Annotated in this window: 53 protein-coding genes, 5 tRNA genes and 1 other RNA gene; 29 read left to right on the top strand and 30 right to left on the bottom strand. The window is 65.8% G+C overall.

Annotated features, from left to right (window positions below):
• Positions 1–439: 439 nt before the first annotated feature.
• Positions 440–823, bottom strand: coding sequence for a DUF488 domain-containing protein (locus LJ754_RS07605; RefSeq protein WP_227926129.1), 384 nt, complete (start codon positions 821–823; stop codon positions 440–442).
• 75 nt (positions 824–898) lie between these two features.
• On the opposite strand from LJ754_RS07605, the gene valS reads away from it, so the two are divergent.
• Positions 899–3526, top strand: coding sequence for a valine--tRNA ligase (valS, locus tag LJ754_RS07600; protein ID WP_227926128.1), 2628 nt, complete (start codon positions 899–901; stop codon positions 3524–3526).
• Between the two features lie 68 nt (positions 3527–3594).
• On the opposite strand, the gene LJ754_RS07595 is transcribed toward valS, so the two are convergent.
• The 6 genes from LJ754_RS07595 to LJ754_RS07570 form a co-directional block, all read right to left on the bottom strand.
• Positions 3595–4212, bottom strand: coding sequence for a mycothiol-dependent nitroreductase Rv2466c family protein (locus LJ754_RS07595; RefSeq protein ID WP_227911633.1), 618 nt, complete (start codon positions 4210–4212; stop codon positions 3595–3597).
• A 66-nt stretch (positions 4213–4278) separates the two neighbouring features.
• Positions 4279–5571: an ATP-dependent Clp protease ATP-binding subunit ClpX gene (gene clpX / locus LJ754_RS07590; RefSeq protein ID WP_227911634.1), complete on the bottom strand. Its 1293-nt coding sequence runs from the start codon at positions 5569–5571 to the stop codon at positions 4279–4281.
• 148 nt (positions 5572–5719) lie between these two features.
• On the bottom strand, positions 5720–6394 hold the full coding sequence (locus tag LJ754_RS07585) for an ATP-dependent Clp protease proteolytic subunit (RefSeq protein ID WP_227901554.1): 675 nt from the start codon (positions 6392–6394) through the stop codon (positions 5720–5722).
• Between the two features lie 47 nt (positions 6395–6441).
• Positions 6442–7062, bottom strand: coding sequence for an ATP-dependent Clp protease proteolytic subunit (locus tag LJ754_RS07580; protein WP_227901586.1), 621 nt, complete (start codon positions 7060–7062; stop codon positions 6442–6444).
• A gap of 303 nt (positions 7063–7365) precedes the next feature.
• A complete protein-coding gene (gene tig, locus LJ754_RS07575; protein WP_227926127.1) occupies positions 7366–8715 on the bottom strand; it encodes a trigger factor in 1350 nt (449 codons plus the stop codon).
• Positions 8716–8769: 54 nt separating this feature from the next.
• Positions 8770–8843: transfer RNA gene (locus LJ754_RS07570), tRNA-Pro, on the bottom strand.
• 209 nt (positions 8844–9052) lie between these two features.
• Between LJ754_RS07570 and LJ754_RS07565 the strand changes: the two genes are divergently transcribed.
• A tRNA-Gly gene (locus LJ754_RS07565) sits at positions 9053–9126 on the top strand.
• A 60-nt stretch (positions 9127–9186) separates the two neighbouring features.
• Here LJ754_RS07565 and LJ754_RS07560 read toward each other — a convergent pair.
• Positions 9187–10086 (bottom strand): Fpg/Nei family DNA glycosylase, encoded by a 900-nt coding sequence (locus tag LJ754_RS07560; RefSeq protein ID WP_227926126.1) that lies wholly within the window; start codon positions 10084–10086, stop codon positions 9187–9189.
• On the bottom strand, positions 10086–10556 hold the full coding sequence (locus LJ754_RS07555) for a ribose-5-phosphate isomerase (RefSeq protein WP_227926125.1): 471 nt from the start codon (positions 10554–10556) through the stop codon (positions 10086–10088). Before LJ754_RS07555 ends, LJ754_RS07560 begins: the two co-directional genes overlap by 1 nt.
• Before the next feature lie 241 nt (positions 10557–10797).
• On the opposite strand from LJ754_RS07555, the gene LJ754_RS07550 reads away from it, so the two are divergent.
• The 5 genes from LJ754_RS07550 (at position 10798) to LJ754_RS07530 (ending at position 18534) form a co-directional block, all read left to right on the top strand.
• Complete coding sequence (locus LJ754_RS07550; RefSeq protein ID WP_227926124.1) at positions 10798–14031, top strand: hypothetical protein; 3234 nt, start codon at positions 10798–10800, stop codon at positions 14029–14031.
• Between the two features lie 196 nt (positions 14032–14227).
• On the top strand, positions 14228–16780 hold the full coding sequence (pepN, locus tag LJ754_RS07545; RefSeq protein WP_227926123.1) for an aminopeptidase N: 2553 nt from the start codon (positions 14228–14230) through the stop codon (positions 16778–16780).
• A 56-nt stretch (positions 16781–16836) separates the two neighbouring features.
• Positions 16837–17325: an OsmC family protein gene (locus LJ754_RS07540; protein ID WP_227926122.1), complete on the top strand. Its 489-nt coding sequence runs from the start codon at positions 16837–16839 to the stop codon at positions 17323–17325.
• Positions 17326–17408: 83 nt separating this feature from the next.
• Entirely contained in the window at positions 17409–18089 is a 681-nt protein-coding gene (locus LJ754_RS07535) for a mechanosensitive ion channel family protein (RefSeq protein WP_227926121.1), read from the top strand.
• Positions 18090–18120: 31 nt separating this feature from the next.
• Positions 18121–18534, top strand: a complete 414-nt coding sequence (locus LJ754_RS07530; RefSeq protein ID WP_269439703.1) for a globin — start codon at positions 18121–18123, stop codon at positions 18532–18534.
• Positions 18535–18553: 19 nt separating this feature from the next.
• Here LJ754_RS07530 and LJ754_RS07525 read toward each other — a convergent pair whose 3' ends face one another.
• A complete protein-coding gene (locus tag LJ754_RS07525) occupies positions 18554–19222 on the bottom strand; it encodes a hypothetical protein (protein ID WP_227926120.1) in 669 nt (222 codons plus the stop codon).
• 1 nt (position 19223) lies between these two features.
• Positions 19224–19703 (bottom strand): acyl-CoA thioesterase, encoded by a 480-nt coding sequence (locus LJ754_RS07520; RefSeq protein WP_227911648.1) that lies wholly within the window; start codon positions 19701–19703, stop codon positions 19224–19226.
• A 157-nt stretch (positions 19704–19860) separates the two neighbouring features.
• On the opposite strand from LJ754_RS07520, the gene LJ754_RS07515 reads away from it, so the two are divergent.
• The gene (locus LJ754_RS07515; protein WP_227911649.1) at positions 19861–20748 is read left to right on the top strand and encodes an acyl-CoA thioesterase; all 888 of its coding nucleotides are present in this window, start codon (positions 19861–19863) and stop codon (positions 20746–20748) included.
• Between the two features lie 69 nt (positions 20749–20817).
• Here the strand turns inward: LJ754_RS07515 and ettA are convergent, their stop codons facing one another.
• The 5 genes from ettA to LJ754_RS07490 form a co-directional block, all read right to left on the bottom strand.
• The gene (gene ettA / locus LJ754_RS07510; RefSeq protein WP_227926119.1) at positions 20818–22500 is read right to left on the bottom strand and encodes an energy-dependent translational throttle protein EttA; all 1683 of its coding nucleotides are present in this window, start codon (positions 22498–22500) and stop codon (positions 20818–20820) included.
• 88 nt (positions 22501–22588) lie between these two features.
• Positions 22589–23089: a DUF6993 domain-containing protein gene (locus LJ754_RS07505; RefSeq protein ID WP_227926118.1), complete on the bottom strand. Its 501-nt coding sequence runs from the start codon at positions 23087–23089 to the stop codon at positions 22589–22591.
• A gap of 59 nt (positions 23090–23148) precedes the next feature.
• Positions 23149–23775, bottom strand: a complete 627-nt coding sequence (locus LJ754_RS07500; protein ID WP_227911652.1) for a single-stranded DNA-binding protein — start codon at positions 23773–23775, stop codon at positions 23149–23151.
• Between the two features lie 139 nt (positions 23776–23914).
• A complete protein-coding gene (locus LJ754_RS07495; RefSeq protein ID WP_227926117.1) occupies positions 23915–24964 on the bottom strand; it encodes an alpha/beta hydrolase in 1050 nt (349 codons plus the stop codon).
• Positions 24965–25185: 221 nt separating this feature from the next.
• Positions 25186–25258 (bottom strand) — tRNA-Arg (locus LJ754_RS07490).
• A gap of 194 nt (positions 25259–25452) precedes the next feature.
• Here LJ754_RS07490 and LJ754_RS07485 point away from each other — a divergent pair.
• The 5 genes from LJ754_RS07485 (at position 25453) to LJ754_RS07465 (ending at position 29220) form a co-directional block, all read left to right on the top strand.
• Complete coding sequence (locus tag LJ754_RS07485; RefSeq protein ID WP_227926116.1) at positions 25453–26274, top strand: DUF4397 domain-containing protein; 822 nt, start codon at positions 25453–25455, stop codon at positions 26272–26274.
• Positions 26275–26365: 91 nt separating this feature from the next.
• Complete coding sequence (locus tag LJ754_RS07480) at positions 26366–27019, top strand: class F sortase (protein ID WP_227926115.1); 654 nt, start codon at positions 26366–26368, stop codon at positions 27017–27019.
• 68 nt (positions 27020–27087) lie between these two features.
• A complete protein-coding gene (locus LJ754_RS07475; protein ID WP_227911656.1) occupies positions 27088–27663 on the top strand; it encodes an RNA polymerase sigma factor in 576 nt (191 codons plus the stop codon).
• A complete protein-coding gene (locus tag LJ754_RS07470; RefSeq protein WP_227926114.1) occupies positions 27644–28426 on the top strand; it encodes an anti-sigma factor in 783 nt (260 codons plus the stop codon). The genes LJ754_RS07475 and LJ754_RS07470 overlap by 20 nt, the downstream gene beginning before the upstream one ends.
• A gap of 26 nt (positions 28427–28452) precedes the next feature.
• Complete coding sequence (locus LJ754_RS07465) at positions 28453–29220, top strand: M50 family metallopeptidase (protein WP_227926113.1); 768 nt, start codon at positions 28453–28455, stop codon at positions 29218–29220.
• 14 nt (positions 29221–29234) lie between these two features.
• On the opposite strand, the gene LJ754_RS07460 is transcribed toward LJ754_RS07465, so the two are convergent.
• A complete protein-coding gene (locus LJ754_RS07460) occupies positions 29235–29654 on the bottom strand; it encodes a DUF3224 domain-containing protein (RefSeq protein WP_227911659.1) in 420 nt (139 codons plus the stop codon).
• 118 nt (positions 29655–29772) lie between these two features.
• On the opposite strand from LJ754_RS07460, the gene LJ754_RS07455 reads away from it, so the two are divergent.
• The gene (locus LJ754_RS07455) at positions 29773–31035 is read left to right on the top strand and encodes a glycosyltransferase 87 family protein (protein WP_227926112.1); all 1263 of its coding nucleotides are present in this window, start codon (positions 29773–29775) and stop codon (positions 31033–31035) included.
• On the opposite strand, the gene mptB is transcribed toward LJ754_RS07455, so the two are convergent.
• Entirely contained in the window at positions 31001–32539 is a 1539-nt protein-coding gene (gene mptB / locus LJ754_RS07450) for a polyprenol phosphomannose-dependent alpha 1,6 mannosyltransferase MptB (RefSeq protein WP_227911661.1), read from the bottom strand. The genes LJ754_RS07455 and mptB overlap by 35 nt on opposite strands.
• A 479-nt stretch (positions 32540–33018) precedes the next feature.
• Here mptB and LJ754_RS07445 point away from each other — a divergent pair, with 479 nt between their 5' ends.
• The 5 genes from LJ754_RS07445 to def all read left to right on the top strand — a co-directional run bounded on the left by LJ754_RS07445 (position 33019) and on the right by def (position 36419).
• Positions 33019–33591 carry a hypothetical protein gene (locus LJ754_RS07445; RefSeq protein ID WP_227926111.1) on the top strand — a complete coding sequence of 191 codons (573 nt, stop codon included), beginning with the start codon at positions 33019–33021 and terminating at the stop codon, positions 33589–33591.
• Positions 33592–33651: 60 nt separating this feature from the next.
• Complete coding sequence (orn, locus tag LJ754_RS07440; protein WP_227911663.1) at positions 33652–34254, top strand: oligoribonuclease; 603 nt, start codon at positions 33652–33654, stop codon at positions 34252–34254.
• 140 nt (positions 34255–34394) lie between these two features.
• Positions 34395–34470, top strand: a tRNA-His gene (locus tag LJ754_RS07435).
• 166 nt (positions 34471–34636) lie between these two features.
• Positions 34637–35794, top strand: a complete 1158-nt coding sequence (locus LJ754_RS07430; protein ID WP_227911664.1) for an acyl-CoA dehydrogenase family protein — start codon at positions 34637–34639, stop codon at positions 35792–35794.
• A 52-nt stretch (positions 35795–35846) separates the two neighbouring features.
• Positions 35847–36419: a peptide deformylase gene (def, locus tag LJ754_RS07425; RefSeq protein WP_227926110.1), complete on the top strand. Its 573-nt coding sequence runs from the start codon at positions 35847–35849 to the stop codon at positions 36417–36419.
• Positions 36420–36484: 65 nt separating this feature from the next.
• On the opposite strand, the gene LJ754_RS07420 is transcribed toward def, so the two are convergent.
• The 3 genes from LJ754_RS07420 to rnpB form a co-directional block, all read right to left on the bottom strand.
• The gene (locus tag LJ754_RS07420) at positions 36485–37948 is read right to left on the bottom strand and encodes a glyceraldehyde-3-phosphate dehydrogenase (protein WP_227926109.1); all 1464 of its coding nucleotides are present in this window, start codon (positions 37946–37948) and stop codon (positions 36485–36487) included.
• A 116-nt stretch (positions 37949–38064) separates the two neighbouring features.
• Positions 38065–39372 carry an MFS transporter gene (locus LJ754_RS07415; RefSeq protein WP_227926108.1) on the bottom strand — a complete coding sequence of 436 codons (1308 nt, stop codon included), beginning with the start codon at positions 39370–39372 and terminating at the stop codon, positions 38065–38067.
• A gap of 143 nt (positions 39373–39515) precedes the next feature.
• An RNA gene (gene rnpB, locus LJ754_RS07410) (RNase P RNA component class A) lies at positions 39516–39917 on the bottom strand.
• Between the two features lie 70 nt (positions 39918–39987).
• On the opposite strand from rnpB, the gene LJ754_RS07405 reads away from it, so the two are divergent.
• Positions 39988–40755, top strand: a complete 768-nt coding sequence (locus tag LJ754_RS07405; RefSeq protein WP_227911668.1) for a YaaA family protein — start codon at positions 39988–39990, stop codon at positions 40753–40755.
• Here LJ754_RS07405 and LJ754_RS07400 read toward each other — a convergent pair whose 3' ends face one another.
• The 3 genes from LJ754_RS07400 to LJ754_RS07390 form a co-directional block, all read right to left on the bottom strand.
• Positions 40756–41754 (bottom strand): reverse transcriptase-like protein, encoded by a 999-nt coding sequence (locus LJ754_RS07400; protein WP_331461514.1) that lies wholly within the window; start codon positions 41752–41754, stop codon positions 40756–40758.
• A 3-nt stretch (positions 41755–41757) separates the two neighbouring features.
• The gene (locus LJ754_RS07395) at positions 41758–42498 is read right to left on the bottom strand and encodes a zinc ribbon domain-containing protein (RefSeq protein WP_227911669.1); all 741 of its coding nucleotides are present in this window, start codon (positions 42496–42498) and stop codon (positions 41758–41760) included.
• 67 nt (positions 42499–42565) lie between these two features.
• Complete coding sequence (locus LJ754_RS07390; RefSeq protein ID WP_227911670.1) at positions 42566–43480, bottom strand: Nif3-like dinuclear metal center hexameric protein; 915 nt, start codon at positions 43478–43480, stop codon at positions 42566–42568.
• A gap of 143 nt (positions 43481–43623) precedes the next feature.
• Here LJ754_RS07390 and msrA point away from each other — a divergent pair, with 143 nt between their 5' ends.
• From msrA to epsC, 3 genes are all read left to right on the top strand, one after another.
• Positions 43624–44148 carry a peptide-methionine (S)-S-oxide reductase MsrA gene (msrA, locus tag LJ754_RS07385; RefSeq protein ID WP_227926107.1) on the top strand — a complete coding sequence of 175 codons (525 nt, stop codon included), beginning with the start codon at positions 43624–43626 and terminating at the stop codon, positions 44146–44148.
• A gap of 83 nt (positions 44149–44231) precedes the next feature.
• Positions 44232–45167 carry a cysteine synthase A gene (gene cysK / locus LJ754_RS07380; protein WP_227911672.1) on the top strand — a complete coding sequence of 312 codons (936 nt, stop codon included), beginning with the start codon at positions 44232–44234 and terminating at the stop codon, positions 45165–45167.
• Between the two features lie 51 nt (positions 45168–45218).
• Positions 45219–45803 (top strand): serine O-acetyltransferase EpsC, encoded by a 585-nt coding sequence (epsC, locus tag LJ754_RS07375; RefSeq protein WP_227911673.1) that lies wholly within the window; start codon positions 45219–45221, stop codon positions 45801–45803.
• A 90-nt stretch (positions 45804–45893) separates the two neighbouring features.
• On the opposite strand, the gene gndA is transcribed toward epsC, so the two are convergent.
• From gndA to LJ754_RS07345, 6 genes are all read right to left on the bottom strand, one after another.
• A complete protein-coding gene (gndA, locus tag LJ754_RS07370; protein WP_227911674.1) occupies positions 45894–47330 on the bottom strand; it encodes an NADP-dependent phosphogluconate dehydrogenase in 1437 nt (478 codons plus the stop codon).
• Positions 47331–47455: 125 nt separating this feature from the next.
• Positions 47456–48319 carry a serine hydrolase gene (locus LJ754_RS07365; RefSeq protein WP_227911675.1) on the bottom strand — a complete coding sequence of 288 codons (864 nt, stop codon included), beginning with the start codon at positions 48317–48319 and terminating at the stop codon, positions 47456–47458.
• 211 nt (positions 48320–48530) lie between these two features.
• Positions 48531–48606, bottom strand: a tRNA-Val gene (locus tag LJ754_RS07360).
• An 84-nt stretch (positions 48607–48690) separates the two neighbouring features.
• Positions 48691–49662: an NAD-dependent protein deacetylase gene (locus LJ754_RS07355; RefSeq protein WP_227926106.1), complete on the bottom strand. Its 972-nt coding sequence runs from the start codon at positions 49660–49662 to the stop codon at positions 48691–48693.
• Positions 49659–50129 (bottom strand): redoxin domain-containing protein, encoded by a 471-nt coding sequence (locus LJ754_RS07350; protein ID WP_227926105.1) that lies wholly within the window; start codon positions 50127–50129, stop codon positions 49659–49661. The genes LJ754_RS07355 and LJ754_RS07350 overlap by 4 nt, the downstream gene beginning before the upstream one ends.
• The gene (locus LJ754_RS07345; protein ID WP_227911678.1) at positions 50126–50545 is read right to left on the bottom strand and encodes a DUF3052 domain-containing protein; all 420 of its coding nucleotides are present in this window, start codon (positions 50543–50545) and stop codon (positions 50126–50128) included. Before LJ754_RS07345 ends, LJ754_RS07350 begins: the two co-directional genes overlap by 4 nt.
• Positions 50546–50835: 290 nt before the next feature.
• Between LJ754_RS07345 and aceE the strand changes: the two genes are divergently transcribed.
• The 6 genes from aceE (at position 50836) to LJ754_RS07315 (ending at position 57586) form a co-directional block, all read left to right on the top strand.
• The gene (aceE, locus tag LJ754_RS07340) at positions 50836–53580 is read left to right on the top strand and encodes a pyruvate dehydrogenase (acetyl-transferring), homodimeric type (RefSeq protein ID WP_231700587.1); all 2745 of its coding nucleotides are present in this window, start codon (positions 50836–50838) and stop codon (positions 53578–53580) included.
• An 86-nt stretch (positions 53581–53666) separates the two neighbouring features.
• Positions 53667–53813 carry a hypothetical protein gene (locus LJ754_RS07335; protein WP_227926104.1) on the top strand — a complete coding sequence of 49 codons (147 nt, stop codon included), beginning with the start codon at positions 53667–53669 and terminating at the stop codon, positions 53811–53813.
• 60 nt (positions 53814–53873) lie between these two features.
• Positions 53874–55103 carry a PucR family transcriptional regulator gene (locus LJ754_RS07330; RefSeq protein WP_442860316.1) on the top strand — a complete coding sequence of 410 codons (1230 nt, stop codon included), beginning with the start codon at positions 53874–53876 and terminating at the stop codon, positions 55101–55103.
• Positions 55104–55212: 109 nt separating this feature from the next.
• Positions 55213–56166, top strand: coding sequence for an ACP S-malonyltransferase (locus LJ754_RS07325; protein ID WP_227926102.1), 954 nt, complete (start codon positions 55213–55215; stop codon positions 56164–56166).
• Positions 56163–57224: a beta-ketoacyl-ACP synthase III gene (locus tag LJ754_RS07320; protein ID WP_227911682.1), complete on the top strand. Its 1062-nt coding sequence runs from the start codon at positions 56163–56165 to the stop codon at positions 57222–57224. Before LJ754_RS07325 ends, LJ754_RS07320 begins: the two co-directional genes overlap by 4 nt.
• 116 nt (positions 57225–57340) lie before the next feature.
• Entirely contained in the window at positions 57341–57586 is a 246-nt protein-coding gene (locus tag LJ754_RS07315) for an acyl carrier protein (protein ID WP_055240832.1), read from the top strand.
• The last annotated feature ends 85 nt before the right edge of the window (positions 57587–57671 follow it).

Genomic DNA, 57671 nt, shown 5'->3' with positions numbered 1-57671 from the left:
CTCCGGGACTGCTGTTACTGATGGGGTCACAGCAGCCACATCCGTATCGAAGCGTGGGAAATTCCAGGCACGCGATCGGGCTGGAACCATCCTGGGTACAAGCCGGACTCTATCTCCACATCTCCCAACTTCCAGCCGGCTCTCTACCCGTCCTCCCCCACTCCCGGCCGTCTCCCTGCCGAAGTTCCCCTCTGCCGGCAGCCTCCCGCAGCCGCACCCTGGTCCTTGTCCCTTCTCCCGACAGCTTCCCTAACTGAACTTCCCACGCTCTGGGACTCCTGTGACTGATGGGGTCCCAACAGCCACATCCGTACCGAAGCGTGGGAAATTCCAGGGCCCTCGGCCGGGAACGCCTTGGCAACAAGCCTGCCCTGGGGCTCCGGCACCGCTAGGGCCCGGCATGGGCAACCCTGCCCTGCCCTGCCCTGCCCTGCGAGCCCTACGCCCCCGGACCGGGAACGGCCAGCAGATAGTCCCGCAGCACCACTGCTTCGTTCTCTTTCTCGTTCCGCGCCCCGTACAGCAGCACGGTATCCGGCCGGGACCGGCACTCGAGGTTGAAGTCTGCCACCCCGGGATTGTCCGCAAGTTCGGCCCGGTAGCGCTGCACGAACCCCTCCCAGCGCTCCGGACGGTGGCCGAACCATTTGCGCAGGCCGGTGCTGGGCGCCACGTCCTTCAGCCATTCATCCAGGCTCGCCTTTTCCTTGGACACCCCGCGCGGCCACAGCCTGTCCACCAGGACCCGGAACCCGCCGTCGGGCGGTTCATAGATCCGCCGGATCCGTACGTTCCAGGATGAGGATTCCCTGCTGGCAGCCATACCGGGATGCTACTGCCGGCGAACCCGGTCCCGACAGTGCCGCAGAGCATAGGCCTGCATGGAAGAATGGAAACCATGGCTGAACATATCCCGGGCACAGACACGCCCGACAACGCACCCAAGACCGTTTCCGTCCCCGACAAGCCCGCCCTTGAGGGGCTCGAGTCCAAGCTGAGCCGCCGCTGGCGCGAGGAGGGAACGTACGCGTTTAATCCGGACACCGTCCGGGAGCAGGTCTACTCCATCGACACTCCCCCGCCCACGGCCTCCGGTTCGCTCCACGTGGGACACATGTTCTCCTACACCCAGACCGATGTGATGGCCCGCTACCAGCGCATGACCGGCAAGAACGTGTTCTACCCCATGGGCTGGGATGACAACGGCCTGCCCACCGAGCGGCGCGTGCAGAACTACTACGGCGTGCGCTGCGACCCCACCAAGCCGTACGACGCCGGCTACCGCCCGCCGGCCAAGGCCGCGAAGAACCAGCGGGATTTCGACGTCGTTTCCCGCCGGAACTTCATCGAACTGTGCGAGGAACTGGCTGTGGAGGATGAGAAGGTCTTCGAGGACCTCTTCTCCACCCTGGGCCTGTCCGTGGACTGGAACCGGACCTACCGCACCATCGACGACCACTCACGTGCCGTCAGCCAGCGCGCCTTCCTGGACAACCTGCGGGCCGGCGACGCGTACATGGCCGAAGCCCCCACCCTCTGGGACGTCACGTTCCGCACCGCTGTGGCCCAGGCCGAACTGGAAGACCGCGAGCAGCCCGGCGCCTACCACCGCATCAGCTTCCATGCCCCCGACGGCGAGAAGATCTTCATCGAGACCACGCGTCCCGAACTGCTGCCGGCCTGCGTGGCACTGGTGGCGCACCCCGACGACGAGCGGTACCAGCGCCTGTTCGGCACCACGGTGAAGTCCCCGCTGTTCGACGTCGAGGTTGAGGTGAAGGCGCATCCGCTGGCCAAGCCGGACAAGGGCTCCGGCATCGCCATGATCTGCACCTTCGGCGACCTCACCGACGTGACCTGGTGGCGTGAACTGAACCTGCCCACCCGCGCCGTGATCGGCCGTGACGGCCGCATCCTCGCCGATACTCCGGAGTGGATTGCCACGGAGAAGGCGAAGGAAAACTACGCAGCCCTCGCCACGAAGACGGTCTTCAGCGCCAAAGAGACCGTCGTGGAGATGCTGCGCGAAAGCGGCGACCTCGACGGCGAGCCCAAGAAGATCACCCACCCGGTCAACTTCTTCGAAAAGGGCGACAAGCCCCTCGAAGTGGTCACCAGCCGCCAGTGGTACATCCGCAACGGCGGCCGCGACGAAGAGCGCCGTGAACGCCTGATTGCCCGGGGCAAGGAAATCGACTTCCACCCGGCGTTCATGCGCTCCCGCTACGAGAACTGGATCGAGGGCCTGAACGGCGACTGGCTGGTCTCCCGCCAGCGCTTCTTCGGCGTTCCGGTGCCGGTCTGGTACCCGCTGGACGCGTCCGGCAACCCGGACTATGACCACCCCGTGCTGCCGGCATCAGAGTCCCTGCCGGTGGATCCCGCCGCCGAAGCTGCTCCCGGGTACGAGGAGTCCCAGCGGAACCAGCCCGGCGGGTTCATCGGCGACGCCGACGTCCTGGATACCTGGGCCACTTCCTCGCTGACCCCGCAGATTGTGGGCGGCTGGAGCGTGGAGGAAGACCTGTTTGCCAAGGTCTTCCCGTTCGACCTCCGTCCGCAGGGCCACGACATCATCCGGACCTGGCTGTTCTCCTCCGTAGTGCGCGCGGACGCCCTGAACGCCGCCGCACCCTGGAAGCACGCCGCGATTTCCGGCTGGATCCTGGACCCGGACCGCAAGAAGATGTCCAAGTCCAAGGGCAACGTGGTGGTTCCCACCGATGTGCTCAACGAATACGGCTCCGATGCGGTGCGCTACTGGGCGGCCTCTGCCAAGCTGGGCGCGGACACCGCGTACGAGATTGCGCAGATGAAGATCGGCCGCCGGCTGGCCATCAAGCTGCTCAACGCCTCCAAGTTCGTCCTGAACCTGGGCGCCACGGAGAAGAACGTGGCGCTGGATGACGCCTCGGTGATCACCAACGCACTGGACCTGGCACTGCTTGCCCAGCTGACCGACGTCGTCAACGCGGCCACCAGCGCCTTTGAACGCTACGATTACGCCAAGGCACTGCAGCTGACGGAGTCCTTCTTCTGGTCCTTCACCGATGACTACGTGGAGCTGATCAAGGACCGCGCCTACGGAGCCGCAGGAGACGCGGAGCAGGCCTCGGTGCTGGCCACCCTGGCCACCACCCTGGATTCGCTGCTGCGCCTGTTCGCACCGTTCCTGCCCTTCGCCACCGAAGAGGTCTGGGGCTGGTGGCGCGCCGGCTCGGTGCACCGGGCACCGTGGCCGAACGTGGACGGCCTGTCCACGGCCGTGGCAGACGCCGACGCCGGGATCCTGGGAACGGTCGCCGCTGCCCTGGGCGGCATCCGCAAGGCCAAGTCCGAAGCCAAGGTCAAGCAGCGCACCGAGGTCCTCAAGGCCACGGTAACGGCTCCGGAAGGGGCCGTGGCGCGGCTGCGTGCCGGCTCCGCCGATCTGAAGGCCGCCGGCAATGTCCGCGAACTGAACCTGTCCGTCGGCGAGGGCGAGCTGACCGTCTCCGACGTCGAACTGGCACCGCCCGCGGAGTAGCAGGTACGCAAAAGGCCCGGCCGGAAATATCCGGCCGGGCCTTTTAACGTGTCAGCCGAATTGACGTGTCAGTCGAAGCGGGGGTTTTCGGTACGGCTGCGCTTGAGTTCAAAGAAGGCCGGGTTCGAGGCCAGCATCACGGCGCCGTCGAACATGGTGCCGGCTTCCTCGCCGCGCGGAATGCGCGTCAGGACCGGGCCGAAGAACGCGGTGCCGTTGAAGGCCACTACGGGGGTGCCGACGTCGTCGCCCACCTTCTCGATGCCTTCCTTGTGGGAGGCACGCAGCTGGGCGTCGTATTCGTCCGTATCGGCGAAGCGCGCCAGCTCGGCAGGCAAACCTACTTCGTCCAGGGACTCGCGGATCACGGCGGGGAAGTCATCGTTGCCGCCGTCGTGGATGCGGGTGCCCATGGCGTCATAGAGCTTCTTGACGTACTCGTCGCCGTGCAGTTCCTGTGCGGCAATGATCACGCGGACCGGGCCCCAGCCGCTGTCCATGCGCTGCCGGTATTCCTCGGGCAGGTCGCGGCCCTCGTTGAGGACGGACAGACTCATCACGTGCCACTTGGTGGTTACGTCCCGGACCTGCTCCACCTCGCCCATCCAGCGGGAGGTGACCCAGGCAAACGGGCACATGGGATCAAACCAGAAATCGGCAGTGGACGCAGAACGGTCAGCACTCATGCGGGTCTCCTTCAAAGGTCGTCGACGGCGTTGGATGCCGCGGTCAGTACCGTGTGCAACCGCACTCTAGGCAGATTTGTTCCTGCGCTTGGTAGCGACCGCGTGGGAGATCAGCGTGGGCTCCGCCTTGTTCTCGACGGTATCCGCCGTGATAACCACGGTGGCAACGTCGTCCCGGCTGGGCAGGTCGAACATCACCGGCAGCAGGACTTCCTCCAGGATGGCACGCAGGCCGCGTGCGCCGGTGCCGCGGGCCAGGGCCTGGTCCGCAATGGCATCCAGGGCGCCCTGCTCGAAGGTCAGTTCGACGCCGTCGAGCTGGAACATCTTCTGGAACTGCTTGACCAGGGCGTTCTTCGGCTCGGTGAGGATCCGGATCAGTGCCGTGCGGTCCAGGTTGGACACCGTGGTGATCACCGGCAGGCGGCCGATGAACTCCGGGATCAGCCCGAATTTCAGCAGGTCTTCGGGCATTACCTCGGCGTAGGAGTCGGTGCCCTTGGTGGTTTCGATCAGGGGCGCGCCAAAGCCGATGCCCTTGCGGCCGGACCGGGAACCGATGATTTCCTCGAGTCCGGCGAAGGCACCGGCCACGATGAAGAGGACGTTGGTGGTGTCGATCTGGATGAATTCCTGGTGCGGGTGCTTGCGTCCGCCCTGCGGCGGCACGGAGGCCACGGTGCCCTCCAGGATTTTCAGCAGCGCCTGCTGCACACCCTCGCCGGAAACGTCGCGGGTGATGGAAGGGTTCTCGCTCTTGCGTGAAATCTTGTCGATCTCGTCAATGTAGATGATGCCCTGCTCGGCCTTCTTGACGTCGTAGTCAGCGGCCTGGATGAGCTTGAGCAGGATGTTCTCGACGTCTTCGCCCACGTAGCCTGCCTCGGTCAGGGCGGTGGCATCGGCGACGGCGAACGGTACGTTCAGCCGGCGGGCCAGGGTCTGCGCGAGGTAGGTCTTGCCGCAGCCGGTGGGGCCGATCAGCAGGATGTTGGACTTGCCGATCTCCACCTCGTCCGCAGCGACGGCGTCCGAGAGGTTGCCGGTGCTGCGGGTGGCGTGGCCGGACTGGATGCGCTTGTAGTGGTTGTAGACGGCGACGGCGAGGGAACGCTTGGCCGGTTCCTGGCCGATGACGTATTCCTGCAGCGAGTCGAAGATCTCCCGCGGTTTGGGCAGCTCGAAGGTACCGAGATCGGCTACCTCGGAGAGCTCCTCTTCAATGATCTCGTTGCATAGATCAATGCATTCGTCGCAGATGTACACGCCGGGGCCTGCAATGAGCTTCCGCACCTGCTTCTGGCTCTTTCCGCAGAAAGAGCACTTGAGCAGATCCGTGCTCTCACCAATGCGAGCCATAGTTCAGTCCCCTTAGATGGTCCTTCAAAAAGCGGTTCCGCAGCACAAGCCAGCCAACCATGTTCCACTCTAGGACACTTGGCAGAGCTATTCAGCAACCGAGCGGCCCGTGGTGCGAAATAACGCACCACGGGCCGCCCGGATCCGGCTACATCTTGTTGATGGCCGGCGTCTTGATCTTGCGGGAATCCAGTACCTGGTCGATCAGGCCGTATTCCAGTGCGGCATCGGCGGTCAGGATCTTGTCCCGCTCGATGTCGGTGTTCACCTGCTCGGAGGTGCGGTTGGAGTGCAGCGCCAATGTGTCTTCCAGCCACGTGCGCATCCGCATGACCTCGGCGGCCTGGATTTCCAGGTCAGAGGCCTGCCCGCCCTGTCCGCCGGACAGCGAAGGCTGGTGGATCAGCACGCGGGCGTTCGGCAGTGCCAGGCGCTTGCCCGGCGTACCGGCGGCGAGCAGCACGGCTGCGGCGCTGGCTGCCTGGCCCAGGCAAACGGTCTGGATCTCCGGGCGGATGTACTGCATGGTGTCGTAGATGGCCGTCATGGCCGTGAACGAACCGCCCGGGGAGTTGATGTACAGGGTGATGTCGCGGTCCGGGTCCGTGGACTCAAGCACGAGCAGCTGGGCCATGATGTCATCCGCGGAAGCGTCGTCCACCTGTACACCCAGGAAGATAATGCGGTCTTCGAAAAGCTTGGTGTACGGGTCCTGGCGCTTGAAACCGTAGGGCGTACGCTCCTCGAACTGCGGCAGGACGTAGCGGCTGGTGGGCATCTGCGGTGCTGCGGCGGAGCCGGCGGTGCCGAAGTTATGGTTCATGAATTACTCCTGAAGTATGCAAATGGAGGAATGGCAGGATGCGGACCCTAGTCCTCGTCCTTGCCCTCTGCCTGGTCCTGGTTGGTTCCGCCGCCTCCGGTGACTCCGCCGGCGTGGGCGGAAATCTTGTCGAAGAAGCCGTATTCCAGGGCTTCCTGCGCGGTGAACCACTTGTCGCGGTCATTGTCCCGGAGGATGGTTTCAACGCTCTGGCCGGTCTGCTCTGCGGTCAGCTCGGCCATAACGCGCTTCATGTTCAGGATCAGCTCGGCCTGGATCTTGATATCCGAAGCCGTGCCGCCGATGCCGCCGGAGGGCTGGTGCATCAGGATGCGGGCGTGCGGGGTGGCGTAGCGCTTGCCCTTGGTGCCCGAGGACAGCAGGAACTGTCCCATGGATGCGGCCAGGCCGGTTGCCACGGTTACCACGTCATTCGGGATGAACTGCATGGTGTCGTAGATGGCCATGCCGGCCGTCACCGAACCGCCGGGCGAGTTAATGTAAAGGTAGATGTCCTTCTCGGGATCTTCGGCCGAGAGCAGCAGAAGCTGGGAGCAGATCGCGTTGGCATTCTCGTCCCGGACTTCCGAGCCCAACCAGATGATCCGCTCTTTGAGCAGGCGGTTGTAGATGTAGTCGTCCCGGCCGGCCGGGTCCACCGTTGCCATAGTGGGTGTGTTCGGTGCAGTTGCCATGAGTGACCTCTCGCTCTGGCAGGAACCAGGTGCCGGCTGTGCCGGCTGCTCCTGCCGTTTGTCTCTCCTAGGACACTAGCCTGTCAGCGCCGTGCCCGGCTTCCGTTTGGCAGGCTGTTCGCTGACGGCGCACGATGTGGATCACAGGGTCCGGTGGCGCCCGTGACGCCTCCGCGGCAGGCTGAAGCCCCGCCTTAACACACTGTCTTAAACGCACCGCGCCGCCGGCCCTTTCGGACCGGCGGCGCGGTGTGTATCGCTTCGAACCTTCGAAGGCTAGGCCTTGTCTTCGTTCTGCTCTTCGGTTTCTGCTGCTGCTTCAGCCTCTTCGCCGGCGGGGCGGACGAATTCGGTGAGGTCGATCTCGGCACCGGTGGTGTCGGTGACCTTGGCCAGCTCCAGGACCTTGGCCAGGGCCTTGCGGCGGCGGACTTCACCAACCATCATCGGCACCTGTCCGCTCTGGTCGATCAGCTGGGCGAACTGGTTCGGATCCATGCCGTACTGGCCGGCGCTGGAAACGATGTAGTCGATCAGCTCGTTCTGGTTGACGCCTACTTCTTCCTTCTCCGCCACGGCGTCGAGGATGATTTCGTTCTTGAAGGCCGCCTCGGTGTTGGCGCGGACTTCGGCGCGGTGCTCTTCGGTGTCGTGGTCGGCACCCGAGGCCTGGGCGCTCTCGGAGTTGAAGTGCTGCTCGATCTGCTCTTCGATGACGGATTCCGGAACCGGAACCTCAACGAGCTCCAGCAGCTTCTCCAGCACCTTGTCGCGGGCCTCGACGCCCTGCTCCATGAGCTTGGACTCGGCGGCGCGCTTGACCAGGTCCTCGCGCAGCTCGGCGATGGTGTCGAATTCACTGGCCAGCTGGGCGAAGTCGTCATTGGCTTCCGGAAGCTCGCGCTCCTTGACGGCCTTGACCGTCACGGTGACCTCGGCGTCGGCGCCTGCGTGCTCGCCGCCGGCCAGCTTCGTGTTGAAGGTGGCGGATTCGCCGGTGCTCAGGCCGGTGACGGCCTCGTCCATGCCCTCGAGCATGGTGCCGGCGCCCACCTGGTAGGACAGGTCTGCTGCGGAGTCGACCTCTTCACCGTCAACCTTGGCGACGAGGTCCATGGTCAGGAAGTCGTCGGCTACGGCCGGACGGTCCACGGACTTCAGCGTGCCGAAACGGCCGCGCAGTTCGTCCAGGGCCTTGTCGACGTCGGCGTCGGAAGCTTCGGCAGGCTCAACCGTGACCTCGAGGCCGGCGTAGTCCGGGAGCTCGATTTCCGGGCGGATGTCCAGCTCGACAGTGAAGACCAGCTGGCCCTCGTCGGAGGCGGGGTCCGGAACTTCGGTGATCTCAACCTCGGGGCGGCTCAGGGGGCTGATGCCGGTTTCCTGTACTGCTTCTGCGTAGAAGCCGTTCAGTCCGTCATTGATAGCCGTCTCGAGGACGTAGCCGCGGCCTACGCGCTGGTCGATGATGCGGTTGGGAACCTTGCCCTTGCGGAAGCCCGGGACCTGCACCTGGGTGGCGATGGTCTTGTAGGCCTCGTCGATGCTCGGCTTCAGTTCCTCGAACGGAACTTCAACGTTGAGCTTTACCCGCGTGGGTGTGAGGTTTTCTACGGCGCTCTTCACAGCGTAAGTTCTCCTGAGGGTTCTGGGATTGGTCTGCACCATGGTTATACAGAGTCGGGGTGACAGGATTTGAACCTGCGACTTCCTGCTCCCAAAGCAGGCGCTCTTCCAAGCTGAGCTACACCCCGTCAGTGCACCTGACAGCCTACCTGCCCGAAAGCGGGTATGACGAATTCCGCAGCTGTCGGTTCCGGTGCTGGTCCGGTGTTGGTCCGGTGCAAGGCCCGGTGCAAGGCCCGGTTCGGGACCGGCCCGGCCCTTGACCGGCAACACTGTTCCGCACCGATTACTCAGGGCAGGTTTTCCCGTGCTAAGGTAAAACCTGCCTTACGGCGCCGGGGATGTAGCTCAATGGTAGAGCCTCAGTCTTCCAAACTGATTACGCGGGTTCGATTCCCGTCATCCCCTCCACCTTAGAAGGGCCTTTTCCACAGGGAAAGGCCCTTCTTACGTTAATGCCGCACCCAGCCCCTAGTCCGCCTGGCAGACCGGGCACCAATACAGTTTCCGGGCGCCCATTTGGGTCCCCGCCACTGCGGTGCCGCACCGCCGGCACGGCAGTCCGGTCCGCTTGTACACGTAGTGCGCCTCGGCCACCGGGACGGGCTCGGCCGGGTCTGCCCGGTCCTGCGGTTCGGTAGTGATGATCCGGCCCTGCCGCACGCCGTCGTTCATCAGGGCCACGACGTCGGCCCACAGGGCTTCCGCCTCGGCAACAGTCACATCCCGGCCGAGGCGCCAGGGCGAAATCCTCTGCCGGAACAGCACTTCCGCCCGGTAAACGTTGCCCACCCCGGCCAGGATCTCCTGGTTCATCAGGAGCAGCCCCACGGGTGAGCCCTTGCCGCGCACACGCCGCACGAATTCCTGGACCGATGCGGACGCAGAGGCGTCCGGTCCCAGCGGATCCGGCCCCAGGCGCGCCAGGACAGCAGCACGTTCCGAGCCCGTGATGACCTCGCACGCCGTCGGTCCGCGCAGGTCCGCCCAGCCGTGCTCCGACACCAGCCGCACCCGCACCGCACCCTTGGGCTCGGGCGGGCCGGCGTACCCGGCGCCGTCGTCGTCACCGGCGACTTCCCGCTCCCCCACCCGGCGGGGCGCGCCGATGCTGGAAGCACCGGCAAAAGTTTCATCACCGCCGAAATCGAAGGCACCGTACAGGCCAAGGTGGATGCGCAGGTAAAGGTCATGGTCGAAGCGCAGGAACAACTGCTTGCCGTGTGCTTCAGCAGTTTCCAGGACATGGCCGTCAAGCCGGGCGGCTCCGGCGGCGAAACGCCCCTGCGGGCTGCTGACCGCCAGCCGCGCGCCGGCAAAGGCGGAGGAGAACTGCCGGGCCAGCCGGTGGATGGAGTGCCCTTCGGGCATCAGGCGGTGGTGCCGGTGGCTTCGTAGCGCGCGATCTGGCCGATCCGGCGCACGTGGCGTTCGTCTCCGCTGAACGGCTCGGCGAGGAAGGCGTCGATGATTTCCGCGGCTTCGTCCACGGTGTGCTGCCGCCCGCCCACCGCCACCACGTTGGCGTCGTTATGCTGGCGGGCCAGCCTGGCCGTATCCAGGTTCCAGGCCAGCGCGGCCCGGATGCCGCGGACTTTGTTGGCGGCAATCTGCTCACCGTTGCCGGAACCGCCAAGGACAATGCCCAAGGCATCGACGCCGGCCTTCCAGTCATCCGCCACCGCCTGTGCGGCGTTGATGCAGAAGGCTGGGTAGTCATCGTTGGCGTCGTATTCCTGCGGACCGTGGTCCACCACGTCGTAGCCGCTCTCCCGCAGGTGTCCAATCAGGTGGGAACTGAGTTCCATGCCCGCGTGGTCGGTTGCAATGTGCACGCGCATTCTAGGTAAGTCCATTCGGTGTTGGGGCCAGATGACACTTCCAGCGTAGCTTCAGCCTCTGCAGGGGCTGAAAAATCGTGAAAACATGCTAAGGCGCCTAACCCCGGCACATGGGCTGTCGATAGTGAGAGTAGGACTGTATCGCCAACGGCATGTCGGACACTCCATCCCAGGCACGTTGAGACTGCCGTCCGCAGCCATTGTTTGCGCCCATCAGGTCTCGCTCTACAAGGATTTCCCATTGAAAAGTGCAAAATTGGCCGTATTGGCCGTGCTCGCCGCGTCGCTGACCGCCGGCGGGCTCCCCGCCCAGGAACCCACCCCTGAGCCCAGTACGAGCGTGTCGCCCTTTGCGCAGACGTATGACGGGCACGGAGAACCGGAGGGCGGGCTTACTGTCCCGGCGGAAACGGCGCCGGCCGAAACTGCACCGCAGCCCACGGCCCCCGCCCCAAGTCTTTCACCGGCTCCGGCAGGCGAAACTCCGGCCGAAGCGCCCGATGAAACGTCCGAAGAAGTGCCTGACGCGGGCACAGGCACGGAGGAGGAAGACGACTACGACCCCGTAGTGGGCAATGGCTTCCCCGTGCCCGGCCCAAACACGCCGACGATTACCATGGACGACGGCTCTGTTCAATCCGTGGTGCATTCCGACCCCTCTTCGGCAACCCAGACGGCCACCTCGAAGGCCCGTTCCCTCAACGGTGCAGCTGCTACGGGCAGCGGCATTGAGGTGCACCTGCTGATCACCACGCTGGCGGACAACAGCAATGTTCCCGGGGAAAGGGGGGCAAGGGATTCAGTAGAGGCCGCCAGCAAGTATTGGAGTTCCATCTCCGGCAACGGCATCTCCATGAAGATCACTTATACGGGCTATCACCGCAGTTCGGCCCGCTCAACGGATGACTACGCCAAAATGATGAACACCGTGAGCAGCGAAGTCGGTTGGAGGGACCGCGCCAATACCGTCCTGCTCGTCTATGTGGGTACAGACGACCTGATGAGCGGCGGCTATGGCGGCATTCTCGGCGGCGGCTGGACCGCGGGCAGTAACGGCGGACGCATCCTCATGCCCACGCCGTCGGCCTTCTCCAACAACGTGGTCAGCCACGAGTTGGGCCACGTGCTGGGATTCATGCATGCCAACAGCCTCCAGTGCCCCAACGGGCAGTCTGATTCCGCACGCAGCGGCTCAGGCTGGGGCGGCGGCTGCAGTTCCCGCGAATACGGCGACACCACCGACCTGATGGGCAGCGCCCAGTTCAATATCCCGATGATCAGCGCCTACTACTGGGACATGGGTGGATTGGGCTATGGCAACGAAATCGCGAAAGCTGCCCCGCTTGGGAACGGGGCCCAATCCTTCACGCTGCGCCCCTGGGCGGGCGAGGCAGCAAATCGCGCCGTCCGGTTTACCGATCCCGGCAACAACGAAACCTATTACCTGGAGCTGAGGCAGCCGATAGGCTACGACACCCATCTTGGCGCCGGCCCGGCGGGAAACCGCGGGGTGAAGATCACTAAGGCCGATGTGGCGCCCTGGGGGGTTTCCTCGCTGGTGATACCACCATCAACCAGGCCGTTCGCAGGGGTATATAACGCGAACCACACCTGGCAGACGGGCCAGACTTTTACGACCACCTCCGGCACCAGCGTCCACATCGACTGGATGGACGGCAACGGGGCTGGAGTAACCATCAGCGGCGGTAGCGCCGCCCGTGCTTCGCGCGACATCGGCGCGGCAGCTAAGGCGCACCCCGAACTGGGGAGCGCCCTGACCGGGGTCGTGGGTGGCCTTGCCCAGGGCGGTTATGCACAGACCTTCCAAAACGGCATTGTCTACTGGTCGCCCTCCACCGCGGCCAGCGTGGTGCGTGGCGGGAACCGGTCGGTCTACGCAAGTCAGGGATTTGAAAACGGCCGGTTGGGCTATCCGCTCGGCGACGAATACGGCACCGCCGGCGGCGGCGCCCAAAGGTTCCAGGGCGGCTGGATCTTCTGGTCGGCAGCCACAGGTTCACGCATGATGTTCGGTTCCATCGCCACCAACTATGTCGGGTGGGGCGGTCCCGGGGGCCAGCTCGGTTTCCCCACGAGCGAGGAAACGGCGCTGCCCACCGGCGGCGGCGCCGTCCAATATTTCCAGCGCGGCGCCATCTACTGGAGCCCGGCGAGCGGAACGGCAATTTCAGCCGGCGCAATCCGCAATGCCTACGTGGACCAAGGCCTGGAAAAGGGGCGCCTCGGCTACCCAACTTCAAACGAGTACGCAGCCGGCGACGGCGTGGTCCAGGATTACCAGGGCGGGCGCATTGCTTGGTCCCCGTCTACGGGCAACCAGTACCTTTTCGGTGCCATCGGCAACAGATTCGCGGCCCTTGGCGGTCCGGCGGGCAGCGGGCTGGGCTTCCCCGTGTCGGGTGAATCAGCGACGGACGGCGGCCGCGGAGTGATACAGGTGTTCCAGCGCGGAACCATCTACTGGTCCGCAGGCAGCGGCGCCTCGTCGGTCCGCGACGGCGCAGCTATGGACGCCTTCAAGGCAGCCAACACGATCTCCGGCCGCCTGGGATACCCAGTGTCCGAGCAGTACGAAGCGGCCGGGGGCTGGATGCAGGACTTCCAGGGCGGGCGAATTATCCGCAGCGAAGCGACCGGCAGCCACTACCTCTACGGATCCATCGGCATTACGTATCTGGGTTGGAGCGGGCCCAAGGGCCAGCTCGGTTTCCCTGTCGGTGAAGAGACCGCCCTTAAAACCGGTTCCGGGGCTGTGCAGCAGTTCCAGAACGGAGCCATTTACTGGAGCCCGACTTCCGGGACTTATGTTTCCGGCGGTGCAATCCGGCAGGCATACGGCCGGCAGGGCTACGAAACAGGCCGTCTCGGCTACCCCACCAGCAATGAATACAATGTGGCGGGCGGCGGAGTAATGCAGGACTATCAGGGTGGGCGGGTCATTTGGTCCGCGAAGCAGGGCTCGCATTTCCTGTTCGGTTCCATCGGAGTCCTTTATCAGACTTGGGGCGGCGCAGGAGGGCAACTCGGTTTCCCCACCGGCGAGGAAACGGCACTGAAAATCGGTTCGGGTGCTGTACAGACTTTCGAGAAGGGCGCCATTTACTGGAGCCCGGCTTCCGGGACCTTTGTTTCAGCCGGTGCGATCCGCCAGGCCTATGGAGCCCAGGGTTACGAAACCGGCCGGCTCGGCTACCCCACCAGCAATGAGTACGCGGCAGGTTCGGGCTATCTCCAGGACTATCAGGGCGGCTGGATCTCATGGTCACCTGCGACGGGAAACCAGTATCTGTTCGGTGCCATTGCTGACATGTACCGCGCCCTCGGCGGCCCCGTCAGCTATCTGGGGTTCCCGGTGGGCCCGGAACGGGCACTCGGCGGATCCACCTACGCACAGGAATTCCAGGGAGGCAACATCACCTGGACCCCTGGCGGCGCCAAGGTGACCCGATACTGAAACATGCTATTCCCGGCGTTTGCCGGTAAAAGCCCCAGAACGGCGGATTGCTGCACAGCAATCCGCCGTTCTGCGCTTGGCAGGTTGCTTAGCAGTGAGATGATGTTTAGAAGATCAACAGTGTCCGGCTATTCCCACGCAATCCGTTGAAATTGCCGGCCTCCTTTTCCGTTCGAAAGGCCTTACCTTGCCAGGTATGAATCTCACGCGCTCCGAAGCCCGTGAACGTGCAGAACTCATCAGCGTAGAGTCCTATGACGTCACCCTTGACCTGACCCGCGGTGACGAGGTGTTCGGCAGCACCACCGTTGTGCGGTTCACAGCCCGCCCGGGCACCTCGACCTTCATTGACGCCGTAACGGACACGGTCCGCCGGGTCACCCTCAACGGGGTGGACCTGGACCCGGCAGAGGTATCCGACGGCGTACGTATCTCGCTGCCGAACCTGGCCGAGTCGAACGAGCTGGTTGTGGATGCCGACGCGCGCTACATGAACACCGGCGAAGGCCTCCACCGGTTCGTGGACCCGGTGGACAACGAGGTTTACCTCTACTCACAGTTCGAGGTGCCCGACTCCCGGCGCATGTTCGCCGTATTCGAGCAGCCCGACCTCAAGGCAACGTTCCGCTTCACCGTGACGGCGCCGTCGCACTGGGACGTTATCTCCAACTCCCCCACCCCGGAACCCCTGGCGGCCGGAGACCTCACCGATGCCACGCCGAGCTCCACGTGGTCCTTTGCCCCCACGCCGCGGATTTCCTCCTACATCACCGCCCTGATCGCCGGACCGTACCAGTCCGTGCGCAGCGAACTCACAAGCTCGGACGGCCGCACCATTCCCCTGGGCGTTTTCGCACGCCGCTCCCTGATGCAGTACATGGATGCCGAGAACATCTTCGAGCTGACCCGGCAGGGCTTTGCATTCTACGAAGAGCAGTTCGGCGCCCCGTACCCCTTCGAGAAGTACGACCAGCTCTTTGTGCCGGAGTTCAATGCCGGCGCCATGGAAAATGCCGGCGCAGTCACCTTCCTGGAGAGCTACGTCTTCCGCTCCCGGGTGACCGAAGCCACCGTGGAACGCCGTGCCGTCACCGTCCTGCACGAACTGGCGCACATGTGGTTCGGTGATCTGGTCACTATGCGCTGGTGGAACGACCTGTGGCTCAACGAGTCCTTCGCCGAGTTCATGTCCACCCTCGCCGCCGCCGAAGCAACCGAATTCAAGCAGGCCTGGACCACCTTCGCCTCGCTGGAGAAGGCGTGGGCGTACCGCCAGGACCAGCTGCCCACCACTCACCCCATCGTCGCCGAGATCCGCGACCTGGAAGACGTGCAGGTCAACTTCGACGGCATCACCTATGCCAAGGGCGCCTCGGTGCTGAAGCAGCTGGTGGCTTGGGTGGGCCAGGACAAGTTCATGGCCGGGGTGCGCGAATACTTCGGCAAGCATGCTTGGCAGAACACCGAACTCTCCGATCTGCTGTCCGAACTGGAAGCAGCCAGCGGCCGGGACTTGAAGGACTGGTCCGCCAAGTGGCTGGAGACCGCCGGGGTGAACACCCTGCGTCCGGACTTCGAAACGGACGAGGACGGCACCATCACCTCCTTCGCCGTGCTGCAGAGCGCCATCGAGGACTACCCGGTCCTGCGGCCGCACCGCCTGGCCATCGGCTTCTACAATCCGGATGAGGACGGCCTGCTGCAGCGCACCCACCGTGTGGAACTGGACGTCGACGGCGAACGCACCGAGGTGCCCGAGCTGGCCGGACAGTCCCGCCCGGCCCTGCTGCTGCTCAATGACGACGACCTCGCCTACGCCAAGATCCGGCTCGACGACGTCTCCCAGCGCACCGCCACGCGGAGCCTGCGCGACATTGCCGATTCCCTTCCCCGGACCCTGGTCTGGGCAGCGGCATGGGATGCGGCGCGCGACGCCGAGGTTCCGGCCCGCAACTATGTGGAACTGGTCCTGCAGAACATTGCGTCCGAGTCCGATTCCACCGTGGTGCAGGTCCTCTTGCGGCAGCTGGCCACCACGCTGGCCTTCTACGTGAATCCCGAGGACCGCGACCCCATGACCGTGGCTGCCGCGGAAAGCCTGTGGGAACTGGCCTCCGCTGCGGAACCCGGCTCGGATTCGCAGCTGCAGTTCGTCAAGGCCTTCGCCGCCCATGCCTCCTCGGATGAGCACCTGGATGCCCTGGCGGACCTGGTGTCCGGCAACGCCTCCCTCGAGGGTCTGTCCATCGACGCCGACCTGCGCTGGGAGCTGCTGACCGGACTGGTTGCCGGCGGCCGGATGGGCGAGGCAGAGATCGCTGCCGAGCTTGAGCGCGATGCCACGGCAACAGGCGCCCTGGCTGCGGCCATGGCCCGCGCCGCAATCCCCACCGCCGAAGCCAAGGCAGCCGCTTGGGAAGCGATTGTTGAGCGGTCGGACATGCCCAACGCCGCCCAGCGATCCGCCATCGCCGGGTTCATGCGGGTGCACAACACGGACCTGCTGGAACCGTACGCGCAGAAGTACTTCGACTCGATCCGCGATGTCTGGGCAGGCCGCACCCATGAGATCGGCCAGCAGATCGCCGTTGGTCTGTATCCAGCGCGGCTGGCCCGTCAGGACACAGTGGACCGGACCGACGCGTTCCTGGCCGAGCTGGGCGACGACGCGCCGTCCCTCCGCCGGCTGGTGCTGGAAAACCGCGACGGCGTGGTGCGCGCCCTGAAGGCGCAGGCGGCGGACCGCTAGCCGTTTCTGCCGCGGTTCCCCCTCCTGCGGGCAGCGCGCACGGTACCTTGGAGAGCGTGAATCTCTCTGAGCACCGCTACACGCTGGATCTGGAATGGACGGGGAACCGCGGCGGCGGTACCGCCGGTTACCGCAGCTACGGCCGCGACCACATCATCCGGGCCGCCGGACTCCCGGACCTGCCGGGCACCGCTGATCCCACGTTCCACGGAGACAAGGACCGGTGGAACCCCGAGCAGCTCCTGCTTGCTGCACTGGCCCAGTGCCACATGCTCTCCTATCTGCATGTCGCGGGCCGGAATGGACTGCGCGTTACCGCCTATGCCGACTCCCCCGAGGGAACCCTCCGGTTGAACCGGGACGGCAGCGGGGAATTCACTTCGGTCATCCTGCGCCCGCGGGTCACCCTGGCGCCGCCGGCCGGAGCCGACGCCGTCGAACGGGCCACCGGCCCCATGCATGCCGAAGCGAACCGCCTGTGCTTCATCGCCCGAAGCGTGAACTTCCCGGTGGACCACCAGCCCGTGACGCTGCCGGGAAGCTAAGTGCGGCCTTCCGGCCCCGCGCCCGGGTAGCCTTAACCGGAAACGTTCCCTGTTCCGCTAAAGCGAAGGATGTTCAACAGCCCGTGGTTTCAGCTTCCGAAATAGACCTTTCCTCCGTGACCGTCGGCGACTTCGACTGGTCCGGCCTGATTGAAGCCGCGGTAATAGTCGTGGCCGCCTCCGTGGTCTGGTTCTTTGCCCGTTTCGTCATCAACCGCCTGGTCTCCCGCGCCCAGAAAGGCTATTCGCTCTTCCATTCCTCCAGGCTCAAATGGGCGCAGCCGGTCATGCGCAATCTGGATAAGAAGCGCCGCGCCCAGCGGGCGGACACCATCGGGGCCCTGCTGCGCAGCGCCGTGAACGTGTCCATCTGGACCGTGGCGATCATCATGGTGCTGGATGCCGTGGGCATCAACATCGCACCGCTGCTGGCCAGCGTCGGTATCGTGGGTATCGCCCTGGGCTTCGGTGCCCGCGAGCTGATCCGCGACGCGCTGGCCGGGTTCTTCATCACCATCGAGGACCAGTACGGGATCGGCGACGTCATCGAGGTGGGTGACACGGTGGGAACGGTGCATTCCGTTGGTATCCGCATTACCCGGATCACCGATGAGCGCGGAGTGATCTGGTACATCCGCAACGGCGAAATCGCGAAGATCGGCAACCGCTCCCAGGGCAGCTACACCGGCGACGTGGAGGCAGCACCGGAGCCCGAACCCGGCACCGCCGGAGCAATCAACGACGGAATGGCTAAAAGTGAGTGATCCAACCCCGGACCCGGCGCCGGGCTTTTCCCTGCCGCTGCAGCCAACCGGCCAGCAGCCGTTCACCTCACCGCAGTACAACTTCTACGAGGCCGTGGGCGGCCACGAGACGTTCGTGAAACTGGTGGACGTATTTTACGAAGGTGTTGCCGAAGATCCGCTGATGCGGCCCATGTACCCCGAAGAGGACCTCGGGCCGGCCAAAGAACGGCTTTTGCTGTTCCTGGAGCAGTACTGGGGCGGGCCGAAGACCTACGGGGAGCAGCGTGGCCACCCCCGCCTGCGGATGCGGCACATGCCCTTCCTGGTCACCCCCGCAGCCCGGGACGCGTGGCTGCGGCACATGCGCGCCGCCGTCGACGCCTTGGACCTTGCCCCGCTGCATGAAGAAACCCTGTGGGATTACCTGGAGCGGGCAGCCCACTCGATGGTCAACTCCGCCTAGCCCGGTAGGACGCCTAGCCCTACAGGACGGCCGGCATCCGGGTCAGCACGTGCCCCCGGGGCGTGCTGAGCCGCAGCCAGCGGCCGTTGCGGAAAAGCGCGGCGTCGCCGTCCTGCCCCTCCGGTCCGGCAGGCAGGAAGCCGAGCGAGAGCGCGGCGAACGCCGCCCCCGCCGGAACCGGGACCTGTGTTCCGCCCATGGGCTGGGACCAGACCCGGGTGCGTGCGCTGTGCACGACGGCGGCGCCCGGACTTGCCGGCAGCAGCGCCGCCACTTCCCGGATACCGCGGTGGGCGGTCTGCTCCAGCAGCTGGAGCGGAACTGCTCCTGCCGGCTGCCAGCCTGAGCGCGGCGCCGTAATGCCGGCCCACGTCTCCCTTACCGTCACCGGCGGTATCTGCAGCTCCGTCGCGGTACCGGCCATGCGGGCCAGCCTGTCCCCCACCGCGGCCAGCTGCACCGTAACGTCAAGCTCGGCGGGAGCGGCCAACGGCATGGTCCGCAGCCCCAGGACCGTGGGGGTATCCTCCCCCAGGATGCGCGGCCTCAGGACGCAGACGTAGGCGGCCAGCACCCCGCCCACCGCCTGCAGCCGGATCGCGCCGTCGTCGGCAGCCCGGGCACGCACCACAAAGTTCCGGAAGTCGGCGCTGACCTGGGGATCGGCCAACTGCAGTTCGCTGTCCACGTCAGTTGACCTTTCCGGCGGCAGCTGCCGCGGCTGCCCGGAAAGGCACCGGTTCACCCAGCCAGTGCTGCAGCACCAGCCGCTGGCCGTCCGTCAGCGGGGTGGGCCGGCCGGAAGCCGCGTCCACCTGCACCATGGCCGCTTCCGCGTAGGCATAAACCGTGCCGCGGTCCTCGTCTGCCACGCAGAAACCGTAGGACAGGCTCGAGGAGCCAACGCGGGTGACCCAGATGTCCACCCAGACCGGCTCGGTCCTGTGCAGGAGCGGGGCCCGGTACTCGATCTCCTGCCGGGCCACCAGGGCGGCTGTCCGGTCACCGGTCAGATCCCGGAAGGATCCCGGACCGCCGGCGTGCGCAGCCAGCGGCAGCATCCCCAGCCGGACCCGTGCTTCCTCCAGGAACTGGACGAACCGGACGTTGTTGATGTGGCCGTTGGGATCCTGGTCGCCGAAACGCAGGTGGACGGGGAAACGATGCATGCCTTCCATCCTCCCAGACAGTGAGCTTTGCCCTAAAACGCCGCGGCAGCCGCCCCGCGGCGGGAAACCGGGTTACCGCCCGGTATTTTTAACCTAAGAGTATTCTGCGGCCCCGCCTGGGGCGGTGCCGCCCCTTTCTGCTAGGAGACAGTCCCGCATGTCCATTGATGAACCCTTCGATCCCACCGCTTCCCTGTTGGAACTGCTGAACCTGAGCTCCGCCGGCGGTGCGAAGACGTACGAGGACATCTTCGTCGGAGGTTCCCAGAACGAACCGCGCAAGCGGGTGTTCGGAGGCCAGGTCCTGGGCCAGTCGCTCATCGCCGCGGCCCGGACCGTTCCCGAGGACCGCGTGATGCATTCCATGCACGGCTACTTCCTCCGGCCGGGAGACACCGAAGTTCCCATCACCTTCGGCGTGGAGCGGCTGCGCGACGGCAGGTCCTTCTCCGCCCGGCGCAGCCACGCCTACCAGAACGGCAAGCCGATCCTGTCCATGATCGCCTCCTTCCAGATTCCCGACTCGGGCATTGACCACCAGGAGGAAATGCCGGCGGGCATTCCGGAACCGGAGGACCTCCCCACCACCGCCGAACTGCTGAAGGGCTTCGACCATCCGGTGGCCGATGCATGGTCGCACCGCCGGCCCATGGACATCCGCCACGTCATGGACCCGGTGTATGTTCGGGCCGGCCGGGAGAAGACCCCGCACAACGCGGTCTGGATGAAGACCTTCAAGCCGATGCCCGACGGCGAGAACCTGCACCGCGCGGCCCTGGCCTATGCCAGCGACTACACCCTTCTTGAACCGGTGCTGCGCGGCCACGGCCTGTCCTGGACCACGCCCGGCATGAGCATCGCGAGCCTCGACCATGCCATGTGGTGGCACCGTCCGCTGCGCGTGGATGACTGGCTCCTGTACGTGCAGGAGTCCCCCAGCGCGTCCGCCGCCCGCGGCCTTTCCACCGGGCGGATCTTCAACCGCAGCGGCGAGCTCGTAGCCACCGTGGCGCAGGAAGGAATGGTGCGGGTGCCGCAGCTGTAACACCGCCGCATAAAAGAGCTCCGCTTCCCGTCCGGGAAGCGGAGCTCTTTTGTTGTCCTGCCGGCAGACCTAGTCGCGGGTCAGGCGGCGGTGCGTCACCCGGTGCGGCTTGGCCGCGTCGGGGCCGAGGCGTTCAATCTTGTTCTGCTCGTAGGACTCGAAGTTGCCCTCAAACCAGTACCAGTTCGCGGGATCCTCCTCGGTGCCCTCGAAGGCCAGGATGTGGGTGGCCACCCGGTCCAGGAACCAGCGGTCGTGCGAGACCACCACGGCGCAGCCGGGGAATTCCAGCAGGGCGTTTTCGAGGCTGGAGAGGGTTTCCACGTCCAGGTCGTTGGTGGGCTCATCGAGCAGGAGCAGGTTTCCGCCCTGCTTCAGCGTCATGGCCAGGTTCAGCCGGTTACGCTCACCGCCGGAAAGCACCCCGGCCTTCTTCTGCTGGTCCGGACCCTTGAAACCGAAGGCGGACACATAGGCACGGGACGGCATCTCCACCTGCCCCACCTGGATCCAGTCGTGCCCTTCGGAGACGACCTCCCAGAGGCTCTTCTCCGGGTCGATGCCGCCGCGGGACTGGTCCACGTAGGAAATCTTTACCGAGTCACCGATCTTCAGCTCGCCGCCGTCGAGCTCTTCGAGCCCAACGATGGTCTTGAACAGGGTGGACTTACCCACGCCGTTCGGGCCGATAACGCCCACAATGCCGTTGCGGGGCAGGGAGAAGGACAACCCGTCGATCAGCTGCCGGTCGCCGAAGCCCTTCTGCAGGCCCTTGGCCTCCAGCACCAGTGAACCCAGGCGCGGGCCCGGCGGGATCTGGATTTCTTCGAAGTCCAGCTTCCGGGTGCGGTCCGCTTCGGCTGCCATCTCTTCATAGCGTGCCAGGCGGGCCTTCGACTTGGTCTGGCGGCCCTTGGCATTGGACCGCACCCAGTCCAGTTCGTCCGTGAGGCGCTTGGCGAGCTTCTGGTCCTTTTTGCCCTGGACTTCCAGGCGCGCGCGCTTCTTTTCGAGGTACGTGGAGTAGTTGCCTTCGTACGGGTACAGGTGGCCGCGGTCGACTTCGGCGATCCACTCGGCCACGTGGTCCAGGAAGTACCGGTCGTGGGTCACGGCCAGTACGGCGCCGTGGTAGGAGGAGAGGTGCTGTTCGAGCCACAGCACGCTCTCGGCGTCCAAGTGGTTGGTGGGCTCATCGAGGAGCAGCAGGTCCGGCTTCTGCAGCAGCAGCTTGCACAGCGCCACGCGTCGGCGCTCACCTCCGGAGAGGAGGGTGACGTCGGCGTCCGGCGGCGGGCAGCGCAGCGCGTCCATGGCCTGTTCGAGCTGGGAATCGATGTCCCACGCATCGGCGGCGTCGATGGCTTCCTGCAGCTTGCCCATTTCCTCCAGCAGGGAGTCGAAGTCCGCGTCGGGCTGTGACATCTCTTCAGAGATCTCGTTGAAGCGCTGGATCTTGCCGTAGATCTCGCCTACGCCTTCCTGGACGTTGCCCAGGACGGTCTTTTCTTCGTTCAGCGGCGGCTCCTGCAGCAGGATGCCCACCGTGTAGCCGGCGCTGAGCCGGGCTTCACCGTTGGAGGGGGTGTCCAATCCGGCCATGATTTTCAGGATGGTGGACTTACCCGCACCGTTGGGACCCACCACGCCGATCTTGGCACCGGGGTAGAAGGACATGCTTACGTCGTCGAGGATTACTTTGTCGCCAACGGCCTTGCGGGCCTTGGTCATCGTGTAGATAAATTCCGCCATATCTACAAGGCTAATGTGTCAGCGCCGATATATTCCATTTATCCGGATCCGGCACGACAACCGGGCGGCCCCGACGCATCCGTATCGGTCAGTTCCCCACGAAACAGCGTCCGCCGGCGAGGACCGGCAGGACGCTGACCGTGACCTTGCCGTCCCGGACTTCGCCGAAGATACATTCACCGCCCTGGACCGCTGCCCCCTGGATGGCATCGACGTCCAGGCCGGTGGGCGTTCGGTCCGCGGACACCTCCACGCTCGGCTCGGCAAAACCGGCGGCCACGAAAGCCTGCATGATGCCGCTCCGGTCAGGTGACGGTTCCGCCCCGGCCAACTCTTCCAACCGGGCCTTCAGCGCCAGTGCTTCCGGGCTGTCCCCGGCCTGCCGGGCCGCTGGATCCTCAGTTTGGGCGCCGGCATTTTGGGTGCCGGCCCCGGACGGTACCGGCTGGCCGGACTCCCCCGCAGCGGCCCCGCAGCCTACTGCCCCGACGGCGAGCGCCATGGTTAACAGGAGCACGGCCGGTACCCGGCGGAAGGTTCCGGGTGCCGTGGGCACCAGGGAGGGCGTTCGGCTCGGGTCATGTGTCACCGGGCGATTGTGTCATGCAGCACAGGAAGTGGCCACCGAACCCGCTGAACGTCAACGCGCTAGAACGGAGCGGCGGCACGGTCCCGTTCCGGCTGGTCCGCGTCTGCGTCAGCATCTCCTCGGCCCGGTGATTCGTCCCTTCCGCCTGGCTGGAGGGAATCCGCATCCTGGTCTGCATCGGGAAGTTCACCGGTCAGCGGATCCGCCAACCGGCCAAACGAATCGGTGAGGTCCGTGTCCTGCCCGAACGGATTGGCTGCCGCATCGGGGCTTCCAACCGGATAGCCGTCAGGGCGGGACCCTGCGTCGGCGCGGTCGCTTGTTCCGGAGACCGTGCGCCGGAAGCTGGCTGTTCCCCACATCAGGTCGTGGCCCACGGTGTCTGCATCAATGTCGGCGCTGGTACCGCTGCGCCCGTCCTCCGTTGCCCACTGTCGGAGCCGGAGCCGCCCCGTGACCACCACGCGGTCTCCCTTGTGGATGCTGAACGCCGCGTTGGTGGCGAGCTGGCGGAAGAGGCTTACGGCGTACCAGTTGGTCTGGCCGTCCAGCCAGCTGCCCGCGTCCCGGTCATAACGCCGCTCCGTGGTGCACATCCGGAAGCTGGCTACGGCCAGTCCGTTGTCGGTGGTGTTCTGGCGCAGTTCGGTGGCTACATAGCCGCGGAGCGTAATGGTGTCACTCATAGTGTCCTGCCTTCGGGTCGTTGGGTCCGGCCAGTCTTCTCCGCTGCACCGTCCCGGTCCGCCTCCAGATGGGCACGTGTGGACGCCGGACCGATGCAGGACCTCCCGGGGATCCTGTGGAGGAAAGGCTGTCCCTGCGTCAAACCGGCGGTTCATTCTGTGCCAGGACCCAGCAGGCAAAGTCGCTGATAGCCGCTGCCGCCGCGCGGGAACGAACCGAAGCGAAGTAATCAAAGGAGTGCTGGGCCCCGGGAAGCGGGCACCAGACCACGGGACGGCGGGACACTCCCCGCAGCATGTCCGCGAAGCCCCTGGCGTGGCCAATGGGCACTACGTTGTCCTTGCATCCGTGGAGGATAAAAAACGGGGGTGCGTCCGGCCGGGCGTACGCTGCCGGTGTGCTGCCGGGGTCCTCCCCTGCCACCCGGCCGTAATAGCCGTACAGGCATACTGCCGCCGCTACGGACGTGTCGGTTTCCTCGAAACCGGGCTGCAGCTCCGGACGGTTGGCGGTCAGAGCTGCAAATGCCGCCACGAAGCCACCGGCGGAACTCCCCGCCACAACCGGCGGTCCGGTGCCCACACCGTGTTGGGCGCCCTGGGTGCGCACCCATGCAATGACACGTTTGGCATCCACCGCATAGTCCGGGAACTGCGCCCCGGGTGCGAGCCGGTAGTTGGCGCTGATACAGCTCCAACCTCGGGAGGCCAGCAAATACAGCAGATACAGGGCTTCCCGGTCCTTTGCCCCGGAGACGAACCGCCCGCCGTGAAAGTGTACAAAGACCGGCCCTGCCTGCGGCCTGCCCCGGGGCAGGTAAAGGTCAAGGGTGTTGTCCTTCCCCGCAGGTCCGTACTGCAGGTTGCGGATGTGCCTGACACCGTGCAGGCGGCGCCGGAAGGGCAGGAAGATCCCGGCCAAGATACCCCGCCGCCCGAAGGGAGCATGCCCAGGCCCAGTGGAGAAACGGTGCCCGCCGGCCGAAAGGCCTTCGTTCAAGGCCTGCACGGGAGCGGTGCTGCTGCGGACCGCACGCCATCCCGTCAGCAGGAGCCCCGCCGCGACCAGGACCATGCCGGCAGTGCCGGCCGCGCCGGCAGGTGTGGACGTGTCCCCCTCCACCACCGCCAGCGCCGTCGCGGCTGCACCCAGCAGCAGCGGGAAAACCGGAGCTTCGCTGAAGGTCATTCCGACGATGTACGCGCCGGTCGAGAGCCGGGACCTCCCCTTTCCCGGCGGCCACAGTGCGCAATATGTGCTGAGCCCGAGCAGCAAAACGGTGAGGAGGTAACCGGCTGGCACTGCAGCTCCTTTGAGCGTGCCTGTCCTGACCGGCCTGAGCCTACGCTGCCATGCCCGGCACGCGCAGCGCGTGCCGGGCATGCCGTAAGGGAGCGGACACAAAAAAGTGCCCCCGGCGCGACTCGAACGCGCAACCTACGGATTAGAAGGCCGTTGCTCTATCCATTGAGCTACGGGGGCAACCACACGATGATACTACGGACCCTGCCCCGCCCTGCCCCTGGGCCTTCCCGCCGCAGCCCCGCCCCAGTGCGGAAGCCACGCCAAAAAAAGAATTCGAATTCCGTGCATCCATTCCGCCTGCCCCGGAAGTAGTAGGGGTGTAAGTCAAAAACCCGTACCGGTGGGTGCGGCAACTAAAAGGAGCACAGACCATGCGTAAGACCGCAACCGCTATCGCGGCCCTCGGCGTAGGCGCCGCAACAGCGTTCTCGGCCGTACCGGCCTCCGCCGCCGATACCGACACGGCTAAGCTCTCCGTCCTGCACGCTGTGCCGGACACTACCGTTGACGTGTACGTCAACGGAACGCTCACCCTGGATAACTTCATGCCAGGCCAGATGGCCGGGCCGCTGGACCTGCCTGGCGGCAACTACCAGCTTGCCATCACCGCCGCGGATGCGCCGGATGCCTCCGCGCCCATCATCGGCCCGATCTCCGCAGACCTCGCGGCCGGCGGAAACTATACGGCCACGGCAAATCTGGACGCCTCGGGCAAACCCACGGCCAACCTCTTCACCAACGACACGTCCATGGTGGAAGCCGGCAAGTCCCGGCTCACGGTCCGCCATGTGGCTGCCGCCCCCGCAGTGGATGTCCTGGCCAACGGTTCCCCTGTGATCCAGGGCCTGACCAATCCCAATGAAAAGGTCCTCACCGTCGACCCCGGAACCATCTCCGCCTCCGTTGCCGCCGCCGGAACTACCGATCCGGTTATCGGTCCGGCAGACCTCGCGCTGGGTGAGGGCACCAACACCATCGTCTACGCCTGGGGATCGCTGGAGGCCGGAAACCTGGCCCTGGCTACCCAGACCATCGACGGTATGGCCTCGGCTCCGCACGCAGTCCCGGGTGCACTGGAGCAGGCAGGCCAGGACCAGCAGGGCACGGTCGCTGCCGCCGCTGCCGGCGGTGCCGCCCTTCTCGCCCTGGGCGCCGTCCTGCTTCGCCGCCGCACCGCAGCCGGCAGCAAGTAGTACGGACCACCCCAACCCCCCGGTGCTGCAGCGCTCTCCCGCCCCTTTCCGCGCTGCAGCACCGGGTTCACCCTTCCCGGAGGAACCATCCATGCCCTCAGCTCCCCTCCGCCGGCTCGCCGCGGCAGTATTCCTCTCGGCAGCTGTTGCCGGCACTGCTGCCTGCGGAGGCAGCCAGCCGCCGTCGGCCGGACCGGACGCATCAGTAACCGCCGCGCCGGGGGCGTCGTCGCCAGCCCCTTCCGCCGCGGCAGAGCCGGTACCGATTCGCCAGGCCACCCCCACCCCGGCTGAGGAGATTCCGGATCCCGTCGGCATCAGCGTGGACGGTACCGGCATCGAACTGGAAGTCATTCCCGTGGGCCAGGAACCCAACGGGGCCATGGCCCTGCCCAACAACCATTACCAGGCCGGCTGGTACCGCTTCGGACCGGCACCCGGGTCTTCGCGCGGCGCCGCCGTCCTGGCAGCCCATGTGGACTCGCGTACCGAACAGCTTCCCATCGCCGGCCTGGACGAGGTGCCCGCAGGCACGCCGCTTACCGTGACCCGCAGCGACGGCTCCGTCCTGAGATACACCACCCAAGAGGTGAAGAACATCCCCAAGGCTTCCCTGGACCAGTTCGATCTGTTCGACCGCGGCGGCGCACCCCGGCTCGAGCTGGTGACCTGCGGCGGCAAGTGGCTCGACTCGGTCGGAGACTATGAAGATAACGTTGTACTCACTGCGGTGCCCGTACCATAGTGGCAACCCAAGAGAGCCGGCCCGTACCTGGTCCGGTCCCGCACGAGTACGGCAGGAGTACGGCACTGATGCCCACCGGCGCCACGGAGCCCGACGCCGCGATGGACCACGCCTTCGCTGCGGGCGACGAAACGGCGCTGGCGGATGCCTACCGCCGCTTTTCGCCCCTGATCCGTGCGCTGGCGCTGCGGAAGCTTTTTGACCAGGGCGCTGCCGACGACGCGGTACAGGAAGTATTCATCCGGGCCTGGAAATACCGGGAAAGTTATTCGCCGGAACGCTCGACGCTCGCGGCCTGGCTTGTCGGCATAGGACGAAACGTCGCGGCCGGAATGGCCACGGCCAAGCAGCGAAGCTCCGAAACCCTGGTGGACGAACCGGTCCTGCCCCACGGGCAGCGGACCGAACCGGCCGGGCCGGACCCCGACGGCGTTGCTGACCGGGTGGTTCTCGATGCCGAGCTGGCCCGGCTCGGGGAACCACAGGGATCCATCCTCCGGCTCGCTTTCCACGAGGACCTGACACACCAGCAGATATCGGAAAAACTGAAACTACCCTTGGGTACCGTCAAGAGCCATATCCGAAGAAGCCTTGTCCAACTACGCCAGCGATTGGAGGTCAGCGATGCAGCATCTGTCATCTGAAGCGCTGGCCCTGAACGCCTTGGGCGAGGGCACGGCCGAAGAAACCGCGCATCTCCAACAGTGCACCCAGTGCACGGCCGAAGTGGAAGCACTGGGCCGCGTTGTGACGGCAGGACGTGCCCCTGCTGCCGGCGCCCTGCCGCATCCGCAGGCCTCGGTCTGGGAGGGCATCCATTCCTCGCTGGGCCTGGGCGACGCCGTACGCCGGGACCCCTTCGATACGCCCCCGGCCTCAGACGCGGCGGAATCCGGCCCAGCCCGGGAACAGTCCGCACCCGCGGCGGAACCGCAGGCTTCCCCCGTTTCCCTGGACGCAGCCCGTAGCCGCCGCAACCGGCGCCGCCTGCCGCAGATCCTGGCCGCCGCAGCGGCAGCCGTAGTCCTCGCCGCCGCCGGCACCTGGGGTATTTCCCGGATCCTGGCCGACCGCACCGAGGTAATCGCTGCCGTTGACCTGGCACCGCTGCCGGCCTATCAGGACACTGGCCGCGCAGAGGTGGACCAGCGGGCCGACGGCGGACGGGAACTGGTGGTGACGGCCAGCGGTGCGGATGCGCAGGGTTTCCGTGAAGTGTGGCTGATAGCCCCCGATATTGAACGGATGGTCAGCCTGGGCACCATGGAGGGGACGGAGGGCAGGTTCACCATTCCGGCTAACCTTGACCTCAATGAGTACCCCATTGTTGATATCTCCGATGAACCGTTCGACGGCAACCCCACGCACTCCGGGGATTCGATCCTGCGCGGCGTGCTGGAACCCTGACCCGGCGGCACGGGCCGGCGGCGCACGTGGCTGACGTCGTGCCCGGCTCCCTTCCGGGGATTGCCTCCGAGTGGTGGTCCAGGGTACTGGAGGGTTTCAGCCGCGGGCCGGCCCTCGACCCGGCGCCGGCGGTGCTGCTGCTTGTTGTTGCCGCAGCCGCCCTGCTCAGCATCCCGCGGAGCACCTGGCGCTGGTTTGGTCTGTTCGTGACCTTTGTCCACGAACTTGGACACGCCTTCGCGGCCCTGATGACCGGGCAGGTGGTGAAGGGCATCCGGCTGCGTTTTGACCATTCCGGCGACATGCGTTCGCTGGGCCGCGGCGGGTTCCCTGCTGCCTGGGCGGGGTTTTGGGGTTACCCCGTGCCCGCGGTGGTGGGCGCCGGGCTCATTCTGGCGGCGCTGTACGGCTGGGCGGGGACCGCGCTGTCCGCCAGTGCGCTGGTGCTGCTGGCGGCGCTGCTGTTTATCCGCAATGTCCAGGGCTTCGCCATCGCCTTTGGCAGCGCCTTGGTCTCCGTACTGCTGGTGTGGTTCTCCTCGCCGGTGACGGCTGGCTATGCGGCCGTGTGCACCGGTGTTGCCCTGCTGGTGGGTGCCGTGCGGGACTGGCTGAACGTGGTCCGGGTCCATACCCGCCGGCGAAACCTGGAAAGCTCGGACGCCTTTATCCTCGCCCGGCGCACCGGCATACCCGCTGGCGTGTGGCTGGCCGGCTTCGCGCTGGTGATCGCCGCTGCCGCGGCCGCAGCACTGTACGCCGCACTGACGGTCCTTCCGGTGCCGGGGCGGTAAGTGCCCGGCCCGTACTACGCTTGGATTTCCGGGAAGGTTACCCGCAGTTCGAGCCGGTGCTGGCCGTCCTCCTCCTGGGTGTAAATTGCCTTCCCGGAGATACCGGCAAGCCCGTCGGTGCCGGAGCCGGGGATGATATGGCCGGAACTGGCCGTGGCCGTACCTTCGGCGAGGCCCCAGTGCTGGATGACCATGGTTCCCGTCCGGCCGGCGACGGTGCCGGCAAACACCTCGGACCCGACATAACCCGCCCCTACCGTGTTGCCGGCCATGATGAGGTCCGCGACGCTGGTGCCGGTGATGTCTCCCTCGAAGATCTTCACGGCCCGGACGGTGGACAGTTCGCTGTTGGTTCCCTCCACCTGATAGGGGGTGGGTTCCCACTCCGAAACGTCAAAATCCGCCACGATCACTTCTTCAGTTAGGTCGGTCATGGTTCCAGTATCCCGTGTCCGGCGCCGGATTGCATGCCGGGCACCGGACGCCGGTAGCCTTATCGCTGTGCCCGCGTGCGGCACGGCAACGGTTTGAGCTAAGGAGCACCACCCTCGCATGTCCCGGATTTCGGCAACCTTTCAGCGGCGGATACTGAGCCCGTCGGCCCTCTGGACGGCGTTTGCCGTGGTCCATCTGGGCTTCCTCGCCGCCCTGGCTCCCTTGATTCTCGACGGCGGGGCGCTGAGCGATGTGAACTTCTACCGGCAGTGGGCGTTTGACGGCCTGAGCCATGGCCATTGGCTGGTCTTTGACACTGCGTGGGTGTATCCCGTCCTCGCGCTGGCCCCCATGGTGCTTGCGGCGCTGTTCGGGTTCGGCGCGTACCAGTTCGTCTGGTTCCTGCTGTTCACGGCGCTGAACGCCGGCGCGGTCGCCGTCCTGGCCCGCCGGGCCGGAGCCGGCGGCACCGCTGCCGCGTACTGGTGGCTCGCGGCCACTGCCCTGCTGGGGCCCGTGGCGGTGGGGCGCGTGGATGGGCTGACCGCTCCCCTGGTGATCATGGGCCTGCTCTTCCTGGCAACCCGACCGGTGCTTGCCTCGGCGCTGCTGTCCGTGGCCACCTGGATCAAGGTTTGGCCGGCTGCCGTTATCCTCGCGGTGCTGGTCGCCTGGAAGAAGCGGCTCACGCTGCTCGCCACCGGTGCCGCCGTGTCCGCTGCCGTTGCCGTCACCGTCGCCCTAGGCGGCGGCCTGCGGCACCTGCTGAGTTTCTTCGGCGAACAGGGGGCCCGCGGGATGCAGATGGAGGCTCCCTTCACGACGCCGGGGCTGTGGCAGGCGATCCTGGGTTCATCGGATGCCCATATTTACGAGGACAAGATCATCAATACCCGCGAGGTCCGCGGTGCCCTCGGCGAGCCGGTGGCCGCGCTGATGACGCCGCTGCTCGCACTGGCCGCCCTCGCCGTCGTCGGACTGCTGATTTGGGCGCTTCGCCGCGGCGCCGATCCGCGCTCCCTGCTGATCTCCGGCTCGCTGGCCCTGGTGGCCGCATTTATTGTCTTCAACAAGGTTGGATCACCGCAGTTCATGCTGTGGCTCGGTGCCGTCACGGCGGTGGGGCTGGCATGGGAGGGCCGGGACTGGAAAGTGCCCGGGATCCTGATGCTGGCCATCGCCGCCCTGACCACGCTGGTTTATCCGATGTTCTACGCGGCCCTGTACAAGGACCTGAACATCGCCGTGGCGCTGCTGCTGACCGCCCGCAACGTCCTGCTGCTGGTGCTGTTCGGCTGGGCGCTGGCGCGGGTCATCACCCTGACCCGCGCCGGCGGGAACCGGTTCAGTGCCGCAGTTCTCCCGGAGCAGGCGCCGTAAGCTTCTTGCGGAACAGGACCTTGGTCTTGGGGTCCAGGAAGATCAGGTACAGCGCGAAGCCCAGTGCCGTCACGGCGGCAATCTGCCGGGCCGCGCTGAGGCTGAACTCGAAGTAGGGCCAGATATCGAGCTGGTCGCTGATCGCGTAGACCATAAAGAAGGACACGAACAGGTACAGGGTCTTGGCCTGCCAGTCATCGCGGATACCGGTCACGGCGAAGAGCGGGATGAGCCAGACCACGTACCAGGACTGGATCATGGGCGCGAGCATTACGATGGCGGCGAAGGCCAGGGTCAGCCGGCGGATCAGCCGGCTGTACTCACCCACGAACATCTGCCACAGCACAATTCCCACGGATGCCAGCCGTCCGATGGTGTGGACAACATCGGCCATGGTCCAGCCGGGCAGTCCCAGCGCGTTGCCGAGGGTGGCAACCAGCATGCCGGCGAAACCGACCGGCGCGTACCAGATCCATACACTGCCCGGGGTGCTCAGGGCACCCACCCAGCCGAACCCGAAACCGTTGATCAGGCCCATGATCCACAGCAGCCCCAGTGACATGGCGGCCGTGATGAACCAGTAGGTAAACCTGCGCCGCCAGGATGCGTTCTTGCCGGCCCACAGCAGGCCGATGAACGGAAGGAAGATGATGGTGATCGGCTTGATGCCGATCGACAGTGTGACCAGCAGGATGCCGGCTACGGGACGCTTGGTGGCGGCAAGGTAGAGCCCGGCCAGCGCCAATCCGATCATCAGGGCGTCATTGTGGATGCTGGCGATGAAGTTGGTCAGGAACAGCGGGTTCGCTGCCGTGAGCCACAGCGCGCGGTTGGGATTGATCCCGTGCAGTTCAGCCAGCTTCGGCACGAAATACACGCACATTGCCACACCGATGACGGCGATCAGCCGGAACAGCAGGATGGAGAACTCGGTCTGGCCGTTCGTTACCAGAACCACCAGCTGCTCCAGCCAGAGGAACACCGGACCGTACGGGGTGGGGCTCTGTGCCCACAGATCGTCGGCGCCGATCTGCAGGTAGTTGGAGATCTGCGAGTAGCCGTCCTTGTACGGGTTCAAACCGCTGACCATCACCAGGCCCTGGGCGATGTAGGCGAACACATCGCGGCTGAACAGCGGCAGCGTGAAGCACAGGGGCGCCGCCCAGGCAATGACCGCCTTCAGGATGACCGGCCGGGACTCCGGGCCCCAGCCTTTCATCCGCTGGCCCAGCCGGAGCCAGGAGCGCACCAACAGCATGCCGCCCGTGGACAGGAGCAGCACGGCGACGATGGCACCGAAGGGCTCGTCGAAACGCATCCAAATGATCACCGGGTTGCTGCGCAGGCTGGCGGATGCCAGTGAAAGCCAGCCCACCCCGAAGGATCCGGCGAGCATCATGAGGGAGCCGATGAACCCCTGAATGATCGCTATGTTGGGACGGTCAGCTTTAGCTATCTCCGGGCCCGGAGACGAAGGCTCGGTCGCGGGGACCTGCGCGGTCATCTACGTGGTTCCAATCTCTGGGGTGAACACGATTCCTGCGGGCCTGGCGGCGGACAGGGCGGCGCCTCCCTAAAGCAGGGCAGCATAGAGCCCGGGCACCGTCAATAGGCTGATATTAGCATCGCGGCCCGGGCAAACCCGGCGCGCGCGACGCGGCGAAGTCAATCCCGGGCCCGGACACAGCGTCGCTTAGACTGAAGCTCCAGATGTGATTTTTGATGCAAGTAAAAGGCAAGGCGGTAAAGGCTGTGGGGCGCCACCGGGCAGAACCTGTAAGGAAAGCTGTAACTAAACCCGCGCATCCGTCGGGGACCGTTCCCGCACGTGCCGCAACCCGGGATGCCCCGGCCGGGCACCCGGGCAAAGCAGGCAAAGCGGGCAAAGAACACAGCCGGGCAGGCCGAAACCACACGCAGCAGCGCCGCAGCCCGGAACTGCTGGGCTGGGGGTTGTTCCTCACACTGATAGGAGCAGCCGCCATGGTGTGGGTGGAGGTACCCCCGTCCGCGGTTGCGGTGACGTCGTCACTGCTCCTCTTCGCCTTCGGCGTCGCATGGTGCTTCTCCCCCGCGCCGGCTTCCCCGGCCGCTGTTGCCGGTTCTTCGGTCCCTGCCCTGGCTGCCGCACCGGCTCCCGCAGCGAATTCCGTCCCTGCGCCGCCCGCGGTTTCAGTCCAGGCACCCGTTCCCACCCCCGCCACACGCGCTGCCACACCCGCTTCCCGCCCCACCGCTGCCGCAGCCGCGCCAACCCGCCCGGCACTGCGGCCCTCCCCTGCACTGCAGCCCTCTGCAATACAGCCCTCCCCCGCGCTGCGCCCCGCCCCGCAGCCGGCGCGGATGGACCGTCCGGCCCCGCACGGGCGGCGTGCAGCCGCCATGCCGGTTGTTCATGAGATGCCGGCTGAACCCAGCCGGTGGACGCGCACCTTCGGCCCCCCGGAAACGGGCCAGATCCCGCTGCAGCCTTACCTTGCGCGAACGCCCGCCCCCCTCGTGACGGCGGACGCAGAACTGCCGGACCGCCGCCAGCGGAGCCACTCCAGCCTGTAGCCGCCCGCCCGCGCCTCCGGTTCCCCGCCTGCCGGGCGGCGGACGCGGTACATTGGATTCGTGCCAATAACTAATGAACGTATGGTCTGGATCGACTGCGAAATGACCGGTCTGGACATTGAATCCGATGCCCTCATTGAGGTGGCCGTCCTGGTCACGGACTCCGAGCTGAACATCCTCGGCGACGGCGTAGACGTGGTGATCAAGCCGGACGACGCCGCTTTGTCCCAGATGGGCGACTTCGTGCGCCAGATGCACACCACTTCCAAGCTCCTGGACGAGCTCCCGAACGGCATTTCGATGGCTGAGGCCGAGGCCGCGGTTATCGAATACATCACCAAGTGGGTTCCGGAACCCAAAAAGGCCCAGCTGGCCGGCAATTCCGTAGGCACGGACAAGATGTTCCTCGCCCGCGACATGCCCGAGGTCATCAATTACCTCCATTACCGGATCATCGACGTCTCCACCATCAAGGAACTGGCGCGGCGCTGGTACCCGCGCGCGTATTTCCAGGCCCCCGCCAAGAACGGCGGACACCGGGCACTGGGCGATATCCGCGATTCCATCAACGAGCTGCGCTACTACCGCGAGGCAGTTTTCGTGCCCGCTCCGGGGCCGGATTCCGCCACGGCCAAGAAGATCGCCGCGGGAATCGGAAGTTAGCTCCGTCACAAAACCTGCCTCCGGTGCCGGTTGTGTCAGAAGCACTCAAAAAACCGTGTAAGCTTGATTCCGCTGCCTCAGATAAATGAGTCCGCAAGACCACTCGCCTGGACTTCGCGGATGAACGTTTGAGGCACATGGTGGGTATAGCTCAGTTGGCAGAGCGCCTGGTTGTGGTCCAGGAGGTCGCGGGTTCAACCCCCGTTACTCACCCCAATGAGGCTGGCGGTTACAGCTTCGAAAGGCCGCCTCGGATGATTCCGGGGCGGCCTTTCCTGTGTGTGTTTGACTGTTAGCCTCAGGGGCGATCACTGCCGCTGCGGGCACAGCCCGGCAACAACCCCTACGCCTACGCGTGGCTTATCAATGAGGAGGCGCCGCCTTGGAGCGCAGACTGTTCGAAGAGGACCATGAGCTGTTCCGGGAAGTCGTCCGGGAATTCGACGCCCGCGAAGTAGCCCCCGGGTATGCGGACTGGGACGCCGCGCACATGATGCCGCGCCGGCTGTGGAAGGCTGCCGGTGAGCAGGGCCTGCTTGGCTTGGCTGTCCCCGAGGAGTTCGGCGGGGCGGGCATGCCGGATTACCGCTTCCGGGCGGTAATGGACGAGGAATTCGCCCGTGCCAACCATCTCGCCGTCGGCCTGGCCTTCCACCTGCATGACGACATGGTCCTCCCCCACCTGCTCGCCTACGGCTCCGACGAACTGAAGGAACGCTGGCTGCCGGGCATGGTCTCCGGGGACAAGGTCACCTCCGTCGCCTGGACCGAACCCGGCGCGGGCAGCGACCTGCGCGGAATCCGCACCAAGGCTGTACGCACCGACGACGGCGGCTGGCGCATCAGCGGCCAGAAGACGTTCATCGGCAACGGCATCAGCGGAGACGCCTCCCTGGTCCTGGCCCGCACTGACGGCGGGACGGGCCGCGGGCAGCGGGACTCCTTCAGCATGTTCATGGTGGAGAAAACCGAGGGTTACAGCACCGGCCGCCAGCTGGACAAAATGGGCCTGAAGGCCTCGGACACCGCCGAACTGTTCTTCGATGACGTGTTCGTCCCGTCGGTGAACCTCGTGGGCGAGGTCGGCCGCGGCCTGGAATACGCCGAAGGGCAGCTGCCGCAGGGCAGGCTGGCCATTGCCGTTGCCTCCTCCGCGGTTGCGCGCCGGATTTTCGAAGCCACGGTGGAGTACACCAAGGAGCGCAACGCCTTCGGGGAGCGGATCGCCGACTTCCAGAACAGCCGGTTTGCCCTCGCCGACATCGAAACCGAAGTCGAAGCCACCGAAGCGTACGTGGATTCCGCCGTCACCGCCTTCAACGAAGGCAAGCTGGATGCCGTTTCTGCCGCCAAGGCCAAGCTCTGGGCCAGTGAGCGGGCCAAGTCCATTACGGACCGGTGCCTGCAGCTGCACGGCGGCTACGGCTACATCCTCGAATACCCGGTGGCCCAGGCGTTCCTGGCTGCCCGCCTGCTGACCATCTTCGGCGGCACCAGCGAAATCATGCGGGAAGTCATCGGACGCGGCATCGTCCGCTAGCACCGCCGCGGCCCCGGCCGCCCTCCCCCATCCAGACGAAAGAAAGACAGCAATGACCGTACGTCCCATCGTTATCCACGGCGAACCCGTACTGCACCGCCGGGCGTTGCCGGTGGAAGAGTTCAACGACGAACTGCGCACCCTCGTCGCGGACATGTACGAGACCATGGATGTCGCCAACGGCGTCGGCCTGGCCGCCCCGCAGGTGGGCGTGGGCCTGCGCCTGTTCACGTTCGCCTATGAGAACGACGACGACGCTCCCGACCGCGGCGTGCTCATCAACCCGGTGCTGATCACTTCCAAGGTTCCCGGCGCCGCGCCGGACCCGGAGGAAACCTCCGAGGGCTGCCTCTCCGTTCCCGGCGAGAACTTCCCGGTGAACCGGGCGGAATGGGTCAAGGTATCCGGTTTCGACGAAAACGGCACCCCGGTCGAGTTCGAGGCGACGGACTGGTTTGCCCGCGTGATCCAGCACGAGTACGACCATCTGGACGGCAAGCTCTACGTGGACCGGCTCAACGACCGCTGGAGCCGCAAGGCCCGGAAGGTCATCAAGGCCCAGGGCTGGACCGTCCCCGGCCACAGCTGGATGCCGGGCGTGGATCCGGATCCGTTCGGCCACTAGGGGGGACAGCAACGCAGGAGGGCCCGCAGGATATCCTGCGGGCCCTCCTGCGTCAGCCGCGGGTCCTAGCCGGCGATCGAGGCCAGGGACTGTGCCAAGGGGAATGCCGGCGGATTCACGTGCGCCATCTCCTCCAGCACCCGGACCACCTGGCAGCTGTAGCCGAACTCGTTGTCATACCAGACGTACAGCACCAGGTTTGTGCCGTTGGAAATGGTGGCCAGGCCGTCCACGATCCCGGCCCGCTTGGAACCGACGAAGTCGCTGGAGACCACCTCGGGGGAATCGATGTAGTCGATCTGCTTGTGCAGCGGCGAGTTCAGCGACGTCTCCCGCAGGTAGGCGTTGACCTCTTCCTTGTCCGTGGCCGTTTCGAGGTTCAGGTTCAGGATGGCCATGGACACATCGGGGGTGGGCACCCGGATGGCGTTGCCGCTGAGCTTGCCGGCCAGTTCGGGCAGCGCCTTGGCCACGGCCTTGGCGGCCCCGGTTTCGGTGATGACCATGTTCAGCGCAGCGGAGCGGCCGCGCCGGTCCCCGTTGTGGAAGTTGTCGATCAGGTTCTGGTCATTAGTGAACGAGTGCACCGTTTCCACGTGCCCGTTTACAATTCCGTACTTGTCATTGAGGACCTTCAGAACCGGGGTAATCGCATTGGTGGTGCAGGAGGCGGCAGTGATAATCCGGTCTTCGTCCGTAATGGCGCCGTGGTTGATGCCGTGCACAATGTTCTTCAGGTTTCCCTTGCCCGGCGCGGTCAGCAGGACGCGGGACACGCCCTTGGCGGCCAGATGCTGCGAGAGTCCTTCTTCGTCCCGCCAGCGTCCGGTGTTGTCCACCACTACGGCATCATTGATGCCGTAGGAGGTGTAATCCACGGCTGAGGGATCGTTGGAGTAGATCACCTGGATGAGAGTGCCGTTGGCCAGGATGGTGTTGTTGTCCTCATCCACGGTGATGGTGCCGTTGAAGGCCCCGTGCACGGAATCGCGGCGCAGCAGGCTGGCACGCTTGATGAGGTCGTTGTCGGAGCCTTTCCGCACCACGATGGCACGCAGGCGAAGGCCCTGCCCGCCGCCGGCCTTTTCCACCAGGATGCGGGCGAGCAGGCGCCCGATGCGGCCAAAGCCGTAGAGGACGACGTCGGTGCTGGTGCGTTCATCGGCACCCCGCTTGCCGGCGACGTCGGCCAGTTCGGCCCGCAGGAACCCGTGCAGGCCCCCGCCCTTCTCCTTGTACTTGTTGCCCATCCGCGCGAGGTCCACGGAGGCGGCTCCGAGTTCCAGCTCGGTCAGGGCTTTGAGCAGCGGATAGGTTTCCGAGACGGGCAGCTCCGCTTCGTCGATCTGGCGCGCAAACCGGTGCGCCTTCAGGATCTCGATCACCGATTTGTTCACCAGCGGACGTCCGTACACCGAGGTCACTACGCTGTTTTCCCGGTAGAGCCGTCCGATCAGCGGGATCATGGCCTCGGCGAGGGCTTCCCGGTCCATCCAAGTGTCAAGGCACGTATCGGAGTTGGAACTCACAGATCTTCACATCCTTTTCTCAGCCGGCACTGCGTTGTGCCGGTTGGCAGTAATGCCTCTAAGTGTATTAGGACACATCGCACCGGCCGGACGGCTCCCGGAGACGTTCGTCACACTCAGGAGGGGCGGAGCCGGGAGACTTCCTGGCCGGCCGGTTTCCCCGCCGTGCCTTCCGGTTCCAGGTCCTCGAGGTCCCGGACCCGGCGCAGCGGACCCAGGGCCGCGGCGAGCGGCGCGAGGGCGGCCACCAGGATGCCGGTCAATATGGCACCCCGGATGCCTACCAGCTCCACGAGGATGCCGGCGGCGAACGCCGCCAAAGCCAGCATTCCCCAAGTGATCATCCGCTGGGCGGACCCGAGCCGTCCGAGCATCTGCGGCGGGCATACCCGCTGCCGGAACGTGGTGGACACAACGATGTTCAGGGAAATGGCGAACCCCGCCACAAAGAGGCCGATGAAGCCGGCCGCCATTCCCCATCCGGGTGAAATCAGCAGCAGGCTGGCGTAACCGGCCACGGCCGGGAACATGGAATACCGCCACACCCGGCCCGAGCCGACGCGTGAGGCTATCCGTTTGACGGACAGTCCGCCCAGGGTGCCGCCCACCGCCGTGGCCGCAGTCAGCAGTCCCAGCATGCCCGGCGTCTCCCCCAGGGACCGGATCACCAGGAGGACCAGCAACGAGACCACGATGTTTCCGCCCAGGTTCCACAGCGCCCCCGTCACAAGGAGCATGCGCAGCGGCAGCGTACTGAAGACATAACGCACGCCCTCCCCCATGTCCCGGAGCACCCGCCGGCCCTTCGGCCGGTTGGAGCGGGGTTCACGGATGTCCAGGCGCAGGATGGCAGCCAGTGAGCCCAGGGAGGCCGCAACCTGCAGCAGGAGGGCATTGGAAGCTCCCCACGCGCCGGTGACCCAGCCACCCAGGGCCCGCCCGCCGGCGTCGCCGAAGGCACCCGAGCCGGTCATCAGTCCGTTGCCCTCGACCAGTTCTTCCCGGGCCACGGCGCTGGGAACCAGTGCCTGCTCAGCGAGGGTGAAAAACACTGCGGCAAGCCCGGCGCCGAAAGAAACGGCGAAAAGCTGGACCACGGTCAGCAGGTCCAGCCACCAGGCCACGGGCAGGCTGGCCAGGAGCAGTGTCCTGACAGCGAGGGAGGCCACAATAATGGGCCGGCGCCGGTACCGGTCCACCAGCACTCCTATGGGCAAACCGAAGAGCAGCCAGGGCAGGAAAGTCATGCCCGCAAGGACCGCTACGGTGAAATTCGACGCATCCAGTTCAGTCACCGCAATAACGGGCAGGGCAACGCTGGTAACGGCACCGCCGAAAATTCCGGCAGTCGAAGAAATCCACAACCTCCGGAAATTGGCGTTGCGGATAACCAAAGGTTTCCGGGCTGCCTCGGTTTGGGACATTGCCACAGAATAGCCCAGCGTCCGATTAATCCAACCCGTTGCGGCCCAAACCGTATCCAGTTGCAGGAAACCCCGGCAAAAGGTGCGCCATTGTTGAGCACTTAAGCGGTTTTCCGGGCGGCCCGGGGAAATGCGGGCGGGGGTGGACGGGTTGGCCGATAAGCCGGGTTTTGTGCGTCCGGTCCGTTACCGGGCCGGACGGAGCAATCATCCATCTAGGGCCGCCGTTGCCGGCGGCCTCAAGCGGCCTACCCGGACACATCGGGCGGGCAGCCCTCAAACGTGTCCTGTATGGCCTTGCTCCGGGTGGGGTTTACCTAGCCGTCCCGGTCACCCGGGACGCTGGTGGTCTCTTACACCGCCTTTTCACCCTTACCTGCGGACCGGCAAAACCGGTCTGCGGGCGGTTTGTTTTCTGTGGCACTGGCCTGCGGGTTTCCCCGAGTGGGCGTTACCCACCACCCTGCCCTGCGGAGCCCGGACTTTCCTCGGCGGCAGCGGCGTCCCGAAGGCAGCCGCACCGACGCGATTGCCTGGCCAACCCGTCCACGGTCAACTCTACCGTCCCCGCGGACCCGCCCCGGACCCGCCGCCCGGCTCGCGTAGGATTAACCGGTGCTGATTCTGCTCCCGCCCTCCGAAGGCAAAACCCCGGCGCCGGCCGGTCCGGCCCTGGACCTGTCGCGCCTGCACTTTCCTCTGCTGTCCGAACCGCGCGGACTGGTCCTGAAAGCACTGGCCGAAACCAGCCGGTCCGATGCGGCGCTGGAAGTGCTGGGAGTCGGTGCCACCTTGGCCGCGGAAGTGCAGCGCAATACCGTGCTGGCGGAGCAGCCGTGCGCACCCGCGCACCGGGTGTACACCGGTGTTCTGTACGACGCCCTGGGCTATGCCTCGCTGCCGGCAGCATCGCAGCGCCGGGCAGATGACGCAGTGCTGGTGATGTCGGCTCTGTGGGGCGCCCTGGGCTTCGCCGATCCCATTCCGGCCTACCGGCTGTCCATGTCCGTCCGGCTGCCGGAAACGGGCCGCCTGGCCGCGTTCTGGAAACAGCATCTGACCGGGCCCCTGGACGAATACGCCGGGACTTCACTGGTGGTGGACTGCCGGTCCAGTACCTACGCCGCGGCCTGGGCGCCGGATCCGCAGCGCACCGCTGCGGTGAACGTGTTCCAGATCCGGGACGGCAAACGCAAAGTGGTCTCGCATTTCGCCAAGCACACCCGCGGCGAGCTGGCCCGGCACCTGCTGGTGCGTCAGGGGGCCGAGCCGGCCACGCCGCAGGAGCTGCTGGCGGCCGCCGCTGAGAAGTGGGAGGCCGAGCTGGTGGCTCCGGCAGGCCGGAAGCCCTATCAGCTCAACATCATCCTGCCCGAGCAGTAACTACTGCCGCGCAGCGACCAGTTCGACTTCGAAGCCCTCATCGTTTTCGAGGTAGGCGGCATAGTGGTCCGGCCCGCCGGCGTGCGGATGCCGGTCGGCGAAAAGCATGCTCCACCCGTGGCTCGCAGCACGGCGGGCCAGCAGCTCGACGTCGGCCTCGGTGCCTGCGGCGAACGCGAGGTGGTTCAGGCCCGGACGGCGCCGGGAGTACGGGCCGCGCTCGACGTCGGGACCAGACTCCAGCACTATGTAGCCGTCCGCTCCCTGCCAGCTGGCTCCGGTGTCCCAGGTGTCCTTGCGGACGTAGCCGAGCCGCTCCAGCAGCCAGCCCAGCGACTTTTCGGCGGCCGGGAAGTCGTTGACCCAAACCTCCGCGTGATGCAGCCGTCCCGTGGGGGCCGGCGCCGGGGCAGGTTCCTGGGCGGCTACAGATTCCTGGGCGGCTGCCGTGTCCAGGGCGGCTGCCGGTGCCTGACCGGCCGCCATAACCGAGTCTGCCCGCGGTTTCCACGGCACGCCGGCAGTACCGGCATCCATGGCCTCATTGGAGAGCCGGTCCGCGTCCTTGTTCAACTCACGCGGAATCCACTGGTACTTCACCCGTTGCGGGTTCACTATGGAGCGGGCTTTCGCCGCCAGCTTCTGCATGTCGGCGTGCTTGATCTTCCAGCGGCCGCTCATCTGCTCCACAACGAGCTTGGAGTCCATCTTGGCCAGGATCCAGCAGTCGGGATCAATCCCGTGGGCCAGCTCCAACGCCGCTATGAGGCCGGAATACTCGGCCACGTTGTTGGACACCCGGCCCACGTATTCGGCTTTCTCGGCGAGGATGCGGCCGGTGTCCGGGTCCCGTACGAGCGCGCCGTAACCGGCAATCCCGGGGTTGCCCCGGGAGCCGCCGTCGGCTTCCACAATCAGGGTGCGGCGCTGGCCGCCGGCCGGGGTGCGGGCAGCCGTGGACTGCGCGCCGGAGTCGGGCTCCGGGTCAAACAGTGTCACTGCTCAGCTGCTCCACTCGTCCGAGCGGACCAGGATGCACCCGGAGTCGGGGCAGAACACGATGTCATCCGCGGCTGCCTTGCGGATGTCCGCGAGGTCGCCCGGGCTGAGCTGCATGCCCGACCCCTCGGAGGTGCCGTGGAACAGCCGGGCCGCGCCGATGCCGTGCTTGGACAGGGTCTTTTCATAAACGGCAAGCAGGGCCGGCTCGAAGGTGTCGGCCAGTTCTTCGCGGCGTGCTTGTGCGTCGGCGCTGTCCGCCTCGATCACGGCGAGTTCGGCGTCGCGCTTTTCCTCGAGCTCACGGCGCTTGGCGTGCAGTTCCTCCAGCGCGGTTCCGGCCTCGCCCTGCCGCGTGCGGGCGGCTTCGAGCCGTTCCATCACGTCCAGCTCCACGTCTTCAAGATCGGAGCGGCGGCGCTCAAGCGAGACGATTTCGGCCTGCAGGGCCGTCAGTTCCTTGGAACCGCCCTTACCGCTGTCCAGGTGCTGCTGGTCCCGGGTCATCCGGGCCACTACGGATGCGACGTCGGCTTCGGCGCGCGTGAGCTCGCGTTCAATGTCGGCCACCTCGGTGCCGGCGGACACGCGTGCCTTTTCGGCGGCAGCAACGGAATCGGCCAGGGAAGCGATCTCGGGATTGTTGCTAACGTTGCGGACCTGGTTGCGCAGGGCCTTGAGCCTGCTGTCCAGGGCCTGCAGATCCAGCAGCCTCAGCTGCTCCGCGGGCGATGCTTTTGCCACCGAAAACCTCCGTGTATATCCGGACCTGCCTGGCCCGGCTCTCCTAAGCCTATGCCACCGCGCGGCATCACTTGAGCCCGGGTGTCAGTACAAAGTCCCACGGATCGGTGTTCACGCCGCTGACCCGCACCTCAGCAGTGAAGCCCTGGTCATTCAGGACGTTCTCCAGCGCCGCGGCGGCGGGGGTAAGCCACAGCCACTCACTGCCGAAATGCGAGACGTCTATAAGGTAAGGCCGGCCGTTGCCGCCAAGGGCACGCTCGCGCAGTTCCGACGCCGGGTGGTGTCGGAGGTCGGCCGTGACGTACACGTCGGCACGCTCGGAGCGCACGGCGTCGAACAGGCTGTCCCCGGCGCCGCCGCACACGGCTACCCGGCGGACCAGGCCGTCGGCGTCCCCTGCCACCCGGACCCCGCCTGCAACGGCAGGCAGGAGGCCGAACACCAGCTTGGCGAAGTCAGCGAGGCTGAGCACCTCGGGCAGTTCACCGACGCGGCCTATCCCCTCTTCGGGCAGCCCCTCGGCAGCCGGGACCAGCGGAGAAACGTTTCGGAGCCCAAAGGCGTCTGCAAGCACATCGGACACACCGCCCACCGCGCTGTCACCGTTGGTATGCACGGTCAGCAGGGCGCAGCCGCCCTCGATCAGCCGGTGCACAGCCTCACCCTTGAAGCTGGAGGCGGCCACGGAATTCACCGGCTTCAGCAGCAGCGGGTGATGGGTGAGCAGCAGGTCGGCCCCCCATTCCAGGGCCTCGTCAATGACCTCCCGGGTGGGATCCACCGCAAACAGGACCTTGCGGACCTCCCTATCGGCCCGGCCTGCCACCAATCCCGGGGCATCCCAGTTCTCTGCCAGCGATTCGGGCCATAGTTCTTCGGCCGCCAGCAGGACGTCCCCCAGCGTGGGAACATCGGCTTCGGGTGCCTGGTGGCCGGCAGTATCTGCGCCGGCGCGCTCGTGGGGGTGCTCCGCTTCCATACGTTTAGTTCTACCCCGATGCCCTGCCCCGCTCAATTCCGCCGCACCTGCCGTGACGCAGGGAACACTGTGCGTCCGGGCCGGCAAAGCGCCCGTCGGCGGTCCGCGGGAATCAAAGCGGGCCCGGACGCATTGTTAAGGACATGAAGACGTACGTACTTGGCGGAGGCTGCTTCTGGTGCCTCGACGCCCTATACCGCAAGGTCCGCGGTGTCACCGATGTGGTGTCCGGCTACACCGGCGGCGCACTGCCCGACCCCGACTACGACAGCGTATGCTCCGGCACCACCGGCCATGCAGAAGTGGTGGCCGTGACCTTCGACGAGGATGTCATTCCCGGCGAGGTCATTCTGGACATGTTCTTCTCCCAGCACGATCCGACCACCTTGAACCGCCAGGGCTACGACGTCGGCACCCAGTACCGCTCGTCGATGTTCTACCGCGACGAGGACCAGCGCAAGGAATTCGAAGCTTCGCTGGAACGTGCACAGGAGAACTGGAAGGACCCCATCGTCACGGAAATCGTGCCGCTGCCGCGGTTCTACCCGGCGGAGGACTTCCACCAGGATTTCTACGCCAAGCACCCGGGTACCGGGTACTGCCAGGTGATTATCAACCCGAAGCTGGGCAAGGCACGCAAGTATTACTCCGGGTGGCTGCAGGATTAAGCGCGGCCAACGGCGCCGATAGGCTGGAACGGGCAAATGTCCGTCCGGCATTGTTCGATGAATTTTGAGGAATTGAGGAAAACATGGCTCGTATATATGACGATGTGACCCAGCTTGTGGGCGGGACTCCGCTGGTCCGGCTGAACCGGCTCGCGGCCGGCCTCCCGGCCCAGGTGGCTGTGAAGCTTGAGTTCTACAACCCCGCCAACAGTGTCAAGGACCGCATCGGCGTGGCCATTGTGGATGCCGCTGAGAAGGCCGGCGCCCTGAAGCCGGGCGGCACCATTGTGGAGGGCACCTCCGGCAACACCGGCATTGCCCTGGCCATGGTCGGCGCTGCCCGCGGTTACCGGGTCATCCTGACCATGCCCGAGACCATGTCGACCGAGCGCCGCGTCATGCTGCGCGCCTACGGAGCCGAGATTGTCCTGACCCCCGGTGCCGAAGGCATGCGCGGAGCGGTGGACAAGGCCAAGGAAATTGTTGCCACCACCGAGAACGCCATCTGGGCGCAGCAGTTCGCCAATGAAGCCAACCCCGCCATGCACCGCGCCACCACGGCCGAGGAAATCTGGGAAGATACCGACGGCAAGGTGGACATCTTTGTAGCCGGCATCGGCACCGGCGGCACCATCACCGGCGTCGGACAGGTCCTGAAGAAGCGCAAGCCGGGCGTGCAGATCGTGGCCGTGGAGCCCAAGGACTCCGCCATCCTCAACGGCGGCTCCCCCGGACCGCACAAGATCCAGGGCATTGGCGCGAACTTCGTACCTGAGATCCTCGACACCACCGTCTACGACGAGGTGTTCGACGCCTCCATCGAGGACTCCGTTGCTACTGCCCGTGCTCTGGGCACCCAGGAAGGCATTCTGGGCGGTATTTCTTCCGGTGCGATTGTGTGGGCCGCCCTGGAACTCGCCAAGCGCGAAGAGAACGCCGGTAAGCTGATTGTTGCCACCGTCTGCGACTTCGGAGAGCGTTACATCTCCACAGTCCTCTACGACGACATCCGCGGCTAGTACCGCGTACCGCCCCCCGGCGGGGCGGTACCCCCGAGCAGAAAGCCCTCTGTGAGTCTGTTAGCCCGACTACGCGAAGACCTCGACGCCGCCGCATCGCATGATCCGGCGGCCAGGGGTTCGCTCGAAAACCTCGTTGTATATTCCGGCCTGCACGCCATCTGGATGCACCGGCTGACCCACCGCATGTGGGCCCGGCCCGGGCTTCGCTTCCCGGCACGGGTGCTGTCGCAGCTGGCACGGTTTGCCACCGGCATCGAGATCCACCCCGGTGCCACCGTGGGCCGCAGGTTCTTCATTGACCACGGCATGGGAGTGGTGATCGGCGAGACCGCCGAAATCGGAGATGATGTGATGCTCTACCACGGGGTCACCCTGGGCGGCCGGTCACTGGCCAAGGTCAAGCGGCACCCGACCATCGGCGACGGTGTCACCGTTGGGGCAGGTGCGAAGATCCTGGGTCCGGTGACCATCGGAGCCAACAGTGCCGTGGGTGCCAACGCCGTTGTGGTCAAGGATGCGCCGGCGGATTCAATCATCACCGGCATCCCGGCCAAGTGGCGCCACCGGGACACCAAAATGACGCAGCCGGCCGTGGACCCGGCGGAATACGTGGATCCGGCCATCTACATCTAAGCCGTAAGTTCCGGAACAGGTCAGGTCCGGGACAAAGAGAAGGCCCGCAGCATTGCTGCGGGCCTTCTGCGTTTAATCAGGTTCCTGCTGCTAGTGCGTGTCTACTGCTTCGACCTCGGCGCGGTCCTCGCCCCACATGGTGTGGAAGGTGCCCTCGGTGTCTACCCGGTGGTAGGTGTGCGCACCGAACAGGTCCCGCAGCCCCTGTGTCAGCGCCGCCGGCAGGCGCTTGCGGCGCAGGCCGTCGTAGTAGGCCAGGGAGGAGGAGAACACCGGCACCGGAATGCCCAGCTGCACGGCTACGGAAACCACGCGGCGCCAGGCCGGAACGGCGGCGGCAATGGACTCCGCGAAGGCCGGAGCGAACAGCAGGTTGGCCGGAGCCTCACCGTCGGCGTAGGCCTTCATGATGTCATCGAGCAGTTCGGCACGGATGATGCAGCCGGCACGCCACAGCGAGGCGATTTCGTCCAGCTTCAAGTCCCAGCCGTATTCCTTGGCAGCGGCGCCCAGCATGTCGATGCCCTGGGCGTAGCTGACCAGCTTGGAGGCGTAGAGCGCCTGCCGGACATCTTCCACAAACGTGTCGGGGAGCTCGACGGCGGATTCCCGGCCTTCAAGCGTTCCCTGCGCGATGGCGCGCTGGTCGCGCTGGGAAGACAGGGCCCGCGCAAAGACTGACTCGGCGATGGCGGAGACCGGTGAACCCAGGTCCAGGCCGGAGACCACGGTCCAGCGGCCGGTGCCCTTCTGTCCCGCGGAATCCACCACTACGTCCACGAATGGCTTGCCCGTTTTCGCATCGACGTGGCCGAGGACCTCGGCGGTGATCTCTATCAGGAAGGAGCTCAGCTGCCCGGTGTTCCATTCGGTGAAGATCTTGGCCTGCTCGGCGGGTTCAATCCCGGCGGCCGAACGCAGAAGGTCGTAAGCCTCGCCGATTACCTGCATGTCGGCATACTCAATGCCGTTGTGGACCATCTTCACGAAGTGGCCGGCGCCGTCGGTGCCGATCCAGGTGCAGCATGGTTCGCCGTCGTACTTCGCGGCGATCTTTTCCAGCATGGGGCCCAGGGAATCGTAGGACTCGCGGGAGCCGCCGGGCATGATGGACGGGCCCAGGAGGGCACCTTCCTCGCCGCCGGAAACGCCGACGCCCACGAAGTGCAGGTCCTTTTCGGCCAGGGCTGCCTCGCGGCGGCGGGTGTCCTCATAGTGCGAGTTGCCGGCGTCGATCACAATGTCGCCCGGCTCCAGCAGGGGCACCAGCTGGTCAATAACGGAGTCCACGGGCCCGCCGGCCTTGACCATGATCAGTACCCGGCGCGGCTTCTCCAGGTTGTCCACGAGTTCCTGCAGTGACTCGGTGCGGATAAAGTCGCCTTCGTCGCCGTGCGCTGCCAGCAGGGCATCGGTTTTTTCGATGGAACGGTTGTGCAGGGCCACCGTGTAACCGTTGCGGGCGAGATTGCGGGCAAGGTTAGCGCCCATGACGGCAAGGCCGGTTACACCAATTTGTGCACTCAAGTTCTCTCCAAGGATCTTTCGGGTGCCCAGCGGGCACGGGGCCGGCGCGGGCTGACCTGCGCCGTGTTCAGGCTCCAGCCTATGCTTCTTGGCCGCCTTGCCGCCACATGGTGCCCGACGCGCCGCTAACGCCGGTAGCCGTTGATCACCGAGGCAGCCCCCTCGACAACGTCTATCCCGGCGTCAAGCGTCGAATTGCGGGAACTGAGCACAACAATGCTGTAGTCCTTATCCCAGCCGCGCACGATACCGGCGCTGCCGACGTTCCACACGGCGTCGTCGTCCTGCAGCCAGCCGTTCTTCAGCGCCACCTGGGCCTCATCGGTTCCGGCGCTGACTCCCCAGCTCTGCTCCGGGCACACGTTTTCCATCAGGGACACCGCAAAGGCCAGCAGGTCCGGGTCCAGCCAGTCGGCACCGCAGGCGGCGGTCCGGATAATCCTCAACTGGTCCTCAACGCTGGTTTCGGTGGCACCCCATGTCTCTCCCGCTTCGGTGTCCCGGACGCCGATCAGTTCATAGGTGCGGTTCAGTTCGGGCCGTCCGCCCAGCATGCCGTACAGCGCCGTGGTGGCATCGTTGTCGCTGTACTCGATCATCTGCACCGCCAGCGCCTCCTCCTCCTCGGTGAAGCTGCGCTGTTCTTCGCTGGCTTCGCGGACCAGGGTCAGGAGGATGGGTACCTTTACGAGGCTGGCTTCGAGGTAACGGGCTTCCGGGTTGTAGCTCCAGGACTCACCGGTTCCGTTGTCCAGCACCGCCACGGAGATATCCGCGTCCCGCTCCTCTGCCAGCTGGTCGAGGGCCGCCGACAGGGCCGCAGCGTCGGCGGATTCGGGCTGCCCCGCCGGAGCCGCCGCCGCGGCCGGCGGGGGCACTACAGCCGGAGCATTTGCCCCGGTAGCCGGGTGTCCGGCGCAGCCTGCGGCGGACAGCAGAATCAGTACAACCGCCGCTGCGCCCGCGAAGGAGTTCGCCTTTGCCGCCATTCCACCACCTCTTCCGCCTGCGTGAACCGTTCCGCGGACCCTCACGGGGGCCGGGGATCCTACCTAACCAGATGTAGCACCGGAGTTTTAAAGTTTCCTGAGTTGTGCCCCGTGATGCTGCACGGGGCGCGCCGCCGGTGGGGAGGGTCAACTTAACGCAAAAAACCGCCGTTGTCCTCCGCAATTTCTGCGAAAGGCAACGGCGGCCGCTTGGTGGGTCCTACCGGGATCGAACCGATGACATCCACGGTGTAAACGTGGCGCTCTACCAGCTGAGCTAAAGACCCTCAAGAGGTGTTGCCGGTCCGGGAGGATTCCCCCGCGGGCCCTGCATCACGAGGAATTACATTACCGCAAGATCCGGACGCTGCCTAATCGGTGGTTCCGGAGGAGGGCTGTTCCGGTGCGGTCCCGGCCGGCGGCAGGTCAGGAAGGTTTTGGGCGAGCCAGGTCAGGGCACTGCTCACACCCATGTCGATCTTCAGGCCGGCCAGCGGGTCCCCCCGTGTCGTGCCCCGGTTAACGATCACCACGGGTTTGCCGGCCTTCGCGGCGTAACGGACAAAGCGCAGTCCGCTCATCACTGTCAGGGACGAGCCGGCAACGAGCAGCGCACCGGCCGCGTCCACCACTGCAAACGCCTCGGCCACCCGGTCCTTGGGTACGTTCTCCCCGAAGTACACAAAGTCCGGCTTGAGCATCCCGCCGCAGACCGGGCAGTCTGCCACGACAAAGTCATCCGTATCGGCAATCTCGGCGTCGGCGTCAGGAGCAATTCCGCCGTCCGACCGTACACGCTCGAGGTACCCCGGATTCAGTTCCTGCAGCAGTACCGCCACGTCGGCGCGGGAGAACTCGGTGCGGCAGTTCAAACACACCACCCGGTCATAGCGGCCGTGCAGGTCAATGACATTCTCGCTGCCGGCATCGGTATGCAGCCGGTCCACATTCTGGGTAATCAAGCCCGAGAGCAGGCCCCGGCGCTCGAGCCGGACCACGGCGGCATGCCCGGGATTCGGCACCGCATGGCGCAGGTGGTGCCAACCGATATGGTTTCGCGCCCAGTATCTGCGGCGGAGGTCCGGGTCGCCGACAAACTGCTGGTAGGTCATGGGATTCCGCGGCGGGGCGTCCGGGCCGCGGTAGTCCGGGATGCCGGAATCGGTACTGAGGCCGGCGCCGGTCAGCAGGGCAATGCGCCGTCCGCCGAGATAGCCGGCAGCGCGTTCCAGCTGCCGCTCTTCTTCCGCGCTGGGCTCAGGAACCGCTTCGAGCGCGCTGCCGCTGGCGAAACCGGTCAGCCCCAGCCCGGGGCGGGGTTCTTCCTCACGCTGTACGCTCACAGTGCCTCCAGGGCGTTCCGGTACTGCTGAAGCGGGCGCTCTTCACCCGGCGCGGAACGGATGAGCGCCTTAACGCTGCCCGACCCGTCAATCACAAAGCTGGCACGTTCTGCCAGGCCCTGCGCATCATTAAAGGCTCCGTAAGACCGCGCGGTGGCGCCGTGGGGCCAGAAATCCGAAAGCAGGTCGAACTCGAAACCCTCCTGTTCAGCCCAGGCACGCAGGGTGTATCGCGAATCACACGAGACCGCCAGCAGCCGAACGTCCGCATCTTCAAACAGTGCCCGCTCGCCCTGCAGCGCTGCCAGCTCACCGCGGCACACCCGGGAGAAAGCAAACGGGAAGAACACCACCACGACGCCGGAACCCCGAAGGCCGGTGAGGCTCACCTGCTCGCCGAACTGGTTCGGGAGAATGAAATCCGGAGCCGCAGCACCTACCCGGGGCAGGCCTGCGAGCTTCGTCACTTCTTGCGTCGGCTCACCAAGCGGGTGGCGGCCCAGTCCTCGCATACCGCGGGGGACGTGGTCACGTGCAGGCCCGCAGTGGGTGCGGCTTCCTCGATGTCTGCCGGCGGTACGTAGCCCTCCCGGCCGGACTTGGGGGTCAGGACCCAGACCACGCCGCCGTCGTCGAGGGTTGTCAGTGAGTCAACCAGCGCGTCCACAAGGTCGCCGTCATCTGACCGCCACCACAGGACAACACCGTCCACTACGTCGTGGTCATCTTCGGTGAGCAGCTCGCCCCCGATGAGGTCCTCGAGGTTTTCGCGGAAATCGAAATCCACGTCCTCGTCGTAGCCGAACTCCTGAACCAGGTCCCCGTCCTTGAAACCCAATCTGCTCGCCACGTTTTCCTCAGTGACGGCTTCGGCCTCGCTCACTTCACTCCTCCTGGTTGACTGCATAAATACAAGGGAATCACACATTTGCCGGATTCGCGCGGTCTAAGAGTCAACGAAACACCGAAATACGGCAGCGGACAAGGCCCGGAGGCGTGTACGTCTTCAGCGATGCGGCCCAAGGCAGGCTACGCAACATCGGCGGCGCGGGACTAGAGTGGAAGAAAAGCAGATTTGGGCGCCCAGGCGCGCATACGCGCAAGCGACGATCCGGCGGACAACAGCCGGGTCCACACGAAGAATCTGGCAGACACAATCTGTACAAAGAGAGGTTGGCCGTGGCCGCAGAAGACACAACGGACATCCTGAGCGGGTTAACAAACCAGCTACCGGACCGTGATCCTGAGGAAACCGCAGAATGGATCGAGTCGCTCGACGAGCTGATCCGTTCGCAGGGCACCGAACGCGCGCAGTACATCATGCGATCGCTGCTCCAGCGTGCCGGTTCCCAGAGCGTGGGCGTGCCGATGGTAACCACCACCGACTACGTCAACACCATCCCCGTGGACCAGGAACCTGAGTTCCCCGGCGACGAAGAGATTGAACGGCGTTACCGCGCCTGGCTGCGTTGGAATGCGGCCATCATGGTGCACCGGGCGCAGCGCCCGGGCATCGGCGTCGGCGGCCACATTTCAACCTATGCCGGCGCGGCAACCCTGTACGAAGTCGGCATGAACCACTTCTTCCGGGGCAAGGACCATCCGGGCGGCGGAGACCAGATTTATTTCCAGGGTCACGCTTCCCCCGGTATGTACGCGCGCGCCTTCCTCGAGGGCCGGCTGTCCGAAGAGGACATGGACGGTTTCCGCCAGGAGAAGTCCCGCGAGGGCCACGCCCTTTCCTCCTACCCGCACCCGCGCAGCATGCCGGACTTCTGGGAGTTCCCCACGGTGTCCATGGGTATCGGCCCGATGAACGCCATCTACCAGGCGCAGTCCAACCGTTACCTGCACAACCGCGGCATCAAGGACACGTCCGAGCAGCACGTCTGGGCCTTCCTGGGCGACGGCGAAATGGACGAGCCGGAATCGCGCGGCCTGCTCCAGCTCGCCGCAAATGACAAGCTGGACAACCTGACCTTCGTCGTCAACTGCAACCTGCAGCGCCTCGACGGCCCGGTCCGCGGCAACGGCAAGATCATGCAGGAACTGGAAGCCTTCTTCCGCGGCGCCGGCTGGAACGTCATCAAGGTTGTCTGGGGCCGCGAGTGGGATGACCTGCTGCAGCGTGACAAGGACGGCTCGTTGGTGGAAATCATGAACTCCACCCCCGACGGCGACTACCAGACCTACAAGGCCGAGTCCGGCGGTTTCGTCCGCGACCACTTCTTCGGCAAGAGCCCGGAAACCAAGGAACTCGTCGCCAACCTGACCGACGAGGAAATCTGGAACCTCAAGCGCGGCGGGCACGACTACCGCAAGGTCTACGCCGCCTACAAGGCCGCCATGGAGTTCAAGGGTGCCCCCACGGTCATCCTGGCCCACACGGTCAAGGGCTACGGCCTGGGTACGCACTTCGAGGGCCGCAACGCGACCCACCAGATGAAGAAGCTGACCCTGGATGACCTGAAGGCCTTCCGCGACCACCTGCGGATCCCCATCAGCGACGAACAGCTTGAAGCCGATCCGTACACCCCGCCGTACTACAACCCGGGTCCCGACGCTCCGGAGATCAAGTACATGCTGGAGCGCCGCCGCGAACTGGGCGGCAACGTCCCCGAGCGCCGGGTCAAGCACGAGCCGGTGCACCTGCCGGACGAAAAGGCCTACGAAGTAGCCAACCGCGGCTCCGGCAAGCAGCTGGCAGCCACCACCATGGCCTTCGTCCGCCTGCTCAAGGACCTGATGCGGGACAAGGAATTCGGCAAGCGCATTGTGCCGATCATCCCCGATGAGGCCCGCACCTTCGGCATGGACTCGTTCTTCCCCACGGCGAAGATCTACAACCCCAAGGGCCAGAACTACCTGTCCGTGGACCGGGACCTGGTCCTGGCGTACAAGGAATCCCCGCAGGGGCAAATTGTGCACGTGGGCATCAACGAGGCCGGTTCCATTGCCGCGTTCACCGCTGCGGGCACGTCCTACGCCACGCACGGTGAACCGCTAATCCCGGTCTACGTGTTCTACTCGATGTTCGGGTTCCAGCGCACGGCCGACTACATTTGGGCAGCCACCGACCAGATGGCCCGCGGCTTCCTGATCTCGGCTACCGCCGGCCGCACCACCCTGACCGGTGAAGGCCTGCAGCACGCTGACGGCCACTCGCCGATCCTGGCCTCCACCAACCCCGCGGTGAAGACCTACGACCCGGCCTACGGCTACGAGATCGGGCACATCGTGCGCCACGGCCTCGAGGAGATGTACGGACCGGATTCCAAGGATCCGAACCTCATCTACAACATCATGGTCTACAACGAGCCCATCCAGCAGCCCAAGGCCCCCGAGGACCTTGACGTTGAGGGCATTATCAAGGGCATCTACCTGCTCGCGCCGGCGAAGATCGACGGGCCCCGCACGCAGCTGCTGGCCTCCGGTGTTGCCGTGCCGTGGGCACTGGAAGCCCAGAAGCTGCTGGCTGAAGACTGGGGCGTTTCGGCCGATGTCTGGTCCGTAACTTCTTGGAACGAGCTCCGCCGCGACGGCCTTGCCGCCGAAGAGGAAGCGTTCCTGAATCCCGGTTCGGAGCCCCGCGTGCCGTTCGTGACCCAGCAGCTCGCCGGGGCCACCGGTCCCATCGTGGCGTCCACGGACTACATGAAGGCCGTCCCGGACCAGATCCGCCAGTTCCTGCCGAACGAGTTTGCCACCCTTGGCGCCGACGACTTCGGTTTCGCGGACACCCGCGCAGCAGCACGGCGCTACTTCAAGATCGACAGCCACTCCATGGTGGTGCGTGCACTCGAGATGCTCGCGCGCCGCGGCGAAGTCGACGCCAATGCCCCCAAGGAGGCCATTGAGAAGTACCACCTGCTGGACGTCAATGCCGGCACCAGCGGAAACGCGGGCGGCGACGCCTAAGCGCAGCACCGGATGACGCCTCAGAAGGGCGTCATAAAACGAAGGAACCGCCGCACCCGCGGCGGTTCCTTCGCCTTTAAAGCTCCGTGCGGTCATGCTCCCCCACACACCGGGTCAGCAACCGGCTTCGGCAGAACTACGCCTGGGTCTCCCTGCCGGCTACGCTCACCGAGCTGGCCGACGCTTTGGAGGGTGTCTACACCAATGGCGTGAAGCCCAAGCTGCCGGCCTAGCGAAGTTGTAGCCTTCACACAAAATGGTGGTTCGGGTACGCAGGCCGTAAGCTCGCAGGTATGCCAATGAGTCCCAGCACGTCCGCTGCCTCGATGCAGAAGCCGCCGGCCGCAGACCAGTCCACCGTGGAGCGCCTGAAGGCCAACATCGGCAAGCTCTCCACGGCGACCCTCCAGCAGCTGGATATTTCGCTGCCCTGGTACCGAGGACTGCGCCCGGACGAACGCTCGGCCCTGGGAATGGTGGCCCAGAAAGGCATTGCCTCCTTTGTGAACTGGTACCAGCGCCCGGCATCCCCGGCCTGGGTGCTCAGCGATGTGTTCGGCACCGCCCCCACCGAGCTCACCCGCTCGATCAGCCTGCAGAAGGCACTGCAGCTGATCCGCGTAGTGGTCCAGGTCGTAGAGGACCGCGTGCCTGAACTGGCTGCCAACGAGGTCCAGTCGAAGCTGCGTGAAGCGGTGCTCCGCTACTCCCGCGAGGTGGCGTTCGCCGCTGCTGACGTTTACGCCCGCGCGGCGGAGACCCGCGGTGCATGGGACACCCGGCTGGAGGCACTGGTGGTTGACGCGATCCTCCGCGGCGAAAGCTCCGACGCGCTGCGTTCCCGCATCGCCGCCGTCGGGTGGACTTCGACGGCGCCGGTCACCGTGATGGTGGGCGGCTCGCCGGCCGAAGCCAACGCCACCTTCGTCAACGAACTGCGCCGGGCTACCGGCCGGCTGGCCGAGGACACCCTCGTGGGCATCCAGGGCGAGCGGCTGATCCTGGTCCTGGGCGGACTGGAAGACAAAGCGTTTTCCTACACCCGGCTCTCGGACCTCTTCGGGCCGGGGCCGGTGGTCTACGGTCCCCCGGCCTCGTCACTGGTAGAGGCGGGCCCGTCCGCACAGGCGGCCTTTGCCGGCCTGACCGCAGCCCGGGCCTGGCCTGCCGCGCCCCGTCCGGTGGCTGCGGACGACCTGTGGCCCGAACGGGTTATGTCCGGCGATGACACCGCACGCAATGCCCTGGTGGAAAGCATCTATACCCCGCTGCTCGGGGCCTCCAACGGGCTGGCGGACACCCTGAGCGCCTACCTCTCGCTGGGCCATTCCCTGGAAGCCACCGCCCGGGAACTCTTCGTCCATGCCAACACCGTCCGGTACCGGCTGCGCCGCGTCTGCGACGTCACCGGCTGGGACCCCATGCTGCCCCGCGAGGCCTTTGTCCTGCAGACCGCACTGGTGGTCGGCCGGCTGGCCCCGGCCGGCAAAGCAGCGCCGGAAAAGCCTCAGGCACGCGCCTGAAACTTGTCCAAGCGCCGATCCTTCCTTGTAGACTTCCTACAACCCCGTCCCGGGAGCTTGGTCTACGCAAACACCCGGTCCCGTCCCCTAAGTTTGGAAAGCTGTATACGTGCTTGCAATTGTCTGCCCCGGCCAGGGGTCCCAAACACCAGGATTCCTCGCGCCGTGGCTGGAACTGCCCGGAGTGCGGGAACATCTTTCCGCGCTGAGTGACCTTGCCGGGCTGGACCTCATTGCCCACGGCACGGTCTCCGACGAGGACACCATCAAGGACACCGCGGTGGCCCAGCCGCTGATTGTCGCGGCCGGACTGATGGCAGCACGCCTGCTGCTGGACCCGTCGCAGCTGACATCCTCCACCGTGCTGGCCGGACATTCGGTCGGAGAGATCACTGCCTCCGCCCTCGCCGGGGCCCTGCAGGAGAAAGACGCCATGGTTTTCGTGCGGGAGCGCGCCAACGCCATGGCACGCGCCGCCGCCGTTGAGCCCACAGGCATGAGCGCCATCCTGGGCGGGGATCCCGACGACGTTGCCGCCGTCCTGGAAGCCGCCGGGCTCACCGCCGCTAATGCCAACGGCGGCGGGCAGGTCGTGGCTGCCGGAACGCACAACCAGCTGGAAGTCCTCACCGCCGCTCCACCGGCCAAGGCGCGCGTGATCCCGCTGAAGGTTGCCGGCGCCTTCCACACCGCCCACATGGCACCGGCCGTCACCGTCCTCGAGGCGCTGCGTTCCTCCCTCTCTCCGCAAGCTCCCCTGCCGACCCTCCTCTCCAACCACGACGGCGCTGCCGTGGTTTCGGGCGAAGCGAACCTCGACAGCCTGATCGCCCAGGTTTCCCGGCCCGTACGCTGGGACCTGTGCATGGAGAACATACTGGCCATGGGCGTCACCGGGCTCCTGGAACTGCCGCCGGCCGGAACCCTGACCGGGCTGGCCCGCCGGGGCATGAAGGGGGTTCCCACCATGGCCCTGAAATCCCCAGAAGATATATCTGCCGCCCGGGAGTTCATCCGTGAACATTCCGGTGCCGGCGCACCAACCGGAGAAGGTAACGCGTGAGCACGCCCACCCTGAAGCAATCCCCCGTCAACGAGTTCAGCCGGATCCTTGGCATCGGCGCTTTCCGCCCCGACGTCATTGTCAGCAATGACGACGTGTGCCAGTGGATCGACTCCTCGGACGAATGGATCCGCCAGCGTACGGGCATCGTCACCCGGCACCGTGCGGACAAGGGCACCTCGGTGGTGGACATGGCCGAAGCTGCCGGACGGGAAGCGCTCCAGAACGCCGGCATCGACGGCTCACAGCTGGGGGCGGTCATCGTTTCCACCGTGACCCACCCGTTCGCCACCCCGTCCGCCGCCACCCAGATCACTGAACGGCTGGGGGCCACCCCGGCACCCGCCTACGACGTTTCCGCCGCCTGCGCCGGCTACTGCTACGGCGTGGCCCAGGCGGATGCGCTGGTCCGTTCCGGTGCGGCCAACTACGTGCTGGTCATCGGTGTGGAAAAGCTTTCGGACTTCATCGACAACACCGAACGCACCATCTCCTTCCTCCTCGGCGACGGCGCGGGCGCCGTCGTCGTTGGTCCGTCCGAAACTCCGGGCATTGCACCTTCGATCTGGGGTTCGGACGGTAGCAAGTCCGGAGCAATCGGCATGACCCATTCCATGCTTGACGTGCGCGAGCTGTCCCTGGCCGCCGAGGCCGACGGCGGGATGAGCCCCGCGGACCTCGCCGCCCGGGACACCAAGCTCTGGCCGACGCTGCGCCAGGACGGCCAGACCGTGTTCCGCTGGGCGGTGTGGGAAATGGCGAAAGCAGCCCAGCAGGCCCTCGACGCCGCCGGCATCACCGCCGACGACCTGTCCGCCTTCGTGCCCCACCAGGCCAACATGCGGATCATCGACGAAATGGCCAAGCAGCTGAAACTGCCTGAATCGGTCATCATTGCCCGGGACATTGCCGACGCCGGCAACACCTCGGCGGCGTCCATTCCGCTGGCCACCTACCGGCTGCTGAAGGAACACCCGGAACTGAGCGGCAAGCTTTCGCTGCAGATCGGATTCGGTGCCGGGCTGGTCTTCGGCGCGCAGGTAGTTGTCCTCCCTTAGGCTGCACCACCCGCCGTGCGGATCCTTCCGGACCCGCACGGCCCTGAAACCACACCGCTGCGGCGGTTGGAAAACCGGACCGGTCCCGTACCGGCACAACTAGAAAAGGAGCCACCATGGCTAGCAACGAAGAAATCCTGGCCGGCCTCGCCGAGATCGTCAACGAAGAGACCGGTCTGGCCCCCGAAGCCGTTGAGCTGGACAAGTCCTTCACCGATGACCTGGACATCGACTCCATTTCCATGATGACCATCGTGGTCAACGCCGAAGAGAAGTTCGGCGTGCGCATCCCGGACGAAGAGGTCAAGAACCTGAAGACCGTCGGCGACGCCGTGGACTTCATCTCCAACGCCCAGGCGTAACCAGCCGGGGGGCGCCCCCCCGCGGGGGCCGCCCCGTCCCCCCCGGCTGCCCCGCACCCCCACACCCACCGCGTCAATAGAGGGT

The sequence above is a fragment of the Arthrobacter sp. zg-Y40 genome (assembly GCF_020731535.1).
GTDB lineage: Bacteria > Actinomycetota > Actinomycetes > Actinomycetales > Micrococcaceae > Arthrobacter_B.
This window is presented reverse-complemented; position numbering and strand designations above follow the sequence as displayed.

Excerpts from the sequence above, each read along its gene's own strand:
- LJ754_RS07605 (WP_227926129.1), bottom strand. The coding sequence starts at position 823 with ATGGCTGCCAGCAGGGAATCCTCATCCTGGAACGTACGGATCCGGCGG.
- valS (WP_227926128.1), top strand. The coding sequence starts at position 899 with ATGGCTGAACATATCCCGGGCACAGACACGCCCGACAACGCACCCAAG.
- LJ754_RS07595 (WP_227911633.1), bottom strand. The coding sequence starts at position 4,212 with ATGAGTGCTGACCGTTCTGCGTCCACTGCCGATTTCTGGTTTGATCCC.
- clpX (WP_227911634.1), bottom strand. The coding sequence starts at position 5,571 with ATGGCTCGCATTGGTGAGAGCACGGATCTGCTCAAGTGCTCTTTCTGC.
- LJ754_RS07585 (WP_227901554.1), bottom strand. The coding sequence starts at position 6,394 with ATGAACCATAACTTCGGCACCGCCGGCTCCGCCGCAGCACCGCAGATG.
- LJ754_RS07580 (WP_227901586.1), bottom strand. The coding sequence starts at position 7,062 with ATGGCAACGGTGGACCCGGCCGGCCGGGACGACTACATCTACAACCGC.
- LJ754_RS07560 (WP_227926126.1), bottom strand. The coding sequence starts at position 10,086 with ATGCCCGAAGGGCACTCCATCCACCGGCTGGCCCGGCAGTTCTCCTCC.
- LJ754_RS07555 (WP_227926125.1), bottom strand. The coding sequence starts at position 10,556 with ATGCGCGTGCACATTGCAACCGACCACGCGGGCATGGAACTCAGTTCC.
- pepN (WP_227926123.1), top strand. The coding sequence starts at position 14,228 with ATGAATCTCACGCGCTCCGAAGCCCGTGAACGTGCAGAACTCATCAGC.
- LJ754_RS07520 (WP_227911648.1), bottom strand. The coding sequence starts at position 19,703 with ATGCATCGTTTCCCCGTCCACCTGCGTTTCGGCGACCAGGATCCCAAC.
- LJ754_RS07515 (WP_227911649.1), top strand. The coding sequence starts at position 19,861 with ATGTCCATTGATGAACCCTTCGATCCCACCGCTTCCCTGTTGGAACTG.
- ettA (WP_227926119.1), bottom strand. The coding sequence starts at position 22,500 with ATGGCGGAATTTATCTACACGATGACCAAGGCCCGCAAGGCCGTTGGC.
- LJ754_RS07500 (WP_227911652.1), bottom strand. The coding sequence starts at position 23,775 with ATGAGTGACACCATTACGCTCCGCGGCTATGTAGCCACCGAACTGCGC.
- LJ754_RS07495 (WP_227926117.1), bottom strand. The coding sequence starts at position 24,964 with ATGACCTTCAGCGAAGCTCCGGTTTTCCCGCTGCTGCTGGGTGCAGCC.
- LJ754_RS07485 (WP_227926116.1), top strand. The coding sequence starts at position 25,453 with ATGCGTAAGACCGCAACCGCTATCGCGGCCCTCGGCGTAGGCGCCGCA.
- LJ754_RS07480 (WP_227926115.1), top strand. The coding sequence starts at position 26,366 with ATGCCCTCAGCTCCCCTCCGCCGGCTCGCCGCGGCAGTATTCCTCTCG.
- LJ754_RS07475 (WP_227911656.1), top strand. The coding sequence starts at position 27,088 with ATGCCCACCGGCGCCACGGAGCCCGACGCCGCGATGGACCACGCCTTC.
- LJ754_RS07470 (WP_227926114.1), top strand. The coding sequence starts at position 27,644 with ATGCAGCATCTGTCATCTGAAGCGCTGGCCCTGAACGCCTTGGGCGAG.
- LJ754_RS07460 (WP_227911659.1), bottom strand. The coding sequence starts at position 29,654 with ATGACCGACCTAACTGAAGAAGTGATCGTGGCGGATTTTGACGTTTCG.
- LJ754_RS07455 (WP_227926112.1), top strand. The coding sequence starts at position 29,773 with ATGTCCCGGATTTCGGCAACCTTTCAGCGGCGGATACTGAGCCCGTCG.
- mptB (WP_227911661.1), bottom strand. The coding sequence starts at position 32,539 with ATGACCGCGCAGGTCCCCGCGACCGAGCCTTCGTCTCCGGGCCCGGAG.
- LJ754_RS07445 (WP_227926111.1), top strand. The coding sequence starts at position 33,019 with ATGGTGTGGGTGGAGGTACCCCCGTCCGCGGTTGCGGTGACGTCGTCA.
- def (WP_227926110.1), top strand. The coding sequence starts at position 35,847 with ATGACCGTACGTCCCATCGTTATCCACGGCGAACCCGTACTGCACCGC.
- LJ754_RS07415 (WP_227926108.1), bottom strand. The coding sequence starts at position 39,372 with ATGTCCCAAACCGAGGCAGCCCGGAAACCTTTGGTTATCCGCAACGCC.
- LJ754_RS07390 (WP_227911670.1), bottom strand. The coding sequence starts at position 43,480 with ATGGAAGCGGAGCACCCCCACGAGCGCGCCGGCGCAGATACTGCCGGC.
- msrA (WP_227926107.1), top strand. The coding sequence starts at position 43,624 with ATGAAGACGTACGTACTTGGCGGAGGCTGCTTCTGGTGCCTCGACGCC.
- cysK (WP_227911672.1), top strand. The coding sequence starts at position 44,232 with ATGGCTCGTATATATGACGATGTGACCCAGCTTGTGGGCGGGACTCCG.
- LJ754_RS07365 (WP_227911675.1), bottom strand. The coding sequence starts at position 48,319 with ATGGCGGCAAAGGCGAACTCCTTCGCGGGCGCAGCGGCGGTTGTACTG.
- LJ754_RS07330 (WP_442860316.1), top strand. The coding sequence starts at position 53,874 with ATGCCAATGAGTCCCAGCACGTCCGCTGCCTCGATGCAGAAGCCGCCG.
- LJ754_RS07315 (WP_055240832.1), top strand. The coding sequence starts at position 57,341 with ATGGCTAGCAACGAAGAAATCCTGGCCGGCCTCGCCGAGATCGTCAAC.